The sequence below is a fragment of the Methanoculleus chikugoensis genome, from assembly GCF_019669965.1.
Lineage (GTDB): Archaea > Halobacteriota > Methanomicrobia > Methanomicrobiales > Methanoculleaceae > Methanoculleus > Methanoculleus chikugoensis.
The window spans coordinates 165063-220058 of record NZ_AP019781.1 but is presented as its reverse complement, the minus strand read 5'-3'; the positions used below and the strand labels follow the sequence as shown (position 1 = coordinate 220058).

General features: G+C 64.1%; 56 protein-coding genes (2 of these 56 running past the window's edge). 23 read left to right on the top strand and 33 right to left on the bottom strand.

Translation table 11 applies throughout. The features are described 5' to 3' along the window. The 3 genes from MchiMG62_RS01145 to MchiMG62_RS13145 all read left to right on the top strand — a co-directional run. Window positions 1–1662, top strand: the 3' portion of a protein-coding gene (locus MchiMG62_RS01145) for a heavy metal translocating P-type ATPase (RefSeq protein WP_221057527.1). It extends 1095 nt beyond the left edge of the window; only the last 1662 of its 2757 coding nucleotides appear in the window; its start codon lies beyond the left edge, outside the window; the stop codon is at window positions 1660–1662. Window positions 1663–1815: 153 nt separating this feature from the next. Continuing rightward, window positions 1816–2901 (top strand): ACR3 family arsenite efflux transporter, encoded by a 1086-nt coding sequence (gene arsB, locus MchiMG62_RS01140; RefSeq protein WP_280636165.1) that lies wholly within the window; start codon window positions 1816–1818, stop codon window positions 2899–2901. Window positions 2902–3050: 149 nt separating this feature from the next. After that, window positions 3051–3443 carry an ArsR/SmtB family transcription factor gene (locus tag MchiMG62_RS13145; RefSeq protein WP_244987749.1) on the top strand — a complete coding sequence of 131 codons (393 nt, stop codon included), beginning with the start codon at window positions 3051–3053 and terminating at the stop codon, window positions 3441–3443. 307 nt (window positions 3444–3750) lie between these two features. On the opposite strand, the gene pdxT is transcribed toward MchiMG62_RS13145, so the two are convergent. From pdxT to MchiMG62_RS01090, 9 genes are all read right to left on the bottom strand, one after another. Continuing rightward, the gene (pdxT, locus tag MchiMG62_RS01130) at window positions 3751–4329 is read right to left on the bottom strand and encodes a pyridoxal 5'-phosphate synthase glutaminase subunit PdxT (RefSeq protein ID WP_221057526.1); all 579 of its coding nucleotides are present in this window, start codon (window positions 4327–4329) and stop codon (window positions 3751–3753) included. Beyond that, window positions 4319–5215, bottom strand: coding sequence for a pyridoxal 5'-phosphate synthase lyase subunit PdxS (pdxS, locus tag MchiMG62_RS01125; protein ID WP_221057525.1), 897 nt, complete (start codon window positions 5213–5215; stop codon window positions 4319–4321). Before pdxS ends, pdxT begins: the two co-directional genes overlap by 11 nt. A gap of 5 nt (window positions 5216–5220) precedes the next feature. Next, entirely contained in the window at window positions 5221–6141 is a 921-nt protein-coding gene (gene cbiB, locus MchiMG62_RS01120) for an adenosylcobinamide-phosphate synthase CbiB (RefSeq protein WP_221057524.1), read from the bottom strand. Further along, on the bottom strand, window positions 6120–6644 hold the full coding sequence (locus tag MchiMG62_RS01115) for a DUF7524 family protein (RefSeq protein WP_221057523.1): 525 nt from the start codon (window positions 6642–6644) through the stop codon (window positions 6120–6122). Before MchiMG62_RS01115 ends, cbiB begins: the two co-directional genes overlap by 22 nt. 8 nt (window positions 6645–6652) lie before the next feature. Beyond that, window positions 6653–6838: a methytransferase partner Trm112 gene (locus tag MchiMG62_RS01110; RefSeq protein ID WP_221057522.1), complete on the bottom strand. Its 186-nt coding sequence runs from the start codon at window positions 6836–6838 to the stop codon at window positions 6653–6655. Next, entirely contained in the window at window positions 6835–7845 is a 1011-nt protein-coding gene (locus MchiMG62_RS01105) for an adenylosuccinate synthetase (protein ID WP_221057521.1), read from the bottom strand. The genes MchiMG62_RS01110 and MchiMG62_RS01105 overlap by 4 nt, the downstream gene beginning before the upstream one ends. 632 nt (window positions 7846–8477) lie before the next feature. Further along, the gene (locus MchiMG62_RS01100; RefSeq protein ID WP_221057520.1) at window positions 8478–9638 is read right to left on the bottom strand and encodes an aminotransferase class I/II-fold pyridoxal phosphate-dependent enzyme; all 1161 of its coding nucleotides are present in this window, start codon (window positions 9636–9638) and stop codon (window positions 8478–8480) included. A gap of 10 nt (window positions 9639–9648) precedes the next feature. After that, window positions 9649–10140 (bottom strand): Lrp/AsnC family transcriptional regulator, encoded by a 492-nt coding sequence (locus tag MchiMG62_RS01095; protein ID WP_221057519.1) that lies wholly within the window; start codon window positions 10138–10140, stop codon window positions 9649–9651. Between the two features lie 4 nt (window positions 10141–10144). Then, on the bottom strand, window positions 10145–11428 hold the full coding sequence (locus MchiMG62_RS01090; protein ID WP_221057518.1) for an ORC1-type DNA replication protein: 1284 nt from the start codon (window positions 11426–11428) through the stop codon (window positions 10145–10147). Window positions 11429–12473: 1045 nt separating this feature from the next. Here MchiMG62_RS01090 and MchiMG62_RS01085 point away from each other — a divergent pair. Then, entirely contained in the window at window positions 12474–12971 is a 498-nt protein-coding gene (locus MchiMG62_RS01085) for a MogA/MoaB family molybdenum cofactor biosynthesis protein (RefSeq protein WP_221057517.1), read from the top strand. Between the two features lie 70 nt (window positions 12972–13041). Here MchiMG62_RS01085 and cgi121 read toward each other — a convergent pair whose 3' ends face one another. The 6 genes from cgi121 to MchiMG62_RS01055 form a co-directional block, all read right to left on the bottom strand. Next, window positions 13042–13563, bottom strand: coding sequence for a KEOPS complex subunit Cgi121 (cgi121, locus tag MchiMG62_RS01080; protein ID WP_221057516.1), 522 nt, complete (start codon window positions 13561–13563; stop codon window positions 13042–13044). Window positions 13564–13569: 6 nt separating this feature from the next. Then, window positions 13570–15708, bottom strand: a complete 2139-nt coding sequence (locus MchiMG62_RS01075; protein WP_221057515.1) for an ATP-dependent DNA helicase — start codon at window positions 15706–15708, stop codon at window positions 13570–13572. Window positions 15709–15784: 76 nt separating this feature from the next. Continuing rightward, a complete protein-coding gene (locus MchiMG62_RS01070; protein ID WP_221057514.1) occupies window positions 15785–16327 on the bottom strand; it encodes a 16S rRNA 3'-interacting factor aDim2p in 543 nt (180 codons plus the stop codon). A 23-nt stretch (window positions 16328–16350) separates the two neighbouring features. After that, window positions 16351–17127, bottom strand: a complete 777-nt coding sequence (locus MchiMG62_RS01065) for a serine protein kinase RIO (protein ID WP_221057513.1) — start codon at window positions 17125–17127, stop codon at window positions 16351–16353. 7 nt (window positions 17128–17134) lie between these two features. Further along, window positions 17135–18082 (bottom strand): tyrosine--tRNA ligase, encoded by a 948-nt coding sequence (locus tag MchiMG62_RS01060; RefSeq protein ID WP_221057512.1) that lies wholly within the window; start codon window positions 18080–18082, stop codon window positions 17135–17137. 54 nt (window positions 18083–18136) lie between these two features. Then, on the bottom strand, window positions 18137–19162 hold the full coding sequence (locus MchiMG62_RS01055) for a type II glyceraldehyde-3-phosphate dehydrogenase (protein ID WP_221057511.1): 1026 nt from the start codon (window positions 19160–19162) through the stop codon (window positions 18137–18139). 282 nt (window positions 19163–19444) lie between these two features. Between MchiMG62_RS01055 and MchiMG62_RS01050 the strand changes: the two genes are divergently transcribed. Together MchiMG62_RS01050 and MchiMG62_RS01045 are read left to right on the top strand one after the other, a co-directional pair. Further along, window positions 19445–20029, top strand: coding sequence for a GNAT family N-acetyltransferase (locus MchiMG62_RS01050; RefSeq protein ID WP_221057510.1), 585 nt, complete (start codon window positions 19445–19447; stop codon window positions 20027–20029). Next, on the top strand, window positions 20026–20613 hold the full coding sequence (locus MchiMG62_RS01045) for a GNAT family N-acetyltransferase (protein WP_221057509.1): 588 nt from the start codon (window positions 20026–20028) through the stop codon (window positions 20611–20613). Before MchiMG62_RS01050 ends, MchiMG62_RS01045 begins: the two co-directional genes overlap by 4 nt. Before the next feature lie 49 nt (window positions 20614–20662). Here MchiMG62_RS01045 and MchiMG62_RS01040 read toward each other — a convergent pair whose 3' ends face one another. The 3 genes from MchiMG62_RS01040 to MchiMG62_RS01030 form a co-directional block, all read right to left on the bottom strand. Beyond that, window positions 20663–21850: an RNA-guided endonuclease InsQ/TnpB family protein gene (locus MchiMG62_RS01040; protein ID WP_221057508.1), complete on the bottom strand. Its 1188-nt coding sequence runs from the start codon at window positions 21848–21850 to the stop codon at window positions 20663–20665. A gap of 244 nt (window positions 21851–22094) precedes the next feature. Continuing rightward, complete coding sequence (locus tag MchiMG62_RS01035) at window positions 22095–22304, bottom strand: hypothetical protein (RefSeq protein ID WP_074369135.1); 210 nt, start codon at window positions 22302–22304, stop codon at window positions 22095–22097. 67 nt (window positions 22305–22371) lie between these two features. Beyond that, window positions 22372–22767, bottom strand: a complete 396-nt coding sequence (locus MchiMG62_RS01030; protein ID WP_244987748.1) for a DUF5661 family protein — start codon at window positions 22765–22767, stop codon at window positions 22372–22374. Between the two features lie 122 nt (window positions 22768–22889). Here MchiMG62_RS01030 and MchiMG62_RS01025 point away from each other — a divergent pair, with 122 nt between their 5' ends. Both MchiMG62_RS01025 and MchiMG62_RS01020 read left to right on the top strand, forming a co-directional pair. Then, on the top strand, window positions 22890–23102 hold the full coding sequence (locus MchiMG62_RS01025; protein ID WP_074369185.1) for a KTSC domain-containing protein: 213 nt from the start codon (window positions 22890–22892) through the stop codon (window positions 23100–23102). Between the two features lie 46 nt (window positions 23103–23148). Then, window positions 23149–23388, top strand: coding sequence for a KTSC domain-containing protein (locus MchiMG62_RS01020; protein WP_221057507.1), 240 nt, complete (start codon window positions 23149–23151; stop codon window positions 23386–23388). Between the two features lie 27 nt (window positions 23389–23415). Here the strand turns inward: MchiMG62_RS01020 and MchiMG62_RS01015 are convergent, their stop codons facing one another. Then, complete coding sequence (locus tag MchiMG62_RS01015; protein ID WP_221057506.1) at window positions 23416–23628, bottom strand: hypothetical protein; 213 nt, start codon at window positions 23626–23628, stop codon at window positions 23416–23418. Between the two features lie 24 nt (window positions 23629–23652). On the opposite strand from MchiMG62_RS01015, the gene MchiMG62_RS01010 reads away from it, so the two are divergent. The 3 genes from MchiMG62_RS01010 to MchiMG62_RS01000 are packed head-to-tail and all read left to right on the top strand — an operon-like array spanning window position 23653 to window position 25462. Then, a complete protein-coding gene (locus tag MchiMG62_RS01010; protein WP_221057505.1) occupies window positions 23653–24591 on the top strand; it encodes an ROK family protein in 939 nt (312 codons plus the stop codon). Further along, complete coding sequence (locus tag MchiMG62_RS01005) at window positions 24588–25097, top strand: dual specificity protein phosphatase family protein (protein WP_221057504.1); 510 nt, start codon at window positions 24588–24590, stop codon at window positions 25095–25097. Before MchiMG62_RS01010 ends, MchiMG62_RS01005 begins: the two co-directional genes overlap by 4 nt. After that, window positions 25094–25462, top strand: a complete 369-nt coding sequence (locus MchiMG62_RS01000) for a YigZ family protein (RefSeq protein ID WP_221057503.1) — start codon at window positions 25094–25096, stop codon at window positions 25460–25462. Before MchiMG62_RS01005 ends, MchiMG62_RS01000 begins: the two co-directional genes overlap by 4 nt. Here the strand turns inward: MchiMG62_RS01000 and MchiMG62_RS00995 are convergent. The 3 genes from MchiMG62_RS00995 to MchiMG62_RS00985 all read right to left on the bottom strand — a co-directional run bounded on the left by MchiMG62_RS00995 (window position 25452) and on the right by MchiMG62_RS00985 (window position 28022). Next, window positions 25452–25844 carry a hypothetical protein gene (locus MchiMG62_RS00995; RefSeq protein WP_221057502.1) on the bottom strand — a complete coding sequence of 131 codons (393 nt, stop codon included), beginning with the start codon at window positions 25842–25844 and terminating at the stop codon, window positions 25452–25454. The two genes, MchiMG62_RS01000 and MchiMG62_RS00995, sit on opposite strands and share 11 nt — an antisense overlap. A 62-nt stretch (window positions 25845–25906) precedes the next feature. Then, window positions 25907–27319, bottom strand: coding sequence for a hypothetical protein (locus tag MchiMG62_RS00990; protein ID WP_221057501.1), 1413 nt, complete (start codon window positions 27317–27319; stop codon window positions 25907–25909). After that, window positions 27306–28022, bottom strand: a complete 717-nt coding sequence (locus MchiMG62_RS00985; RefSeq protein ID WP_221058574.1) for an ABC transporter ATP-binding protein — start codon at window positions 28020–28022, stop codon at window positions 27306–27308. The genes MchiMG62_RS00990 and MchiMG62_RS00985 overlap by 14 nt, the downstream gene beginning before the upstream one ends. A gap of 404 nt (window positions 28023–28426) precedes the next feature. Between MchiMG62_RS00985 and glgP the strand changes: the two genes are divergently transcribed. From glgP to MchiMG62_RS00970, 3 genes are all read left to right on the top strand, one after another. After that, complete coding sequence (gene glgP, locus MchiMG62_RS00980) at window positions 28427–30640, top strand: alpha-glucan family phosphorylase (RefSeq protein WP_221057500.1); 2214 nt, start codon at window positions 28427–28429, stop codon at window positions 30638–30640. Window positions 30641–30828: 188 nt separating this feature from the next. Continuing rightward, window positions 30829–31788: a transglutaminase-like domain-containing protein gene (locus tag MchiMG62_RS00975; protein ID WP_221057499.1), complete on the top strand. Its 960-nt coding sequence runs from the start codon at window positions 30829–30831 to the stop codon at window positions 31786–31788. Between the two features lie 5 nt (window positions 31789–31793). Further along, a complete protein-coding gene (locus tag MchiMG62_RS00970) occupies window positions 31794–32414 on the top strand; it encodes a hypothetical protein (RefSeq protein ID WP_221057498.1) in 621 nt (206 codons plus the stop codon). Here the strand turns inward: MchiMG62_RS00970 and MchiMG62_RS00965 are convergent. The 3 genes from MchiMG62_RS00965 to MchiMG62_RS00955 all read right to left on the bottom strand — a co-directional run bounded on the left by MchiMG62_RS00965 (window position 32411) and on the right by MchiMG62_RS00955 (window position 35666). Next, complete coding sequence (locus MchiMG62_RS00965) at window positions 32411–33049, bottom strand: hypothetical protein (protein ID WP_221057497.1); 639 nt, start codon at window positions 33047–33049, stop codon at window positions 32411–32413. The two genes, MchiMG62_RS00970 and MchiMG62_RS00965, sit on opposite strands and share 4 nt — an antisense overlap. Before the next feature lie 86 nt (window positions 33050–33135). Next, window positions 33136–33636, bottom strand: coding sequence for a HEAT repeat domain-containing protein (locus MchiMG62_RS00960; RefSeq protein ID WP_221057496.1), 501 nt, complete (start codon window positions 33634–33636; stop codon window positions 33136–33138). 146 nt (window positions 33637–33782) lie between these two features. Further along, window positions 33783–35666, bottom strand: coding sequence for a PAS domain-containing protein (locus tag MchiMG62_RS00955; protein WP_221057495.1), 1884 nt, complete (start codon window positions 35664–35666; stop codon window positions 33783–33785). Between the two features lie 171 nt (window positions 35667–35837). Between MchiMG62_RS00955 and MchiMG62_RS00950 the strand changes: the two genes are divergently transcribed. Next, window positions 35838–36575, top strand: coding sequence for an SAM-dependent methyltransferase (locus MchiMG62_RS00950; RefSeq protein ID WP_221057494.1), 738 nt, complete (start codon window positions 35838–35840; stop codon window positions 36573–36575). 28 nt (window positions 36576–36603) lie between these two features. Here MchiMG62_RS00950 and MchiMG62_RS00945 read toward each other — a convergent pair whose 3' ends face one another. Further along, on the bottom strand, window positions 36604–38250 hold the full coding sequence (locus MchiMG62_RS00945) for a cache domain-containing protein (RefSeq protein WP_221057493.1): 1647 nt from the start codon (window positions 38248–38250) through the stop codon (window positions 36604–36606). Between the two features lie 150 nt (window positions 38251–38400). On the opposite strand from MchiMG62_RS00945, the gene MchiMG62_RS00940 reads away from it, so the two are divergent. Further along, a complete protein-coding gene (locus tag MchiMG62_RS00940; RefSeq protein WP_221057492.1) occupies window positions 38401–39093 on the top strand; it encodes a DUF72 domain-containing protein in 693 nt (230 codons plus the stop codon). Between the two features lie 268 nt (window positions 39094–39361). On the opposite strand, the gene larC2 is transcribed toward MchiMG62_RS00940, so the two are convergent. The 3 genes from larC2 to MchiMG62_RS00925 form a co-directional block, all read right to left on the bottom strand. Further along, window positions 39362–40654 (bottom strand): nickel pincer cofactor biosynthesis protein LarC2, encoded by a 1293-nt coding sequence (gene larC2 / locus MchiMG62_RS00935; RefSeq protein ID WP_221057491.1) that lies wholly within the window; start codon window positions 40652–40654, stop codon window positions 39362–39364. An 18-nt stretch (window positions 40655–40672) separates the two neighbouring features. Next, entirely contained in the window at window positions 40673–42517 is a 1845-nt protein-coding gene (locus MchiMG62_RS00930; RefSeq protein ID WP_244987747.1) for a hypothetical protein, read from the bottom strand. Between the two features lie 84 nt (window positions 42518–42601). After that, entirely contained in the window at window positions 42602–43093 is a 492-nt protein-coding gene (locus MchiMG62_RS00925) for a DUF367 family protein (protein ID WP_221057490.1), read from the bottom strand. Window positions 43094–43128: 35 nt separating this feature from the next. On the opposite strand from MchiMG62_RS00925, the gene MchiMG62_RS00920 reads away from it, so the two are divergent. Continuing rightward, entirely contained in the window at window positions 43129–43968 is an 840-nt protein-coding gene (locus tag MchiMG62_RS00920) for a nucleoside 2-deoxyribosyltransferase (RefSeq protein ID WP_221057489.1), read from the top strand. Here MchiMG62_RS00920 and MchiMG62_RS00915 read toward each other — a convergent pair. From MchiMG62_RS00915 to MchiMG62_RS00905, 3 genes are read right to left on the bottom strand one after another with little or no spacing between them, the layout of a single operon-like run. After that, complete coding sequence (locus tag MchiMG62_RS00915; RefSeq protein WP_221057488.1) at window positions 43960–44370, bottom strand: ATP-binding protein; 411 nt, start codon at window positions 44368–44370, stop codon at window positions 43960–43962. The genes MchiMG62_RS00920 and MchiMG62_RS00915 overlap by 9 nt on opposite strands. Then, on the bottom strand, window positions 44370–45737 hold the full coding sequence (locus MchiMG62_RS00910) for a PP2C family protein-serine/threonine phosphatase (RefSeq protein ID WP_221057487.1): 1368 nt from the start codon (window positions 45735–45737) through the stop codon (window positions 44370–44372). The genes MchiMG62_RS00915 and MchiMG62_RS00910 overlap by 1 nt, the downstream gene beginning before the upstream one ends. A 25-nt stretch (window positions 45738–45762) precedes the next feature. Then, window positions 45763–46119, bottom strand: coding sequence for an STAS domain-containing protein (locus MchiMG62_RS00905; protein ID WP_221057486.1), 357 nt, complete (start codon window positions 46117–46119; stop codon window positions 45763–45765). Between the two features lie 485 nt (window positions 46120–46604). On the opposite strand from MchiMG62_RS00905, the gene MchiMG62_RS00900 reads away from it, so the two are divergent. The 5 genes from MchiMG62_RS00900 to MchiMG62_RS00880 all read left to right on the top strand — a co-directional run bounded on the left by MchiMG62_RS00900 (window position 46605) and on the right by MchiMG62_RS00880 (window position 52502). Beyond that, window positions 46605–48281, top strand: coding sequence for a PAS domain S-box protein (locus tag MchiMG62_RS00900; RefSeq protein ID WP_221057485.1), 1677 nt, complete (start codon window positions 46605–46607; stop codon window positions 48279–48281). Between the two features lie 125 nt (window positions 48282–48406). After that, window positions 48407–48982 (top strand): LemA family protein, encoded by a 576-nt coding sequence (locus MchiMG62_RS00895; RefSeq protein WP_221058571.1) that lies wholly within the window; start codon window positions 48407–48409, stop codon window positions 48980–48982. A gap of 6 nt (window positions 48983–48988) precedes the next feature. Next, entirely contained in the window at window positions 48989–50815 is a 1827-nt protein-coding gene (locus MchiMG62_RS00890) for a DUF2207 domain-containing protein (protein ID WP_221057484.1), read from the top strand. A gap of 127 nt (window positions 50816–50942) precedes the next feature. Then, window positions 50943–52118 carry a putative hemolysin gene (locus tag MchiMG62_RS00885; protein WP_221057483.1) on the top strand — a complete coding sequence of 392 codons (1176 nt, stop codon included), beginning with the start codon at window positions 50943–50945 and terminating at the stop codon, window positions 52116–52118. 66 nt (window positions 52119–52184) lie between these two features. Beyond that, window positions 52185–52502 carry a HEAT repeat domain-containing protein gene (locus MchiMG62_RS00880; protein ID WP_244987746.1) on the top strand — a complete coding sequence of 106 codons (318 nt, stop codon included), beginning with the start codon at window positions 52185–52187 and terminating at the stop codon, window positions 52500–52502. 5 nt (window positions 52503–52507) lie between these two features. Here MchiMG62_RS00880 and MchiMG62_RS00875 read toward each other — a convergent pair whose 3' ends face one another. Continuing rightward, window positions 52508–53509, bottom strand: a complete 1002-nt coding sequence (locus MchiMG62_RS00875) for a DUF3821 domain-containing protein (RefSeq protein WP_221057482.1) — start codon at window positions 53507–53509, stop codon at window positions 52508–52510. A gap of 203 nt (window positions 53510–53712) precedes the next feature. Here MchiMG62_RS00875 and MchiMG62_RS00870 point away from each other — a divergent pair, with 203 nt between their 5' ends. Further along, on the top strand, window positions 53713–54996 hold the 5' portion of the coding sequence (locus MchiMG62_RS00870; protein ID WP_221057481.1) for an SLC13 family permease. It continues 225 nt past the right edge of the window; the window shows 1284 of its 1509 coding nt (coding positions 1–1284); the start codon lies at window positions 53713–53715; its stop codon lies beyond the right edge, outside the window.

The window sequence follows — 54996 nt, the reverse complement described above, 5'->3', positions numbered from 1 at the left end:
TCCGTGCCCGTCGCAGTGGTGGGCGCAATGGCGAACGCTGCGAAGCAGGGGACAGTCTTCAAGGGCGGCGCCTACCTCGAGACCATCGACACGGTGAAGGCGATCGCGTTCGACAAGACCGGGACCCTGACCATCGGACGGCCCGTGGTCACGGAGGTCGTGGCCTTCAACGATCTCACCGGGGATGAACTGCTCGACCTCGCCGGCTGCATCGAGTCGCGGTCGGGCCACCCCCTCGCGGCCGCGATCGTCCGGAAGGCTCGCGAGAGCGGGACCTTCTCGGGTCGGCCGGCCGTTCAGTTCGAGGAGACGGCCGGGCGCGGGGTCGCGGCGACGGTGGATGGCCAGGCATGCCGCATCGGCAGTTCCCGCGCCATGCTCGAACAGGGTATCGACATCGGTCACGCAGAGGAGACGATCGCCCGGATCGAGGGTGAAGGCCGGACCGTGGTCCTCGTGAGCCGCGACGGGACGCTCGCCGGCCTGATCGCGATCGCCGATGAGGTGCGGCCCGGCGCGGTCGAGGCCTTGCAGCGGTTAAGACGCGCCGGTGTCCGGACCGTGATGCTGACCGGTGACAACGAACGGAGTGCCCGGGCCATCGCACGGCGTGTCGGTGTGGATGAATACCGGGCGCAGCTCCTGCCGACGGATAAGGTCGACGCGGTGCGGCATTTAAAAGAGCAGTACGGTGCGGTGGCCATGGTCGGCGACGGCATCAACGACGCACCTGCCATGGCCGCCGCGGACGTCGGGATCGCGATGGGCGCGGCAGGCACGGACATCGCGATCGAGACCGGCGACGTGGTGCTGATGTCCGACGACCTCGGGAAACTCGCGTATGTGCGCGAACTCTCGCACCGGACGGTCACCGTGATCCGGCAGAACATCGCCGTCTCGTTGATCAACGTCGCGTTCATGGTCGTCGCGGCCCTGCTCGGCTACCTCGGGCTGGTCACGGGCCTGCTCCTGAACGAGGGGAGCGCGATCTTCGTGATCTTGAATGCCCTGCGTCTGCTGACGTGGCGGAGCGGCGCCGAACCTGAGATCTCCGCTGCTGCCCAGATAAGGGCTCCCGCCATTCCGACTGCAGCGCAGACGACGGCGGCTGTTGGCTGCTGCTCCTGTACCGCGCCTGCGGGCGGTGCGCTACCCGTTCCTTCAACGGCGGGAGCCGGTGGCTGCTCGTGCGGGGAACCGCAGATCTCCGTCGCCGCCGGGGCGACAGGTGCGTGCTGTTCCGGCGCGGAGGACGTCGGTGCGGCATCGACGGCGACAGTCCCCGCGGGGGCCGGATGTTCCTGCGGTGATACGTCGCTCGACCGGGATTTGCCGACCGCAATCCTCGTCGAGACAGAAGGTTGCTGTTGTTGCGGAGAGTCTGCCGACGAGGTGCTGCCTCCAGCCCCCATCCCCGGCAACGGATCCGGATCGTCCGGTCCTGCGACCGCGACGTTCCGGCTCGAAGGGCTCGGTTGCGCCTGTGAGGGGCAGATGGTCGAGAAACGGGTGAAGGCCCTGAAGGGGGTGACCGCTTTCACCCTGAATGCGATCACGAACCAGCTGAAGGTCACCTACGACCCGGCCGCTGTCTCGGTCGACGACATCGTGATGGCGGTAAAGAAGGCGGGCGTGACCGCGGTCCCTGTGGACCGGCGCTGATTGCAGTTACACAGACCGAGTTCGAGGTGACGTGATGCAACAAAAGACGATGATTGGTGGCTGCCTGATCCTGCTTGCGGCCATACCAACCGGTGGACTGACGCTCACCGGCACCGGGGACCGACACACCCCCGGACACCACGGAGAACGACCATGGCTGAAACTATGAAACGGCTCTCATTCCTCGATCGCTACCTGACTCTCTGGATCTTCCTCGCGATGGCGGTCGGGATCGGGATTGGGTACTTCTTCCCCTCGGTCCCACAGGCGATCACCGGCTTCGCGGTCGGCACGACCTCGATCCCAATCGCGATCGGCCTGATCGTGATGATGTACCCGCCGCTCGCGAAGGTCCGGTACGAGGAACTCGGCAACGTCTTCCGCGACCGGAAGGTGCTGGGCTTATCGCTCTTCCAGAACTGGCTTGTCGGGCCCGTGCTGATGTTTGCCCTCGCGGTCCTCTTCCTCGCCGACCGGCCGGAGTTGATGTACGGCCTGATTCTTGTGGGCCTCGCCCGGTGCATCGCGATGGTGATCGTCTGGAACGACCTCGCCGGCGGGAGCTGCGACTACTGTGCTGCGGTGGTGGGCTTAAACTCCGTCTTCCAGGTCTTCTTCTACTCGATCTACGCGTACATCTTCATCACGGTTCTGCCGCCGCTCCTCGGGATCGGGACCGGCACCGCGATCAGCATCACGATCGCCGAGATCGCGACCTCGGTCTTCATCTACCTCGGCATCCCGTTTATCGCCGGGTTTCTGACCCGCTTTATCCTGCTACGGGTACGATCGAAAGAGTGGTACGAGACCCGATTCATCCCGCGGATCTCGCCCCTGACCCTCGTCGCCCTGCTCTTCACGATCATTGTGATGTTCTCGACCCAGGGGGCGAACATCATCCAGGTCCCGTTCGACGTCGTCCGGGTCGCGATCCCGCTCCTGATCTACTTCCTCGTGATGTTCTTCGTCGCGTTCCGGATGAGCCACCGGCTCAACGTCGACTACCCGCGTTCGGCGACCCTGGCCTTCACAGCAGCGTCGAACAACTTCGAACTCGCCATCGCCGTCGCTGTTGCGGTCTTCGGCATCGGCTCGCAGGTCGCGTTCGCGACCGTGATCGGCCCCCTCGTCGAGGTGCCGGTCCTGATCGGGCTCGTCAACGTCGCGCTCTGGCTCAAGAAGCGGTGGTATGCAAATGAGCCGGCCGCTCAGTGCGCCGTCGATCAGGGGGTCGTATGAACTGCGGCCGCCCTGCCTGCACCTGCGTGGAATTGAGCGGGAGGTCTTGACAGCCAGCGAAGAGGTTCAAGAGAGGGTTCGGCGATCAACGTCCGCCTGCTACCAGGAGGCGCGCACGGGGTTCTGGGGACAGGTCCTCTGCGACCCCGATGCCTCTCCTGGTAACCGGGAGCCCTGATGGCAGCGAAGCAGGCCCCTGCGAGTCGGTTGCTCCGGGTCGCACAGGGGGAGTCCAACAGGGTGGTGGCGACAGCGAAAACCGCCGGAACGCCGGGGAGTCGCTCTGCCGGTGCGGCGGTATCGCAGGACTGGTAGAACGGTTGCCGGAAGATGAGATCCTGGCGATGCTCGCCGTCCAGCCGCTCTGCGTCTGCGTCGTCAAGGCAGCTCGGGATCGCGGACTCGAAACTCTCCTACACCTCGGCGTCCTGAAGAAGGCGGGCCTGATCACCGGCGAAGCACAGGGAAACAGGATCATCTACCGGCTGACCGCCGACGGTGAGGCGTGGGCGCGGCGGGTGGCAGGCGACGCCGAGGACTGAGTGTTTGCTTCACGCAAAGTGCGAGCGTAAGAAGCCGTCAGACTTCGAACCGCAATGGGCGCGATGCGTGGTGGGTGGAAATTTTAATCACGTTCGCGGCTTCGCGTCTTTTGCGTGAGGCCGTACTTATCCTGATCAATTAACTCACGAGAAGAACGACGCTCCCTAGGAGCGGAGTTGGAGCACCGGAGGTGCGAGGCGCGAAGAATACCAGGTGGGTTTTTAACTTCTTCACGGCCTCGCACGAGATCCGGAGGGACGACTCTCCGTGCCAGAAAACCCTCCCGAAAAAAAGGATCCCGGGGCCTTATACCCTGAGCCCCTCTAAAAACATCCGGTGCAGCCGGAGGTCCCCGCCGAGCTCCGGGTGGAAGGCGAACGCCATGTGCCGGCCGTGCCGGACGGCGACAATCCCTTCCGGGATCCGGGCGAGCACCTCGACGCCGGAGCCGACGTCCGTCGCCACCGGCGCCCGGATGAAGACCGCCCGGAAGGGTTCGGCGAGGCCGGCAACCTCGAGCATCGCCTCGCGGGAGTCGACCTGCCGCCCGAAGGCGTTGCGCGCGACGTGCATCGGGATGAGGGAGAGGGGCCGCACCCGCGGGTCGTCCACTTGGTCGGCAGAGAGGACCATTCCCGCACAGGTGGCGAAGATCCCGCCCTCGAACCCCACAAGCGGCTCATAAAGCCCGTTCTTCTCGATCAGCCGGGAGTTCGTCGTCGACTCGCCGCCCGGTATCGCGAGCGCGTCGAGATCCGCGAGGTCCTCCACGTGCCGGACCGTCACAACCGACGAGCCCGGCCTCTCCGTGAGGGCCTCCCGGAACGCCGCGATATGCTCGGCGACGTCGCCCTGGAGCGCGAGGACGCCGACCTTAACGCCCACGGGTCTGCAACACCTCGTCTTCGCGGAGGAGATGGACGTCGAGGCCCTTCATCGCCTCACCGAGACCCTTGCTCACCTCTGCGATGACCTTTGCGTCGTCGTAGTGGTTCACGGCCTCCACGATCGCCCGGGCTGTCGCCTCGGGGTTCGCGGACTTGAAGATGCCCGACCCGACAAAGACCCCGTCGGCGCCGAGCTGCATCATCAGGGCCGCGTCGGCGGGCGTCGCGATCCCGCCCGCGGAGAAGTTTACCACGGGGAGGCGGCCGCGCTTTGCGCACTCGATGACGAGCTCCACGGGCGCCTCGATATCGCGGGCGCAGTCGACGAGCTCCTGGCTGGAGAGGCCGGAGAGCGCCCGGATCCCGCCCATGATCGCCCGCATGTGGCGGACGGCCTCCACGACGTTGCCGGTCCCGGCCTCGCCCTTCGTCCGGATCATCGCCGCCCCCTCGTCGATACGGCGCAGCGCCTCCCCGAGATTCCGGGCGCCGCAGACGAACGGCACGGAAAACCGGGTCTTATCGATATGGAACTGCTCGTCGGCCGGGGTCAGCACCTCGCTCTCGTCGACCATATCCACGCCGAGGGCTTCCAGGATCTGCGCCTCGACGAAGTGGCCGATCCGGGCCTTCCCCATCACCGGGATGGAAACCGCATCGATGATCTCGACGATCTTCTGCGGGTCGGCCATACGGGCCACGCCACCGGCCGCTCTGATATCGGCGGGGACTCTCTCAAGCGCCATGACGGCGACGGCACCGGCCTCTTCGGCGAGCTGCGCCTGCTCTGCGTTGACGACATCCATGATGACGCCCCCCTTCTGCATCGACGCAAAGCCGCGCTTGATCAGCTCGGTGCCAAATCTCAGTTCCTCGAGTTTCATTATTCTTATGTATAGCTCATGGACACCAATAAAAATAGTGCGGCGATCTCCAGGATCACAAAGATGATCGTCGCCGCCCGGACCGCTGAGACGATCCCGGCGCCCCCTTCCGCGAGCGTCTGCTCCGCATCCCCGATCGTGTAGGCACCGGGCTTCTCGAGCCGGATCCCGACGCCGCCGGCGATGACGGCCATCGGGATCCCGCCGTTGAATCCCGGCCGCTTCTTCGCATCGCGCCGGAGCGCCGCATATGCCGGGGCGAACCGGCCCTTCGCCGCAAAGTAGGCGAGGAGGATGAGGCCGGTCACCCGCGCCGGGATGAAGTTTGCAACATCGTCGGCGCGGGCGGAGAACCACCCGATCCGGGCCCGCTCGTCGCGGTAGCCGAGCATCGCGTCCAGGGTGTTGACCGCCCGGAAGGCTGCGGCCCCGGCGAGCCCGAAGAGCCCGAAGTAGAAGAGCGGGGAGATGATGCTGTCGACCAGGTTCTCGGTCATCGACTCGTAGGCGGCCGAGAGGACGTGCTCGGCGTCAAGGCGCGCCGTATCCCGGCTCACCATCATCCCGACCGTCGAGCGGCCCGCATCGATGCTCTCGCTCTCGAGCGCCCGCACTACCGCGGCGGCATGCTCCTCGAGCGCCCGCCAGGCGAGACAGGCCTTGAGGAGGAAGGGCGCGAGGAGGAGGTAGAGGTACCAGGGGGCGGCGAGTTCTACGAGCGCGAAGGGTACGGCGAAGAGCGCGACGGTCGCGAGGGCCCCCGCGACCCCGGCAATCCGCTGGATGCGGGCCGGATACCGTGCCGGGACACCCCACCACCCGATGAACCGGCCGAGGAGCGCCACCGGATGGTAACGTGAGTGCGGGTCGCCGACCAGCCGGTCCACCAGCAGCGACGCGGCGACTACGACCGCTGCCGCAACCATGCGAGGATGACCCCGAGGAGGAGCGCCGCGAACGCAGCGGCGTTTAAGAGATCAACCCGGTAGACCAGCCACAGCCCGTAGAGCACCAGGGCGGCGGCGGTGAGGAGAAGGGCCGGGGCGGACGACCGCCACCGTAGCGATCTCGCGGGAACGGCGGGAGTTTCCAGAGTCTCGGCGGGTTCGGGCTCCGGTGCCGCCCGGTCCCTGACGACGACCCGGAACTCCGCCTTTTTAGCGCCGTATCCGGCGATGACCTCGATATTGAAGGTACCGGGGTAGACGTTCTCCCGGATGGGGATGGCGAACTCCTCGGGCCCGTTCACGTAGAGGTTCTCGTGGAAGAAGCCGGTGAAGGCCGAAGAGTTCGAGGAGGCGAGGGTGATGTGCAACGGCGATCCGTGGTTGACGATCCACAGAACGAGGTCGCTCCCCGGCGTTGCCTCGACCTCGTCCGGAACCTCGATGGAGTTAATCCCCCGGCGGTTGAGATGGATCTCCGTCATCGGCGCAATCAGTCCTCGCAGACAGTCTCCGGGAGGAGGTTCGGGATGCCCTCGCTGATGGGGTAGTCGACGCGGCACGCCGCGCACCGGAGCGTCCCCTCCAGCACCTCCTCGCCGCTCTCCTCGGTCACGGTCAGGTCGAGCTCGCCCTTGCAGACCGGACAGCAGAGTATCTCCATCAGGTTCTTCCTCATAGTTCGCTCCTGAGATCGATGATCTGGGACATCTCGGGACCCGTCGAGATCAGGGTGACGGGTTTGCCGATGTCCTTTTCGGCCTGCGCGATGAAGTCCCGTGCCGTCTTCGTCAGCTGGTCGTACTTCGTCGCGCCGAAACAGGCCGGGTCGACCCGGTCGATGCCGGTGATTGCCGCCTGGGTGCAGCCGTTGATCATCGCCGAGTACCGCGCCATCTTCCCGTCCCAGGTGCCGATGCGGCGCTGGCGATGGGTGACGGTGCCGAACTCCTCGATACCGAGCTCGTGCGACCGCTCCATCGTCATCTCGGTGGAGAAGGGGCCCTCCCCGACCCGGGTCGGATAGGCCTTGAAGACGACGATGACGTCGTCGATCCGGGTCGGGCCGACGCCGTTGTCCGCGGCGATCTGCGACGCGGAGGTGTCCTTGCTCGTCACGAACGGGTAGGTCCCGAAGTAGAGCGAGATCCCGAATCCCTGGGTCCCCTCGAGGAGAACCACCTCGTCGTCATCGATGGCCCGGTTGACGTCCTCGGCCACGTCGGTGATGAAACCCGCAAGCTCCGGGACGTCCTTCGCCTGCCGCGACGTCCGGAGAACGCGGTCCGCGTTCGCCGGGCCGCACCCGGTGCCGGTGCTCCCGATCTTCTTACTGAGGTGCTCGCTTCCCCTGTCCCGCGCGATGTGCTCCTCCTCGATGATACCGCACCGCCCATCGACAAAGATCCTGTCCCGGACGCCGACCAGGTCGACTTCCCGCAGAAAGACACGAGGATCGACGAGCACGCCGCTCCCGATCATGAGGCTCGCTTCCGGGTAGACGAACCCCGAGGGAACCATCCGAACTCCGTACTCCTTCTCTCCGATGCGGACGGTGTGCCCTGCGTTCGGGCCGACCCCGCCCCGGGAGATGATGGATGGTCTGTCCTGGTGAGCGATGTGGGCTACGATCTTTCCTTTTCCCTCGTCACCAAAGAACCCGCCGACGATAATAGTACAACTCATTGTTCTATCAAGTAGGATGGAGCGATACATGCTGATAAACGTTACAATGCAGTACCGGGAGAACGGTCGTCTCGTTTAAAGGCAACCGGATTTCAGCGACCCCTGCATCCACCGCACCATCGTTCCGCGCCCCGGAAAAGAGGCTCGGGACCGACCCGGGCCGGGCGGGGCGCCGGCGCCGCACCGCGATATTCGCGTATATCCCGGATCTCCCGCGGCAACAGTCATTGCATGGCAGCCCTGGCCTGTGCGGATCATCCCGGACACGATCACCGTCGGGATCATGACCCCTTCATTTCCAGTGGAATTTTCGCCCCGGGAGCATCACCGGCTGACGCATCGAGTTTTTCCTCCGGTGCGGGATGCCGACATGTACCCAGATCATTTCGCCGGAACGCGGCTGTGAGCCCTAAGATCTGCCCCGGGTTTCGAGGATAGAGCATGTATGACCGGTACAGGCGCACCGGGATCCCGACCGGCCAAAATCCCCGAATAAATCCACATCTCCAGTGGAAATAAAGGGGTTCTCCATCCGTCATTCCTCTGTCGGACATCAGGCTGTCGGTTGCCCGGGCAGCGATCTCGGATAAAAGGGTTTTGATTTTCGTTTGAAGATATTTATGGAGGTATTTTTATTTTAACGATTCCAAAAAGGTTCCCATCCGGGAGAGAGCCTCCTTGAGATCGTCCCGCGAGACGGCGTAGGCGCACCGCACGTGCCCGGCGCCGGAGGGGCCGAGGGCGCTCCCCGGGACGACCGCGACGTGCTGCTCGCGTAAAAGCCCCTCCGCAAACTCGACATCGGTCATGCCGGTGCTCTCCACCGATGGGAAAGCGTAGAACGCACCCTTCGGGACGTGGCAGGTAAGGCCGAGGTTGTTCAGCCCGTCGACGAAGAGATTGCGCCGGAGACGGTACTCCCGGACCATGGCGTCCTTCTCGGCCTCCCCGATCCGGAGCGCTTCGTACGCCGCGATCTGGCCCATGACGGGGGCGCAGAGCGCGACGTACTGGTGAATCTTCAACGCCGCCGCGGTGATCTCGGGCGGGGCGCAGAGGTAGCCGATCCGCCACCCGGTCATGGCGAAGGCCTTCGAGAACCCGTTCAGGGTGATCGTCCGGTCCCGGAGTTCCGGGAGCCGTGCCGGCGAGAAGTGGTCGCCGTCGTAGGTGAGCTCGGCGTAAACCTCGTCGCTGATGAGGAGGAGGTCGTGGTCGACGAGGAGATCGGCGATGCCGCGCCAGTCCCTCTCCTCCATCACCCCGCCGGTGGGGTTGTTCGGGAAGTTTGCAATCAGCGCCTTCGTCTTCGGGGTGATGCTCTCCGCGAGCGCGTCGGCCGTCAGCCGGAACTCGTCTTTCGCCCGGCAGAGGACGGGCACCGGGATTCCACCGGCAAGGGAGACGCAGGGGTTGTAGGAGACGTAACAGGGCTCGGCGACCAGGATCTCGTCACCGGGATCCGTGACGGCCCGGATGGAAATATCGGCCGCTTCCGAGACGCCGCAGGTGACGATCATCTCCGCTTCGGGATCGTAACGGGTGGAGAAGCGGGTATCGAGGTAGCGGCTGATAGCGTCCCGGAGCTGGGGCGTCCCCTTGTTCGAGGTGTACGCGGTCGATCCCTGCTCGATCGAGTAGATGGACGCCTCGCAGACGCACCAGGGGGTCACGAAGTCAGGTTCGCCGACGCCCAGGGATATGACGTCTTCCATCGTCTGGGCGATATCAAAGAACTTGCGGATACCCGATGGAGGTATGGCGCGGGCCCGTTTCGAGACGAAGTCCCTCATGCACCTCACCTCAGAACGAGTAGGGGAGACGCTCGACCTCTTCGCGCCCGGCGAAGGCGGTCCCGTTCTCCTTGTAGGTCTTCATGATGATGTGCGTCGCCGTCTCGCGGATCCGGTCCATCGGGGCGATCTGCTCGGAGACAAACCGCGCGATCTCGTGCATGCTCGGCCCGGTGACCAGGAGCTGGAGGTCGTACGCGCCGGTCATCAGGCGGAGCGACCGGACCTGCGGGAACCGGGCGATCCGCTCGGCAATCCGGTCGTAGCCGAAGTCCCGCTCGGGCGAGACTTTGAGCTCGATCACCGCAGCGACGTTTCCGTCGCCGGCCCGCTCCCAGTCGACGACCGCCCCGTAGCGGCGGACGACCCCGTCCGTTTCCAGCCGGCCGATCCGGTCTTTTACGTCCTCTTCGCTCATCTCGGCCAGCACCGCAAGTTCGCTTAGGGGGGTGCGGCAGTTCTCCTCCAGGAGGTGGAGGAGGATACGGTCCTTCTCGTCCATAGTTTCACCTGAACATTGCTCTCAGTCGGTTGATATCGAGTTTCTTGAGCCTTTCGTCATCGAGCCTCGGGTCGCGCGTGACGACCTCCTCGATCTTGCTCGTCGTTGCGTCGAACCACATCTCCTTCGTCCGGCCGTAGCGGCCCCGCGATATGACCCGGGTGTTGATGACGCCGAGCATGTTGAGTTCGGAGATGAGGTCGGTGATCCGGCGGTGCGTCAGAACGTCGAGATCGATGATCCGGGCGATCTCGCGGTAGACCACCGTGACCTCGCCGCTCGTGAAGATCCGTTTGCCCATCTGCTCCAGGATCAGCATCGCGTAGAGAACCGCCTTGCTCTGGGTCGGGAGGGTGGAGATGCACTCGACCATGCTGTCGGTCTCGATCTTCTCCTGGGCCATCCGGACGTGCTTCTCGGTCACGCCCGCGGCGTTCTCGCGGTCCGCGAGTTCGCCCGAGACCCGGAGGAGATCGAGCGCCCGCCGTGCGTCGCCGTGCTCCTGGGCCGCGAGCGCCGCACAGAGCGGGATGACCGTCTCGTCGAGCGCGCCGTCGACGAACGCCATATCCGCCCTCTGCTGGAGGATGTCGCAGAGCTGCGGGGCGTTGTAGGGGGGGAAGACGATCTCCTCTTCGGAGAGCGAAGAGAGGACACGGGGGTCCAGGAAATCGGTGAACCGGAGATCGTTCGAGATCCCGATGATGCTCACCTTCGCAAACTTGAGGTCGGAGTTGATCCGGGTGAGGTTGTAGAGGGTGTCGTCGCCGCTCTTCTTCACGAGTTTGTCGATCTCGTCGAGGATGATGACCATGACCCCGCCGATGCTCTCGAGCTGGTTTTTGAGCTCCATGTAGACCTGGTCGGTCGGCCACCCGGTCATCGGGATGACTGTCCGGGGGGTGTCGCTCGGGTGATCGTCGGCGTCGTCGAGACCGTTCGCGATCTGGGCGAGGACCCGGTATTGGGTGTCGATCACCTCGCAGTTGAGGTGGACGATCCTGCACTTCGTCCCGGCGAGGACGCTCGCGTTCTCAAGTTCCGTCCCGACGTACCGGGCTGATGCGGTCTTTCCGGTCCCGGTCTTGCCGTAGATGAGAATGTTTGAGGGAGTCTCATTCGTAAGGGCAGGTGCGAGAATGGAGGCGAGTTCGTCGATCTGGGGCTTCCGGTGAGGAAGGATCTGGGGACGATAGTTGTGACGGAGCACTTCCCTATTCTTGAATATACGTCTATTGGTCAGGTATTTTTTGAATAACCCCATTGGGCTCGTTTTATCGTCCGACATGGTGTCACCGGGGAGGTCAGCAGGACACGAAATTTTCGTGTCGAGGTCTCTTAATATGATCGCTTTAGGGACTGATAACCCCTTCGTTTCCAGTGGAACTCTAGACACCGGATCACCAGGAGATCCCGACAACCCGGTCAGGTTAAGAGGGAGGGGGAAGGGAACTGATGGGATCGCCCCGACCCCTTTGTTTCGAGTGGAAACCTGATGACGATACACGGGTGTATCGTTCGTTCAAAAACTGATGACAATAGTCATGTGTACCTCTGCAACTCAAGATATAAAGTTTTATCGTATAAGTACAGAGAAAAGAAAACGCAAAAATCAGGGATAAAACAGATTATAGGAGGGAAAGAAGAGATTAAAAGGATAATAAAGGGATAAAAGTGGCAGAAAAGCATAATGGAGAGATTAGAAAGTTTTATTTGTAAAAAAAACGGTAATAAGGAGTTTAATGGAAAATAGACAGTAGAGATGTAACGAGAACAGATAGCCCTGGAACAGTTCACCCAGCCAGAGATCCAATCACATCTCCTGCCTGATCACCGTTCCGATCCACTTCTTCTCAACTTCATTCCTTCTCTCCCGGCCTCATCTCATCCCATCTCCTTCCAACCCCGTCCTGTTACGTTCCATCCTGACCTGAATCCACTCATCTTCGCCTTGATCCGACCTATCCCGCTCTATTCTATCCGCTCATCTTCGCCTTGATCCGACCTATCCCGCTCTATTCTATCCACTCATCTTCGCCTTGATCCGACCTGTCCCGATCCATTCCATCCACTCATCTTCGCCTTGATCCGACCTATCCCGCTCCATTCCATCCACTCATCCTCATGAGAGCGATCTCGTCAATTCCCCCTGATCGACGAGTTTCTTCTCCGGAAACCCTGTATTCCGGCTCCTCTCCTCTCCACCCTCTCCGTCTCCCGGCCCGCAGCGCCCTCTCTTTCTCCACACGAAACAAAGGGGTCGGGGATTGAACTCCCTAAAACAGGGGATAGAATGAAGTAAAATACGTGATACAGGGGTACTGGAAGATCCTATGGACAGCAGCCATCATAAACAGCTCACCGTGACCGGTGCCGTCATCACCGTCTCCTCGACCCGGAAACCCGAGACCGACGCCAGCGGGAAGGCGCTCACCGACCTCCTAGCGGCCGCAGAGATCGAGGTGACTCACTACGCGATCGTTCCCGACGACCGGGAACGGATCCGCGCCGAGGTCCGCGCGGCGCTTTCGCGTGCAACCTGTGTCATCGTTACCGGGGGCACCGGGCTCACCGCCGACGACGTGACCATCGAAGCCGTCGCGCCGCTCCTTGAAAAGACGATCGATGGATTCGGGGAACTCTTCCGGCTGAAGAGTTACGAAGAGATCGGGACGGCCGCGATCCTCTCGCGGGCGATCGCCGGGGTCGTCGGCGGCCGTGCGATCTTCTGCATCCCGGGATCGACGAAGGCGGTCACCCTCGCCGCAAACGAGATCATCATCCCCGAGATCCGGCACATCCTGACCCACGCCGGGGCCGGTCAGCGGTAGTGCGCCGTTTTACCTGCGAAGGGTAGCGGCAAAGTCTCACGCGAAACCGCGAAAAAGAAATTTGTCTAAGTCAGCGGTAGACGTCGAGGAGCGCCACCCGTTCGAGAACGAGTTCGCGGAACCGCTCCTCGCCGACCACGGCAACCTCCTCGGGGGTGATCGCGAAGAGTTCCGCAAGAAGCGCCCGCTTCGCGGGATCGATCTCCTCCCAGTCATCGTCGACGAACCGGACAAGGCCGGCCAGCCGGTCCCGGACGCCGGGCGCCGGCGGGCAGACGGCGACGTATGAGCGGTTCTCGCCCGGGTGAATCCCGAACGACGAGGCCACCTGGCACTGCCGGGTTCCCGCGGCGTAGAGGAGCGCCTCCATCTCAAGCGAGTTCGCGATCGGCTCGCCGCCGGCCCAGGACCGCCGGGCGTGCCGGAGCGCCGCCTCGACATGATCCCGTCCGGCCAGACGGTCGGCGTCGAAGAGGATGATGTGGGTCTCAAACTCGTCGGCGATTGTTCGGATCTCCTGGAGAAAGGCGGCGTTGTCGTCGACCGTGAAGACCGCCCGGTAGATCTCGCATGGTAACTCTCTTTCTGTCATATTCATTCACCTGAACCGGGAGAGGGTCGACTGCTCCTCGCCGGACTCCGCGATCTCCTCCCGTCTTCCCTCGAGCTGATCGAATATCTGGGCGGCGATCCCCTGCCCGAGGATCTTTCCGACCTTTTCGGATCCCGCCTCCCGGAGCGCCTCGATCGAGCCGATACCGTTGTTGAAGAGCCGGCGGGCCCGGACGCGCCCGATCCCGCGGAGTTTGATGAGCGGCAGGAGTTCCTTCTTGATCCCGTGCTTGGTCCGGAGCTCCATCTCCTCGATGGGGCCCGCGAGGTGCGGGGAAAAGAGCCCGGCGAGGTGGCGGCTCGCGTGAACCAGCCAGGCCACGCTCTCTACCATCCCGTAGACGTCGCCCGGCCCGACACCGTAGCGCTCGCAGATCACGTCTTCCCCCACCTCGTCCGCCCAGTCGGCGAGGAGGAGCGCGGTCTTGAGGCTCCGGTCGAACTCCTCGCCCGCGTCCCAGGGGATCTCCATCCAGAGTTCGTCCCGGTGGTCGGCGAGGAACCGGTCGAGGGCGTACATGTCGTTTTTGCGGACAAAGAGCGTCGGCATATCCGGCGTCGTGCAGAGGAGGTGGAGGAAGCCGATATCGGTATACCCCTTCCGGTGCGTCATCGCGTTCACGATCACCTCGGCGCTCCGGGGATCGATGTAGAGCCGGGAGACGAGCGACCCGTACTCGGTCGTCTCGAGCCACTCCCCCACCTCGGTGATCATCTCCGCTTCCCGCAGGAACTCGAGGACCCGGTCGACCGCCCGTTTCAGCGCACGCGGGCTCTCGCCCTGGTAGGCGTAGAACGTCCCGTCCATGAACCCGAGCACCTCGCCTGTCTCGCGGGCGAACCCGGTCGCGATGAGCGAGAGGACGTGGGTGCAGAGGACCGCCTCTTCCGCGCACCGGCTCCGGACGTCCTCTGCCATCGCCTCGATGTAGTAGTCGAAGAGCTCGTCGACCATCTCCTCGGACTTCGCGATCAGGACGGCCTCCCCGTAGGGGTCGAGGCGCGGTCGCCCGGCCCGCCCGGCCATCTGCCGGTACTCCCGGACCGGGATCGGCATCATCCCCTCCCCGGCGTTGAACCGGAGGTAGTCGCGGACGATCACCCGCCGGGCGGGGAGGTTCAGGCCGGCCGCAAGCGTCGGGGTGGAGGAGATGACCTTGATCTGCCCCTCACGGAAACCTTGTTCGACGATCCGCCGCTCCTCCCGTGAGAGCCCTGCGTGGTGGAACGCCGCTCCCTGCGCGACGCAGGCGGCGAGGGTCTTTCCCATGTCGGTCGAGGCGCTCGACCGTATCTTATCGGCGTAGCCGGCGAGGACGGGGTTTGCCAGTTTCAGGCCGGATGCCGCGCGTTTCGCGAACGCTTCGGCGTTCTTCCTCGAGCTGACGAAGACCAGGCACTGGCCGCCCTCCGCGACCGTGTCGAGGACGAGGTCCAAATCCTCGTACTTGCTCTTGCGCTCGACCTCCCGGATGCTGTCGGCAAACCGGATGCCGTCCTCGAGGAAGACTCCTTCCCGGAGATCGACCGGCCGCCACTCGCTCTCGATGAGTTCGGCGTCCAGCCACCCGGCGAGATCGGCAGGGTTCCCGATGGTCGCCGAGAGGGCGATGATCTGCATCCCGGGGTTCTTGTGGCGGAGTTTTGCGATCACCATCTCAAGCGTCGCTCCTCGCGATGGGTCGTCGATGAGGTGGACCTCGTCGACGACGAGCAGGCTGATCTCCGCGAGCCACGGCGTCCGGTTCCGCAGGAGCGAGTCCACCTTCTCGCTCGTCGCGACGATGATGTCGTTCCTCCCGAGATACTCGTCCCTTCGATCGAAGTCGCCGGTGGCGATCCCGATGCGGAGACCCTTCCCCGAGAACTCCTCGAACTTCTCGCTCGCGAGCGCTCGCAGGGGAACGATGTAGAGGCACTTGCCGCCCCTCCCCACCTGGTGGTGCATCGCCATCTCGGCGACCAGGGTCTTGCCGCTCGCGGTGGGGATGGCGACGAGGAGGTTCTTTCCCGAAAAAAGGCCCGCTTCGACGCAGGCGGCCTGCGGCGGGTAGAGTTCCGTGATCCCGCGGCGAGCGTAGCCGGCCGCGAGATCCGGCGGGATGGGGAGTTCGGCTATCTCCATGTGTACCCCTTCATTTCCACTGCAAACCGCATATCTCCAGTATCGCCATGGGCAGGGTCGGTCCGGCCCTGCCGCATCACGAGTAGTACTCCAGCATCGCCTGCTTGGCTTCCTTCTTCTTCCGGTCGAGGAAGGCGTAGACGTTCTCGTGGGGCACGCCCTGGATCAGCATCTCGATCGCCTTCCTCGCGGTCTCGACCCGGTCAGGGAGACCGATGATGGCGACGGTCTTACCCTGGACCGAGATCTCCGTGGTGGTCATATCCTCGATCTGGGCGCGGGACGTCCCCGACTTCCCGATGATCCGGCCCCGGAGCCGTTCGAGCTGCCGGGTCGTCCCCGAGAGGTCGGCAAGGTCGAGGATATCGAGCATCATATCCTCGTCGTCGAGGAGCCGGAGCGCACGCTCCGGCGAGAACCCCCGGTTGATCGCGGAGACGACGTTCGTCGCCGTCATGACGCCGACGGGATCCTCCCCCTCGAGCGTCACAAGCCCCTCCTCGCTGTCGATCCGGAGGGTTATCCCGGTCTTCTCTTCAATCTCGCGTTTTGTGGACCCGCTCTTGCCGATGAGTACACCGATCCTCGCTGCTGAAACTTTCATCTCCTGTCTGGTCATGGTTGCATCCCTTCTTCCGGTGTTCAGGGCTCCCGGCGTCCGGTGCCGACGAGCGTTTTGATGATCTCCTCTTCGTCGGCTACGTCGCAGTAGCGGGAGAAGTATCGATTGAGGTTCTTGATATCCCGGACCAGAAACGCAGACGCCCGCGGGTGATCCAGGGTGACCGCCTGTCCCATATCGATAAGGTATGGTTTCTCGTGGTAGAGGATATTGTATTCGGAGAGGTCGGCGTGAACCAGGCGCGCCTCCCGGTAGAGCCGCTCCACGTAGCCGAGGATCTCGCGGTATACCGCCCCGTAATCCTCTACCTCGGCGTTCCGGAGCTGCGGATACGGCATCTCGTCCTCGCCCAGGAACTCCATCAAGAGGATGTTTCGATCGAACGCGAGCGGTTCGGGGGCCGGGATCCCCGCTTCGTGCGCCCGGGCGAGGTTGCTGAACTCTTTCTTCGTCCAGGCAAAGATGAGGCCCTTGCGCGTCCCCCGGACGCTCGAGAACCGGCGGTCTCCCGCCAGGTACTCGGTCATCGCCTTGAAGTTCGCGGTCTGGATGCGGTATATCTTGATGGCAAGCCCCCGCCCGTCGCGCTCCCCGTAGAAGACGTTCGCCTCTTTTCCGGTGCTGATCGGCCCGCCGATGGCCGAGATCAGTTTCTTGTGGACGAGCTTGTAGAGGGCGATGAGGGTGACCTCGTCGAAGACATCGTCCCGTACCTTCACGGTATCGGCGTCTTTTATCCTGACGCCCATCGTCTCGATCTCGCGGTCGAACCGCTCGTACTCTTCACCGCGGCCCACGGCCGGATCACCTGCTAAAGACGTAATCGTGTACGGGGGCGAGGATATCGATGAGGTGGGCGGCCGCCGCCGTCTTCAGGTCCAGCGGGTGGATCTCGCCCGCGGCGTAGGCACGCTCGAGGTCCTCGTAGGCGGCAAACTCCCGGTCGCCGCCGAACTTCGCGGGCCGGCGGATGGCGACCGCATCCGTCCGGGGGAATACGTGGTAGCGCAGGATCTCGAGCACCGGATTGTTCTCGACTTCCGGCGGGCAGAACGCCTTTTTCATCTTCTTCTTGATATCCTCCTCGGAGTCGGCGACCGATATGACGTTTCCGGCCGACGACGACATCTTCTTTCCGTCGAGGCCGTTGATGATCGGCGTATGAATGCAGACCGGCGCCGGATACCCGATCGACGGGAGGTGTTCCCGCGCAAGCATGTGAATCTTTCGCTGGTCGATCCCGCCGACGGCGGCGTCAACCTCAAGTGTCGCGATATCGACCATCTGCATGATGGGATAGACCATCTGCGAGACCGTCGGGTTGTCCATCTGCCGCCCGACCTCGTCCATGCTCCTCTTCGCCCGGTTGAGGGTGATCGCCTGGGAGAGTTTGAGGACGGCAAGCTCGTACTCCGGCGTGAGCTGCACGTCCGTGCCGAGGACGTATTTTGCGCCGCGGAGGCCGAGCCCCTCGAAACAGCGGCGGTTGTACTCGGCCGTCTCCCGGATCTCTTCCATGGTTCCCTTGCGGTTCAAGAACGCGTGGAGGTCGGCGATGAGCACGGTCACCTCGAACCCCGCCTGCTGCAGGTCCATCAGCTTGTTCACCGTCACCATGTGGCCGAGGTGGATCTCTCCGCTCGGCTCGTAGCCGGTGTAGACCCGCCTGACCGGACGGTCGATGAGCGCACGCAGTTCCTCGTCGGTGACGACCTCTACGGTATTCCGGGTCGCCAGTTCGTACGGATCCATTAAAAATAGTGGGTCTGCCGGGGAGTTAATCCTTCTTCCTCCCCCGTTCTCCGTTCACCCGATAGCGACGAGACCGAGTGCTTCGTTGGTCATCCGGATGGACTCTTGTGGATCTTTTACCGTTCCCATCAGGGCGCGGATGCAGTCGATGTTCTCGGGGACGACGTCGGCCTCCTGGTGGATCGCCTGGAAGCAGTAGAACTCCTTGCCATCGAGGATCGAGACCGACTCCTCGAAGACCCCGTTCTCCCAGAGATCCGTCCTCGGCCGGCCGAGATCCTGGGTGTACTCCCGGAGCTGGGCGTTGCTCTTGATCCCGGTGGCCTTGCGGACGAGCCCGATCCTGCTGTGGTTCTCAAAGACCTTCAGCACCTCTTCGCGGGTGGTCTCCTTCTTCAAGTCCATCTGGATGCTGTGCATGTGCATGAAGGTCGTCGGGACGATCATCGCGAGGGTGACGATGTTGATGTGCGGGAGGACGGTGTTGACGTCGGGACCGTGGTGGCTCGGGATGGTCGCCGGGTTGAGGACGATCGCGTCCACCGGGCCTCTCTTCACGTCGTCGGGGTCCGCCGCCCGCCGGACCATCACCGCCCGGACCCGCGCGACGCCGAAGGCCTGGTCCAGAGCGTGGATGATCCGGACGAGCCCGGTGGAGTTGCACGAGACGACCCGGGCGAACTGGTGCTTTTCGGCCTCTTTATAGTTCGCGTGGGCGTTGAACGAGAACCCGGCGACCTCGTGATCCTCTCCGCCCTGAAATATTGCCTTTTTGCCGAGGCGCTCGTAGATCGGTCGGTTCTTCTCGCCGACGCCGCCGGGAGTGGCGTCCACGACGATATCGGCGGCCTTGAGCATCGCCTCGACGTCGCCGGCGACCTCGATCCCGGCCTTCTCGAACGTCTCCCTCTTTGAAAGGTCCGCGATGTAGAGGGGGTACCCGCGCTCTTTTGCGATGTACGCCTCAGCAGAGACGCTCGTCTTAGAGACCCCGATAACTTCCATATCGGGCTGTGCGGCGACCGCATCGGCGACCCGTTTGCCGATGGTGCCGAACCCGTTGATTGCGACTTTGATCATGCAAGATGGAATACAGAACAAAAATTAATAAAGGTTGCTGGTTCGCAGATAGAAAGATCATTAGAAACTCTTATCGGAAACGGGCTCTTCCGGATACCGACAATACCCTGAACTCCCCGCAAAAGGAGCGAACGGAACCTCAAGATATAACCACGGCAGGGTTCGCGCGGGCCCGGGAACGGCAGGACGGTTCCTGCCGCCTCTCTTCTCCGCCCCCCTCCCCCGGGGCAGGGGCGCGGTGCGGCAGGACTTATATCCGATCGAGGCGATGGAGGTATGTTCATGGTTCAGCAGCCCGTCCTTGCAACCGACCGCCTGCTCCTGCGGCCGTATACCATGGCAGATGCCCGTGCGGTGCAGCGGCTTTGCGGAGACTACGCCGTCTCCGCGGCGACCCTTCTCCCCCACCCCTATCCGGACGGCCTCGCCGAGGTCTGGATCGCCTCGCTCAGTGAAGGCGCCGAACGCGGCGAGGCCGCGGCGTTCGCCGTCACCCTTGCCCGGGACGGGACACTCATCGGCGGTACCCGTCTCCGGATCGAGACCGATCACGCCCGCGGCGAGCTCGGGTTCTGGATTGCGAAATACTGCTGGGGCCGGGGCTACGCCACCGAGGCCGTCCGTGCGGTGATCGAGTACGGGTTCTCGGCCCTCGGGCTGCACCGGATCCATGCCATGCACTTCTCCCGCAACCCCGCATCGGGCCGGGTGATGGCGAAGTGCGGGATGGTGCACGAAGGCCGGTTCCGCGGGCACATACTAAAATGGGGCATATATGAGGACGTCGATGTCTGGGGGATTCTCAGCGCGCAGGTCGATCTTACCGGAACACATACTTCTCCGGTGCTGTCAGGGGTGCCCGTATGACCGGACAGCCCGCCCTCGCGACCGACCGCCTGCTCCTGCGGCCGTTCACCCTCGCGGATGCCCCGGAGGTGCAGCGGATTGCCGGCGACTACGATATCGCGTCCCGCACCCTCGATATACCCTACCCTTACCTCGACGGAGTGGCGGAGACCTGGATCGCCACCCTCGGGCCCGGGTTCGGGCAGGGGGTTCAGATCGTCTACGCCGTCACCCGCCGCGGCGATCCGGGTCTCGTGGGCGCGGTCGGGTTCGTAGGGATCGACCACAGTCACGGGCGGGCGGAGCTCGGGTTCTGGATTGCGAAATCCTGCTGGGGCAAAGGGTATGCCACCGAGGCAGCCCGTGCGGTGATCGAGTACGGGTTCTCGGTCCTCGGGCTGCACCGGGTCTACGCCACGCACTTCTCCCGCAACCCGGCCTCGGGCCGGGTGATGGCGAAGTGCGGGATGGCGCACGAGGCGCATCTCCGGGAGCACGCGAGGAAATGGGGGGTCTTTGAGGACGTCGAGGTCTGGGGAATTCTCAGCGGCGATTGGCGGGAGCGGTGCACGGCCCCGGCGATCCGGGAGTGCCGGGAGCATTGAACCCGCGGGTTCAACCTTCGAACTTCCGCCGTACGGGAAATATAGTGAACTACCCCGCCCTGAAGGGCGGGGCTTCCTGCTTCATGGACAACACTTGCATCACAGAGATGTGATGTAGCGGTATCGTCTCCACAGGCTCGAAGGGCTGTTCCATCCCCACGCGGTGAATATTCACCGCAGCATTGTGATCTCGATCAGCAACAAACCCACAGTATGGGCATTCATGAACTCTCTCAGAGAGCGTTTTTTTCACAATGCTTCCGCAGTTCGAGCATATCTGTGATGTATTCCGGGGATCGACTTTGACAAGGTTCGTACCAGCACTTTCAGCCTTGCACGCGAGGTAAGAATAGAATCGTCCCCATGAAGCATCATGGATACTCCTGTGTAGTCCCGGAGAGTTACCTTTCTCCTTCAGACCTTTGATATCCAGGTCTTCGACGCAGATCGTCGCATAAGTGTCAACGTACCGGCGGGAGAGTTTGTGCAGGAAATCTCCCTTCTGGTTCGTGATACGATCATAAACCTTCTCCAGTTTGCTTTTTGCCTTCGTCCAGTTCTTTGAGAACCGTTTTTTTCGAGCAATGCTCTGCTGGATCTTCTTGATTTTCTTCAGCGAGTACTCATAGAACCGGGGATTCTCGATCATTGCACCGTCACTATCGGCTGCAAACGAGGTCAGACCGAGATCGATCCCGACCGATCGTCCCTCTCTCTTCGGTTCGGAGACCTCTTGCTCTGCCTGAACGATCACATACCATCGATCCCCGCGACGGGTGATCAAGACGCCCTTCACCGTGCCAGCGTACGGGCGGTGCATTGTGAACGGAATCGCTCCGATCTTCGAGAACGTGATCGTGCCGTGTTCCCGGTCGATCTTGAACCCAGACTGGTTGTAGTTGAGCGTCCGATACCGGAATGCACTCTTGAACCGGAGTTTGCCAATCTTCCATCCTCTCTTCTTTGTCTGGGAGAGAGCAGCGATGTTACTCCAGAGGGTATAGTTCACCATCTGGAGCACTTTGGAGTACACGCCCTTCAGAAATGGATTCTCATCTTTCAGCGTGACGATCCGCGCCTGTGTTCCTCGCATCGTCGGAGTGATCCCGTGCTCCCGCGTGGTAGTACATTCTTCGAGAAGTGTGTTGTAGAGCCACCTACAGGTATCGAGCGCACTGTTCAGCCGTGTCTCGGTGGTTGCGCCGGGATACGCCCGGTACTTGTAGGAGAGGAGCATCGACGCTGTAAATACGTTGGAGGACGAGATAGACGTTATCCATGCGGGGTGAAAGTGAATTGGGAAGGGGGCCCCGCTTTCATCCCCGGCCTGAAGACCGGTGACTTCCCGCTCCGCCCCCTTCACCCCCGAAAGTTAAACCCCGGTGCGATGGTGTAATGGGGAATGTGGGCGGGGTTCGCCCCCCACTCTGTTGTCGCCCCCGCCGAAGGCTGCCCGCCTGTTTGAAGGATTTTCTGGACTCTTATCTCTCGAAAAAGACGGCGTAGCCCCGGCGCCCTCCTTCGGTGGCGGTTCTGAGGACGTGGACGTCCTTCTCCCGGCGCTCCAGTTGCTGGGCGTAGGTCTTTGCGGTCTGCTGGGTCTCGTAGAGCCGGTCGGCGTAGTACTCTCTTCCGTCGATGACCCGTCGCTGCCGTATCCCGATCCAATCGGCCCCTGACCTCCGATCCATAGTTTATCGTTGCAGCGGACGGGCGATAGTTGTTGTGCATCGCTCCGCCGGGAGCGATCGCCGGACTCTAAGGCGCCTGCGCCTTCTGTTCCGCCCAGTAAGCCTCCGCTTCCTCCTCCATCTCCTCGAGCCGGTCGTAGTAGTCCGGAAACTCGTTTAAGTGCGCAAGCGCTATCTTTGCCGTCAGGAAGAGGTCGTCGTCGGTGACGTTCGTCGCCGGGTCGCGGAGGCCGTGTTCGAGTTCCACGACCATGCCCCGCCGGAACTGTTCGACGTCGAACTCCTCCCAGGTGATGCCGAGGTGCGCGCCCATCGCCCTGGCTTCATCCGCGGTTACGTCTCTTCGTGCCATGTGGGTCACGGGGAGGTGGGTCTTCGAGGTTATGAGCCTGACGGTGGCGTGAGACGGACGGGTCGAAGCCTCCTTCTCGCCCCGGCGAGCACGATACCTGCGGAGAACCATGTTTCGCCCCGGTTGTTCTCTTCATGGTCGCCTGGACGGCCGGGGTGCTCGCGTTGCTCACCCCATCACCGCGCGGCGGATGCCCCGCAACTCTTATCCCCACACCACCCGTTACCTCCGCCATGCAGCGCCAGACCGTCGAGTCCACCAACATAAAATCGGTCGGCTACGACCCGGAAGACGAGGTTCTGGAGGTCGAGTTCCACAGCGGCGGGGTCTACCACTACGTCGGGGTGCCGCCCGACGTCTACGAAGGAATGCTCGCGGCGCGGTCGAAGGGCCGGTATTTCGGCGACTTCATCCGGCTGCGCTACCCCTATGAGAAGGTCCGGTGAGACCCGCCGCAACCGCTATCATCTTCGCCCGCCACAACCTGCCCGTATGTCCCGACAGTCAGCCGGACGTTCCGGCGCCGTACGGTCGGTCGGTTACGACCCGACGACGAAGGCGCTCCTCGTCATCTGCGAGAGCGCCGATGCCTATCGCTACGCCGGCGTTCCAAAAGAGGTCTACGACGCCCTCCTCGCGGCCCCGTCGAGGGAGCGGTTCGTTCGCGAGTCCATCGAGGGCAGGTACCCGCGGGAGAAGTTTCCCTGCATGATGGTGGGGGAGGAGATCTGACGCAAACCGCCCTCACCGTTTGTCTCTTCAGATCTCCTCGAACGCCGCGAGGCACCGCCGGTCGTCCGGGTCTTCCCGGTTCCGGATCAGGCCCGCGGCGATCTCCTCGGCCGGATTTATCGGGGTGAGAGAGCGGGTGCCGGGTGCGTCGTTCGTGGCCGTGGGCCTCCTCCCGGATCCGCCGTCCCGGAGAAAGCAAGGTTTATCCCGGTAGTTCGCGTAATCCGAGAAGGAGAGCATCTGCTGCCCTGAGGAGTGACCTCTATGACGACCGTGATTACCGTTGACCTCGGCGGGACCAACCTCCGCGCCGCCCTGGTCGGCTCCGACGCGACCATACTCGCCTACGGCGCCGTCCCGACGCCGACTACCGGGCCGTCAGGGGAGGTGATCACCGCCGCGATCGCCGCCCGGGTGGAGGCACTCCTCGCGTCGCCGGAGGGGAGTGGGGCCGCGGCCATCAGCGTCGCATCGGCCGGTCCGCTGGACCCCGGCCGCGGGTGGGTCCTCGACTCACCGAACATCGCGTTCCCGGTCGTGGAGATCGTCGAGCCGCTCCGGGAGCGGTTCGGGCTGCCGGTCACGCTCATCAACGACGCCCGGGCCGGCGTCCTCGGCGAACGGTGGGCAGGCACAGCCCGCGGCTCCGATAACGTCGTCTACATCACCCTCTCGACCGGCATCGGCGGCGGCGCGGTGGTGAACGGCCGCCTTCTCCTCGGTATGAACGGGAACGCGGGGGAGATCGGGCATATCCCCGTCGATACCTGCTACAATCTCGTCTGCGGGTGCGGGTTTGCCGGCCACTGGGAGGCCTACGCCTCAGCAAAGAACATCCCCGGGTTCTTTGCGGCGTGGCGGGAGGCGTCCGGCGTCCGGCAGGTAGCCTTCGACCACTCCTCCACCCGGGCGATCTTCGATGCGGCCCGGGCGGAGGACCCGGTCGCCCTCGCCTTCATGGAGGCGCTCGGGGAAGTGAACGCCCGCGGGGTCTCGGCGGCGATCGTCGCCTACAACCCCGAGGTGATCGTCTTCGACGGGCCGCTCGCCCGCTACTATGGAGATATCGTGATCCGGCATATGGAACCGTTCATCGACCGCTACCTCGCCCTTCCCCGGCTCGTCGTCTCCGAACTTGCAGGGCGGGCGCCGCTCCTCGGCGCGGCGGCGTACGCGCTGGAGGCGACGGGGGCGGGACGATGATCGAGATCTATCCGAACCTCTACGTCGGGACGCAGGAGGACTACGAGGTCGCGGTGGAGGCGCACGAGACCTGGTGCGTGGTGCACGCCTGCCGGAGCCCCTACCACTGCCTTGCGGTCACCTACTCGCCCCTTGAGACGGTGCCGCCGGATCACCCCGAGCACCTGGTCGCCCGGCGGGGGAACCGGCTGATGCTCAACCTGGTCGATACGCGGGACCCCGACGACATCCCGAAGGAGGCGATCGATGCGGCCCTCGCCTTCATCCACCGTTGCCTCGGGGCGGGCCGACCGGTGCTGGTCCACTGCGGGTTCGGCGTCTCCCGGTCGGCGGCGATCGGGCTCCTCTACCTCGCGGCCTACACCGACGTCCTGCCGACGGAGAGGTTTGCCGACGCCGAAGAGGCCTACCGCACGATATACCCGCCCTACAAACCCGGCCGGGGGATCCGGGGTTTTCTCATGGCGCACTGGGACGAGTACGCGCGGAGGCGGGTGGCGGCGTGACCGCGGAGCCCCTCGGCGCCGCCGCGACCGAGGTCCGGCGGTCGCGGTTCTACGCGCACCTCTACCGGATCGAGAGACCACAGGACGTCGCGGCGGTTCTCGCCGGCCACCGGGAGGCCTACCGGAAGGCCGCTCACCACTGCGCCGCCCTCCGGTGCGGTTCACTCGAGGAGTTCAAGAACGACGGCGAGGTCGGCCGGCCGGGGAGGATCCTCCTCGACCTGCTCCGCAGGCACAGCCTCGGGAGCCACGCGCTGGTGGTCTCGCGGATCTTCGGGGGCGTTCTCCTCGGCCCGGGCAACGTCGGGCGGGCGTTCCGCGATGCAGGGGAGGCGGCGCTCCGCGAGGCGGGGGTTACCCGGTGACGAGAACCTGCTGTCGGACGGCCGGGATGCCCGCGGGGAGGATTGCCGAGACGGGAGCAAAGGCGGCCTCCCGGGCAAGGACGGCCCGGAGCGCCGCGGCCGGCACCGTGTAGCGCTCGCCGGTGACGAGCTCGAAGACGACCGCCTTCCCCGTCCGCGACCGCTCCGCGCGGCCGACCGTATCCCCGAGAACCGGGCCCCAGTCGTCGTGAAGGAGCCTGACCCGGGCCGGGCGCCGGCCGCCGAGCGCCTGCTGGAGTTCGCCGACCCTGGCCCCGAACCGCCTGCCGTCGAGGGCGATCTCGACGATCCGGCAGGGTCTCCCCCACTCGTCGGCCGCGGCGCACCTGCTGTTCTGGAGGTAGCCTGCTCTCTCTAGCATACTCCCGGGGTCGCCTGCCGGGGGTTAAAAACCGCGCCGCGCGGGGGGTGAAAGTGAGAGGTTCAGTACGTCGGCATCTCCCACGCCTGCCACCTCGTCCGGGCGCGGGCGAGGAGGAACGCCGCGGGCGCGAGGAGGAGGAGGCTCAGGGCCGCGTACGCGGGGTCGACGATCGAGGCGAAGATGAGGAGCAGGAGCGCCGGGCTTATCGCGAGGAGGTAGCGCAGAAAGACCCAGGCGTGATAGAGCATCACGTTCGGGTGGAGCCCGGTCAGGTAGACCGTCACCGCGAGGGTGTAGGCCGAGACCGAGGCGAACGCGGCAAGGGCCGGGAGGAACGTCCCCGCCCCGCCGGAGGTCGCCGCCGCGAGCACGAGCACTGTCGCCGGGAGGAGGTTTGCAAGCGCGTAGCTCTTCAGTTTCGCGTCGATCACCTCCGAGACCTCCACCGGCAGGAAGGCGTAGGAGGTGAAGGAGTCGAACTCGGTCAGCCAGTTGTAGATCGTGGCCGATATCACCCCGAGCAGAACCGCAAAGACCACGAGGGGATCGATCCCCGGGATGAACCGGATCAGGACCTGAAGGCAGACCCAGACGAGCCCGAGGGGGAGGAGGAACGAGAAGATCACCTTCCCGGCACCGCCTTCGCTCCGGAGGAGGTCGAGGGCGTCCTTCGCGATGAAGTGCGCGCTCCCGAGACCGCCGAGTCTCCCCGCGAGAGGATCGAGGCGGTTGGTAAACCGCTTCGTCCGGTCCGGGTAATCGACGGTGACGAAGATAACGGATGCGGCCGCCGGCACCAGGATGAGGAGGAGCGAGAGCGCGAGCGGTTCCAGGGCGGGGTCGAGGAAGAAGGCATAGGGGGGAAGGACGGTGGAGATGGTCATCGCCCCGAGGCGGAACGCCGCAAGCGCCGCAACCGCAAGCACCGCCGCCGTTCCGGCGAGGAGCGCGACGGAGCGTGCGTAGAGGGTCGAGAGGAAGCAGACGGCGGAGAGCCCGAGGAGAAAGGCGAGCGCGAGGGAGACGAACGCGAGGAGCCCCAGAGCCGGGTCGAGGCCGGTGAACGGCGTCGCCGCGGTGAACCCGGCGGCAAAGGGAAGGACGTAGAGCAGGATGTAGTAGACGGTATCCTTTATGAGGAACGCGGCGAAGATCCGCCGTTCCGAGACCGGGAGGCTCCGGGAAGCGTAGGCGATGAGGCTTGCCTGCCCGAACCGCCGGTTCATGAACTCCCGGCCCATGAGGCCGAACGATCCCACCATCACGCCCATGAGCAGAAAGAGCGCGTGTATGAGGAGCGCGACCACGTCGTACGGGAAGACGTCTGCAAAGATCGGGAGGGTGAGCGACCCGAGAAAGGCGAAGACCGCGATGACCGCCGGGAAGAGCGCGAACCCGAGGCTCCCGAAGATCGTCGAGTGCATCCGCCACTCTTCCTTCATCATCGCGTAAAAGAGGTCAGGCACCGGCATCGCCCCGCACCAGGTCGAGGAAGAAGGACTCGAGGTGCCTGCCCGTCGCGACGAGGTCTTCGACCGGGCCGGAGTGGAGGAGCCTGCCGTTGTGGATGATCCCGATACGGTCGCAGATCTCCTCGGCGATCTCGAGGATGTGGGTGGAGATGAAGACGGTCCCGCCGCCCTGGACGTAACTGGTGAGGAAGTCTTTGACCGTCCGCTGCATGATGGGGTCCAGGTTGATCAGCGGCTCGTCGATGAGGGCGAGACGGGGTTCGTGGAGGAACGCCTGCGCAAACATCAGTTTCTGCCGGGTGCCCCGCGAGAGATCCTTGCAGAGGACATCCCGCTTGTCCTGGAACTCCAGCAGGTCGAACCAGCGGTCGCACCGTTCGTCGACGGAGTCGAGGTTGCGGATGCCGGCCACGAAGCGGAGGTACTCCTCCGCGGTGAGGAAACTCGGCGGCGTCTCCTGCTCGGGAATGATCCCGACGAGCCCCCGGACCCCGATGGGGTCGTTCGCCGGATCGAGCCCCATCACCCGGGCCGATCCTGCCGTCGGCGGAATCTGCCCGGTCAGCATCCGGATCATCGTCGTCTTCCCCGAACCGTTCGGCCCGAGCAGGCCGAAGAGCTCCCCCTCCGCGACAGAGAACGATACCCTGTTCACGGCGGTGACGTTGCCGTAGTTCTTCGTGAGTTCGGTTGCCTCGATCATCTGCCGCACGCGAGTCCCCCTCCTTCGGGTCTTCTTGAAGGAAGATCGGTAAACGGCGCATATAATACCTTTCAATGTCCGTTTTCCATCGTGAGACCGTATCCGCAAAAACTGGTATCCCATCCGCGCCGTCCTTCTGCTATCGCCCCCAAAGACCGCAAGAGGCGGCCTGCCTCCCGCCGGACACCTCCCGCTCCCTGCCGCGGTGGTGTAAGGATAGGTATACGTATCCCGATCCGTTACCGGAATCCCATGGACGAGCAGGAACGGTATGCACGTGCGAGGAGGCGAATCGAGGAGATCCGGGAGTTCATGGAGCGCGAAGAGCGGCGGTGAGCCGGTTCCTGCCCGCCCGTCACTCGTGACAGAAGCACTTATCAGGTGCTACAGGTAATGCGGGTCGGATGAAGACGGAGATACCTTATGACCGGTTTGCCCACGTTCCGGAACGGATCTTCGGGCTGGTCGACCTCGCGTACAACCTCTGGTGGAGCTGGCACTCCTCGGCGAGCGTGCTCTTCAAGATGCTGAACCGGGCGGAATGGAAGATGAGCCGCCACAACCCGGTCAGGATGCTTCTCGACACCCCGCCGCGATTCTTCGAGCGGGCGGCGGCGAACCCGGAGTACCTCCGCCGCTACGACATCATCATGCACCGGTTTCACGAGTACATGACGCCGGGGACGAGCTGGTTTGCACAACACTACCCCGGGCGGACCCCGCTGACGATCGCCTACCTCTCGAGCGAGTTCGGGCTGCACCACTCGCTCCCGTTCTACGCGGGAGGGCTCGGGATCCTCGCGGGCGACCACGTCAAGGCGTCGAGCGATCTCGGCGTGCCGACGGTCGCCGTCGGGTTCATGTACGCCGAAGGCTATCTCCACCAGCACATCGAGGCGGACGGGTGGCAGAAGAACGTCGCGGAGATCCTGGATCGTGACGCCGCCCCGGTTCTCCGGGTGCTCGGCGACGACGGAAAGCAGCTCGTGGTGCAGGTGCCCCTGATCGACCCGCCGATCTACGTCGCGGTCTGGAAGGTCCAGGTGGGACGGGTCCCCCTCTATCTCCTTGACACCCATATCGATGAGAACCATCCCGAGAACCGGAACATCTCTCATCGCCTTTACTTAAAAGAGCTCGAGTGCCGGCTCCGGCAGGAGCTGGTGCTCGGCATCGGCGGGAGGAAGGTTCTCCATACCCTCGGCGTGGAGTACTCGGCGATGCACCTGAACGAAGGGCATTCGGCGTTTGCCCTCCTCGAGCGGCTCCGCGAGCGGCTCGTTGCCGGGATGTCCCCCGATGAGGCGCGCGAACAGGTCAGGGGCACCTCGGTCTTCACCACCCACACCCCTGTGGCGGCCGCCCACGACGTCTTCCCCGAGGACCTGATGGCGAAGTACTTCCGGAGTTACTCCTCGTCGCTGGATCTCTCCTGGGACGGGTTCATGGCGCTCGGCGACGACCCGCATAACCCGGGCGCCGGGTTCAACATGACCGCTTTTGCGCTCCGGATGACCCGGTTCCACAACGGTGTCTCCAAAAAGCACGGCGAGGTCGCCCGGGAGATGTGGCAGCCCCTCTGGCCCGACCTCCCTCCTGAGAAGGTGCCGATCGACGCCATCACGAACGGCGTTCACGTGCCGACGTGGCTGAACCATCGGATCGAGGCGCTCATCGACCGGTACATGGATCCGATCTACCCGAACTGGCGGGAGGATTACGACAACCCGATCATCTGGGAGGTTGTCGATGAGATCCCGGACGAAGAACTCTGGCGCGAGCACCAGTGGCTGAAGATGAAACTCTTTGCCCGGATCCGGGATCGGAAACGCCGCAAATGGGCGAGGCACCGGAATGAGCCTGCAAACCTCGCAGCCGAGGGGCTCATGCTCGACACCCCGGCGCTGACGATCGGGTTCGCCCGCCGATTTGCCGAGTATAAGCGAGCGGATCTCATCTTCGAGGACCTGGATCGGCTCGATCGAATCGTGAACAACCGCTGGAGGCCGGTGCAGTTCGTCTTCGCCGGGAAGGCCCACCCGGCCGACGAGCAGGGCAAACGGATCCTGCAAACGATCTATCAGTACTCGCAGGACCCACGGTTCGGCGGCCGGATAGCGTTTGTCGAAGACTACAACGAGCAGCTTGCGCGCTACATGGTTCACGGCGTCGATGTCTGGATGAACACCCCGGTCCCGCTGATGGAGGCGAGCGGCACGAGCGGGATGAAGGCGGGGATGAACGGGGTGCTGAACCTCTCGGTTCTGGACGGCTGGTGGGTCGAGGGCTACAACGGCAGGAACGGATGGGGTTTCGAGGGCCACGCGACCGCCCCGGGGGATAACCGGGCCGATGCGGAGACGATCTACGATCTCATCGAGAACGAGGTTGCGCCGCTCTACTATTCGCGGACGATGAACGACGTCCCGCACAAGTGGGTCCGGATGATGAAAGAGTCGATAAAGAGCGTCGCCCCGCAGTACTGCTCTCTCCGGATGCTCAAGGAGTACGTCACCCGGTACTATCCTTCGGTCTGCGGGTATGCGGCCGAACCGGGGGAGCAGCTGGCCGGACTCGAGGGGATCTGCCCTCCGGAGCCCGCGCCTAGGATGAGATGATCCGGAACTGGCGCCTCTTCCGCCGGCCGGTTCCGGCAGGATGGCGCCCGGAGGCCGTTCGCCCTCGCATCTCTTGTATCCTCTATTAACTCATTTCGGAACAAACCTCACCCTGAGCAGAACAGTTAACGTTTTTAAACGGTAGATAGCAAACATCTCTACCGGAGGCCGTTGTTCGGGATTCTGCTATGGAGTGGAAGGACGTCATCCCGGTCATCGCGGGTGCGGTCGTGATCCTGGTCGTCGCCCTCGTAGTGAAACCCGCTCTCCTCGGGGAGCCGATCGGCTTTGGCTCTCGCGGTACTGTGCCGGTCGGCGACCCGCCCGTATACATCCCGCCCGCGCCGGTACCGGCGCCGACGCCGTTCCCGGAGGACGGTGAGGTCTCCGCCCGGAATTTCCGGTGGACGGCTATCGACGGCGGCGTCCAGACGACACAGGTCACGGTTCCGGAGGCGCTCTTCCGTGAGCACCGGGAGACGCCGCGGTTCAGCAAGTCTGCCTCCTGGGGGAGGTATGCGCTCGCGGATGTCGACCGGCCGGCCCTTGAGGATCTCGCCCGCCGGATCGCGCCCCCGGCAGCCAATCCGGACGAGGATTACTTCCGGTTGATGAACCTCGTCTTCTTCGTCCAGCAGATCCCCTACGATAGGGACGACAACACGACCTCCTATACCGAGGGCGTCCTCCCCCGCCATGCCATGTACTGGGAGGACGGCGTCGAATATCCGAAATACCCCGTCGAGATGCTCGTCGACGGAAGGGGGGACTGCGAGGACGCGGCCATCCTGATGGCGGGGCTCCTCGACGCCCTCGGCTACGACACGGTGCTGCTCCGATACTCGGATCATATGGCCCTCGGCATCCGGATGAACGAGTTCAACCCATATTATGCGAAATACACGCCGAGGTACTTCACGTATGGGGGGCAGCATTACTACTACGTCGAGGGGACGGATTTTGAGTGGTGGAACGTCTCGGCCGGTTCCACGGCGATCTGGGGAACCCCGCGGGCCATCGGGGACGCCATCGGGACGGGTCTCCCGAGCGTGCAGTCCGAGACCCCAGAGATCGTCCCGCTCCGCTACATCCCCGCGCCGGGAGAATACCGCATCTTCCCGGCCCGTCTGCCCGCGGGGGGAGCGTGACGGGCATGGATCCCGATAGCCCCGAACCATCCGGCGGCCTGAAGATCCCCAAGCTCCCGGACCTGAAAATCCCGAAACTGGCCGTCGACCGGAGGAAGGCTCTTACCGCCGCCGGGGTGGCGGTTGCCGCGATAGCGGTTCTTCTGATCGGGGGGGTGCTCGCTATGAGTTACACCGAAGGCCAGCAGGTTTCGGCATTCGAAAGCCACGTCGCGGCGTCGGAGGCTGATCTCTTCCTGGTTTACGATAAGATCTCCGCGCATATGCGCACCCCCACAAACGACCTCTCGGTTGCCGAATGCGACGCCCATGCCCGGGAACTTGCGGCAATCGCGAGGTACGGCAGAGATGTTACGGCCTACCACCGCCAGATCGTCGCGGCCGACGCCGTCCCGGAAGCCTACGCCGGAGCGCAGTCGGCATACGTCCGGGCGCTCGACAACCTGAACCGTGCGTTCACGCTCTGGTCGTCGGCCGCGGGTGCCTATGAGGTGCGGGATTACAACGCGGCAGACCGCAACATCGCCGAGGCAGATAGTGCGTGGCGGGAGTACGCTGCCGCGATCGCCGATTACGGCCGCGAACTCCGTGCTGCAGAAGAGGGGGCGGAAGTTCCTCCCGCCTAGACGAGGTACTTCTCCGGAACCCTGATGGTGATGGTGAGCGACTTCAACGACTCCGAGCGGATCGAGAAGTAGTAGTCGTCGTACCCCTCCTGGATGATAAATTGCTCTTCTTTTCCGTCCGAATCCTTTCCAGGAACAAGGATATCGTTCCGGGAGTACCTGATTTCCTCGACGATCCGGTTCGGGTCGTCGGGATCGCGGATCTCCACCGCGAGCCACGGGTATTCGTTCATCGGCGTTGCGCTCACGTTGACGGCCCAGTAGGGGAAGGGGATGTGGTAGACCTCGGTGGCGAGAACGCGGGGAGGGTACTCGCAGGTCACCTCTGCGTAGTCTACCAGCTTCCCGGAGATCCGAACATCTTGTGGCGGTTTCATCATCGTCGTCGTGGGCGTCGGGGTCGGGATGTGGTAGGTCGCGGGGTCGACGAACCCCACGCTCTGCGGCTGATCCTTCCCGCGGGGCGGCACGTGCGGCGTTGGGGCCGGCTGGCTCGCTCCCACCGCCTGCACCTCCGTCGGCGCGGGTGTCCGGGAGACCGGTTGCGCATCTGCGGTATCCTCTTCGGCCGTGCAGCCCCCGGCTATGACGGCTGCTGCAAGGAGGATCAGGACGAGGATTTGGCGCCCCTGCATACTGATCTCTTGTTTGCGGGCTCTATTAGAAGTTACCCATCAATGCCGCTCCGAAAGACGGCAAAAAAAATACCCCGAGGTGAGCCTCACGTCCCCTCGAAGGCCTCCATGGCAAGGCCCCGGAACCCCGCGCCCGACCGCTCGAACTCCTTCTCCACCTCGGCGATCCCCGCGGGGTCGCCGAGTTTCAGCAGGGCCGCGGCGGTCAGGGCGCGGCAGCACTCGGACCGGCTGGTCCGGAGGGCGCCGACCAGTGGGTCGACCGCTCTCTGGTCGCCGATCTCGGCAAGCGCCCAGATCGCCGGGTTCTTGATCCCGTCGTCCGCGACGAGCACAACCCCGATGAGCGGTTCCACGGCTTCTGTTCCGGCACGGGCGAGCGCCATCGCCACGACCCAGCGTGCATCGCTGTCGACGGCAAGCAGCGCCCGCACCAGCGGCCCGACCGCCGGAGCCCCCATGGCCCCGAGGGCACCGATGGCCTGCAAGCTGGTGTAGGTATCGCCGTTGAGCATGGCGTACATCAGCTCCCGGGTCTCCGCGTTGCCCTCCTCCTGTGCCTCTCTCCTCTCGATAGTCTTCTGCATCTCTTCACCCCCTTGGGTAGATGCGGGGTGTCTCCGGGGAACAATAAGCCTTTACGAACCGGAATTGCCGGGCGGTACTGCAGATCGGTACTGCCGGGCATAGGATTTTATATCCTTTGGGGTTGGCGGGGGTCACCCTGTGGCGCTCAAGTTACTGCCTTTCGGCCGATAACTGCCGCCATCATCCCGATCACCCTGCCGCCTTCGGCCACGATCGGCGTCCCGAGGAGATCCGCCTGGAACTTCTCGCCGCCGTTCAGGAGGCCGGTCTGTTCGCCGTGCCAGGATCCGCCGTCGAGGACCGTCCGGACGATCTCCCCGATCTCGTCGGGGCGTTCCCAGAACCGGGAGAAATCCGACCCCTGCACATCTTCTGGGGCCGGGTAGCCCCAGAGGGCGAGATACGCGGCGTTCGCGTAGTTCACCACCCCGTCCGGGCCGAGGAGGGCGACCGCCTGCCGCGTGGAGGCTATCGCCCGGTCCTTGATAAGGAGTTCCTGCTCACGCTGCCGTAGGTCGGCGATGTCCGCGACGAGGAGGCGGTAAGCCCGCGCCTCCTCGGTGATATCCTCACAGGTGACATACTGTGTCCCGTCGCAGAGGGTGACGGCGCGGGAGAGGATCGTCTTCTTCGCCCCGTCCCGGTCCCGGATGGTGAACGTCCGGGGCCGGATCTGGCCCGGGACCGACCGCTCGAGATCCGCATGCCAGGCGTCGATGGCTTCCTGCCGGTAACCATCGTCGGGAAAGATCTGCAGGACCCATTCGGGGGATGTGGTCGCCTTGTCCGGTTCGTAGCCGAAGATCTCGACGAACCGACGGTTGACGTAGGCGAACCGTCTCTCATCGTCGATGAGCGCGACACCGAAGGGGGACGAATCGAGCATGCCCCGGAACCGGGCCTCGCTCAGCCGGAGTTGCTCGGCGGTCTCGCGCCGGGCAAGCGCGATGGATGCCTGCCGGACGAACGACTCCACGGTCTCCCGGCTCTCAACCTCTCTTCCCGGAGGAAGGAAGATGCCTGTCGTGCCGAAGAGGTGATCCCGCCAGACCAGTCCCATGAAGCAGAACTTCACGATATCGAACCGTTCCAGGATCGCCTCGCAGACCTCCTCCGGGATCGCCCGAAAACAGATGTCGTAGAGCGACCATGAGGATGGTTCGGGACGGAGGACGAACTCCTCCAGGCCGCGCAGCGAGAGGGGAGTCTGGTGATAGGGGGCGTCGAAGGCGCGGGTGGCCGGGAAGGCCAGGTTGACGGGGTCCCTTCCCAGGAGTTCCGTGAGCCCCTCCCGGAATCCCTCATCCGCGACCGCCCGGATGGCGAACTGGTGGTCGGCCTCGCTGTAGGAGAGGATATAGCCGTATCCACCCGGCACGAGTTCCCGCAGCCGGTCGAGGATGTAGCCGTAGATATCCTCCACCGGCTGGAGATCGACAAGGTCGATCGCGGTCCGGGCGAGGAACGCCGTGTTCCGGGTGTACTGTTTCCTCTCGGTGATATCCTCCAGGACGAGCGTGCACCCTTTCTCCCCGCCCTCGAACGTCGTCGGGATCGCCTGCATATGATAGAAGGACTCTCTGCCGCCGTCATGCCGGTGGCAGATGTCGGTGATCACCTGCTCCCGCTCGAGTCCTTCGATGACGGTGAGCGCTTCCGGCGAGGAGACAACCGGAAGGGCCGCTTCCCGGAGGTTCTGGCCCACGAATTCCTCTTTTGCACGCCCAAACCGTCTGAGGCACTGGTCGTTTGCCTGGACGATCGTGAGGTCGGCGTCGAGGACCAGGATCAGGTTTTTCGTGAAACAGAGGAACGCCGAGAGGGGTATGCGTTGTGCGACGGAATAGACCTTGGCGTTGCCGACGAGCCGTGCCTCGACCTGGCCCGCCGCCTGCATCACCTCGAGGTGCTTTGAGACTGAGTTCCGGTTTGCCCTGAGGGCCTTCGCGATCTCGGTGATCGTCATGCCCTTCGGCCGGAACTTGAGGGTCCTGAGGACCCTTCCGGGGATATCCCGTTCCGGCTGCATGCCGTATCCTCGGTGCTTTACCTCCCGGCATGCTATATATGTTTTTCCTTGTGATGGACCTGAACACGGACGGTCGTCGGTGGGCGTGCAGACCGCGAGAGGGCCGGTTATGTGCAGGGATTTATCCGGGGAGGGCGTAATCTGTATGACAGGCCCGGAGGACCGCCGATCATGGAGCAGAACGAACTCGTCAGCATAACCCAGGGAACGCTCGCGATCATGAACCCCACGACGCCCGAGAAGGTGCTCGCCGCCGGGCGGGCGGCGGGGCTCAGGGAAGGCTCCCGCGTCGTGGAGGTCGGGTGCGGGAACGGCACGATCCTCGCCCTCTGGGGGCGCGAATACGGGATATCCGGCCTCGGCATCGAGGCCCGGGAGGATGCCTGCCGGCGGGCGGAGGAGACGCTCCGGATGGCGGGGCTCGGCGACCGTATCGCCGTCCGGTGCATGGATGCCCGGGAGTACGTCCCCGACGGTCCGTTCGACTGCGCCGCCTCGATCGGGGCGTCCCACATCCGGGGCGGCTTTTCGGCGACGCTCGACGCGCTTCTCGACCTCGTCCGCGACGAGGGGACCATCGTCGTCGGCGACCGTTACTGGCGATCCGATCGTGTCCCGCCGGAGTTCGCCCGGGAATGGCCCGATATCCCGACCGAGTACGAGATCCTCGGCACCGTGCGGGATGCCGGGCTCGACGTCGCCGCCGTCGTCCGGTCGGGCGCAGACGACTGGGACCGCTACGAGTCGGGGATCTGGCAGTCGATCCTCTCCTGGCTCGGCGGGCACCCCGATCACCCCGACCGCGACTTCATGATCGATTATCTCCACCGCATCCAGGACGAGTACTTCGGCTACGGCCGCGAACACATGGGCTGGGCGCTCTACGTTCTGGTGCCCGGTTTTTATTGAGCGGTTTGAAAAAAAAGGAAGCCCCCGGTTACGCATCGGCGTATACGCCGGAGCCGACGAACCACTCCTCATCCACCGGGGCCACGTAGCAGAGTTTCAGCCCGTCAAGCCCGGTGTCGGGGTTGTAATAGGTGATGTAGACGAACCCGCCCCCGTTCTCTGCGGCGGCGATCTCGAGCAGGATCACCCTGACACCGTACCGGTCTTCGAGGTCGAAGCGGTTTTCACCGATGTATTCCGGCTGGTAAGGGAGGGCGAGTGTCGTTCCGTTCGTTGCGTAGGCGAAGATATACGCTCCGCCGTCGGCGAAGTCACCGGCGAGATCGTTGAACGCGGCGCACGCCGTCTCTTTTCCGTGCTCCTGCGCGTAGTCCCGTGCAGCCTTCACCCGCTTCATGAGCGCATCCCTGACCTCTGCGTCGAATTCGGTCCCGACCTCCGGGATGTAGATCCCCGAGCCGACGAACCAGGTTCCGTCCACGGGGAGGACGTAGCCGAGTTTGAGCTCTTCGGCATACTCCCGCGCAGGGTTCGGGTAGACGTAGTAGATGCTGCCGCCGCCTTCCGCTGCAAGCCTGGTCATGCCGGCGATGTAGGCAACGCCGCTCGAGTCGTGCACCTCGCTGCGGTTGGTGCCGATGAACTGCTGCTGGAAGGGAAGGGCGAGGACGGTGCCGTTCATATCGTAGGCGAAGATGTAGAGCTCGCTCCTGACGAACTCGCCGTCCGGGTCGTTGAACGCGGCAAGTGCTTCGGTGCGTCCGTGCTCACGTGCATAGAGGGCCGCCTCGGCGACAAAGCCCTTCATATCGTCGTCGGCATCCGCCACAGGCGGCCTTTCGCCGGTTGCGGCAGGCGCCTCTTCCGCGTCCGTGTTTTGCGTGACGACGACGCGCCATTCGGTTCCGTCGATGCCGGCGGTCCCCCATACTGCCTCTTTCGTCACGTTCCGCGCCCAGTTCCGGTCCCAGAACGAGTACACGAGCGACCCGGAAGGCTCGGCGGCGATACGGGAGAACGCGTCCTGGAGTGCCGGGGACTGGTATGCGGGGTCCGAGAAGAGGTTCTTCCCGATCTCTTCGGGCGTCGTGTCGTAGATCACGTCTCCGTCGGTCTGTGTCACCCAGATATCATAGGGGGAGCCGTTCGTCAGGGGCGCGACCGCCCGGCCGATGAGGGCGTCGGGACGGTAGGCGATGCTCACGAACCCGAGGTATTCCCCGTCCTTTCCGAAGACCGGATAACTCTGCGCAACCCCGGCGAATCCCTCTGCAAGAGGGAAGACCTCGCTTACGAGCGGCACCCGCTCCCGAACCGCCCGCCCGGTCTCCGGGTGGGACGAGATGTCGCTCCCCACCGTGCCGGCGTAGCTGTCGGGCACGGCCATGGCCACGATGCCGTCTTTCGTCACCACCAGGGTCGACTCCGTATAGGGGTGGTTCAGCATCGCCTGTCGCACCGCCTCCTTCCCTGCGGCGCTCGTGAGCCCGGCCTCGCCGAGCACCCGGGCGCTCTCGCCTGCCGAGGCTCTTACCGACGCGAGTTCGCCGTTTATCCCGGCGACGGCCTCCTGGAGAACCGCCTCCCCCGGAGGCGGCCGGCTCTCTTCCGTGCAGCCTGCCCCGAGCACCGCGACGGCGATGAGAAGGGCGGCAATGCATGCAGTTATGCGCATAATCGAAGATATGCTGGAATATTATTAAATATGTTGAGTTTTCGTGGGACTGTTTGTGAAAGGGGATTCAACGGCGCCCCTGTCGATCTCCAGAGCGTCTTCGGCTGCGGCCGGAAAGATTGTAATGTCCGGCCGCCGAAGTCCCCCGGCATGGAGGTTCATGTCGGGACAAGCGGATGGGCGTATGCGTGGAACCAGGGGAGGAGCCTTGCGTGGTTCTCGGAGCACTCGGGTCTCGATGCCGTCGAGCTGAACGCGAGTTTTTATGGGTTCCCGTCGGAGAAGTCTGTCCGCTCGTGGGCCGCTGCAGGGTCGATGCTACGGTGGAGCGTCAAGGTGAACCGGTCGATCACCCACCGGCACCGGTTCAACGAGAAGGCCGTCCCTGTCTGGGAACGGTTTTACGAGAGGTTCCTTGCGCTCGACGATCTCGTCGACTTCTACCTCTTCCAGGCTCCGCCGGCGTTCGCGGACGTCGATCGCCTCGTTGCGTTTGTTGAGGCGATCGATCTCGGGGCGCGGTGTGCCGTGGAGGTCAGGAATCCTGTGGTGCTCGGCGACGACGAGGCGTGCCGGAGGCTGCAGGAATCGGCCGTCCTGGTCTCGGTCGACTCTCCCGATTTCTTGGAGCGGGTATTTCCCGGCGATGTCGTCTACCTCCGGATGCACGGCCGGGATGGCTGGTACCGGCACGACTACACGGAGGACGAACTCGCTGCTATCCGGGCTCGGATTGTCGCCGCCGGTCCTGGGCGAGCGTACGTCTTCTTCAACAACGATCATGCGATGCTCGAGGATGCGAGAGTAATGGTGCGCCTCTTCGACCGGCTGCCTTCCGGTTGACGACAGAAAATGCCTCTCTTCCTCGAATAATGTCAGTATTTCACCTTTTTCATCATCCCGGGCCCCGATGCGGAGACTTTTTCCGGAATGTCGGACGGTTCAAAAGGTTTTCGGCGAAATGGGGTGGAAACAGGGGTCAATTGACGATACGAAATAGAATTGTATAAATATCGCATGCATCATCTAATATCTTGGGGAACTATTACCCCGGTGACATGAGAGAACTGTAGACGCGAGCGGGGCACGTCCCGGTGGGAAGTGCTCGCACTCACTCGTCGCGTGCGGCGTTTGCTGCGTTTGGGCGGTCGGGTGGGCATCCACCCCCTGCACCCCCTCTAACGGTGGCGCGTTCTCTTTTCCATTCCGATATGCGTAGCCTGACCTCCTCGTCCACGAACCTGAGGGGAATGCCCTCTTCCCGCGCTATCGCGGAGAGGTCGTCGTATTCGGGTTTTTCTGCGATAAGGCGGCCGTTCACGGTCGAGGTCTTCACCCGGACGGGGTACACCCTGCCACCGAGACTGACCGGCACCGTCTCCTTCTCCCGGACGGCCACCACTTTCCGAAACGCGTGCACCCGCACCCCGAGCGTCCCGGTCTCTTCCATGAGAACCCGGATCAGGCGATCTTCCTCTCCTGCCGCGGCCATCACCGATACGACGTTGACCGGCCGGTTCTTCTTCCCGAGCGCCGGGGTGACGAAGACGTCCACCGCTCCCTCGGCAAAGAGGCGCTCGACCGCGTAGCCGATCACCTCGCCGGGGATGTCGTCGAGATTCGTCTCGAGGATGACGAAACGGTTCTCTCCAGGGGAGAGGCGTTCCCCCTCCACCACCCGGAGCAGGTCGGGCCGTCCCGGAACCTCCCGGGTGCCGGTACCGTAGCCGACCCGGACGGGAACCATGGCCGGGTAGGGGGTTACCGCACGTTCCGCAAGGTTGGCGAGCAGGGCTGCCCCCGTCGGCGTGGTCAGCTCGACGTCGACGGGCGCGGAGAAGAACGGGAACCGGTGCCTGGCGAGAATCTCGAGCGTTGCGGGCGCGGGTCCCGGGATCTCGCCGTACTCTGTTGGAATGGTTCCGCTGCCGAGCACCGGGGGTGTCGCGACGATCGTCCCCTCGAAGAACCCCGCCCGGTCGAGGAGCAGCATCGTCCCGACGACGTCGAAGATCGTCTTCACCGAGGCGATCGCATGTCGCGAAAACCCCGACCGGTGGAGATGCGCCTCGGCGGCGGTGAGGTCGCCGATCGTCGAAAGTGCCCGGGAGCGTGCGGCTAAAGAGAGCCCGGCCGCGTCCGCGGCTGCCCCGGCCGCTTGAAGGAGGCCGTTCACGTCCGTCGCGCCTCGCTCCTCGATCTCGATCGCGAGGCGGGTCGCCGTGATCCCGCCCGCATCCACGGTCTTTGCCTCGTAACTGAACTCCCGACAGAGATCGAGGGCCAGGATCGCGTCAGCAAGCGGATCGAGTGCGCGGGGCTCATCGATGAGATCGATGAGGGACGCCGGGAGCATATCCCCCGCTATCCCCGCGCATGCCGGGTCGATGACGAGGACCCTCATACTCTCCCGCCGGTCCCCTCACTCCACTCCTTCGAGTGGTTTGCCGAGACTTGCGTATACCGTCTGCGCAAGTTCCGCGACCTTCTCCGCCGCCTCCCGGCCGCCGGCTATGGCGTTCGTCAGGTGTGCGCCCTTTGCGGCCTTCTTCGCCGCTTCCGCAGGCTCGGTCCCGAGGGCGGCCGCGACCGCGGCCGGCACGACCATGTTGATGATGGTCTGGCCGATGTACTGCATCTCCTGGGTCAGGATGGCCCCGACGAAGATGGCGGTGCCCATGTCGGGGTCGTCCCGCCCCTTGCCTTCGAGTGCGTACTCCGGGATCACCCGGGCGGTGAGGTTCTCGATATGGTACTCCTTCCCGTCGATGGCGACGTCATACGAGACCTTCGGGTCGAACCCCCAGAACTTCGCAGTGAACCCGTCCGTCCTCCGTGCGTGAGGGCCGATCTCCGTAAAGCGGAACCTGATCTCTTTCCCCGTGAACCCCGAGAGGGCCGCGGAGCCGCGGCGCTCGACGAGGGCTCTCCGCTCGTCGTCGAGGGCCCCGGCCGCCTCCTCAAGCGGCTTCCCTGCCTTGAGCATCTCGTAGACCTTCGCCGCACGTCGGTAGATCGCCCGGTCCCGCACCGGCTCGCTCGCCCGGATGCAGGCTTCCGTCACCGAACCCCGGTTCACGACCTCCGCCTTCCGGACGATGGTGTTCAGGCCGCAGAGGGCGAGTTCGGGGTCGATGAAGGACTGCATCTTGTAGTCACGGATCGTCTCGGCGGTCGCCTCAACGTCGCCGCTGTTTGCAAGCAGCAGCCGGAGCGCCGGCAGGATGTCGCCGGCGAGGTGGCCGAGCGGGACGTTCACCGGCCCGCCGGAGAACCCGGCCCCGATGATGGCGGACTCCTGGAACCCGGCAAAGAGTTCGTTCGTCACCATCGACCCGATCACCGACGGCCCGCCGACATCCTTCAAGATCAGCCCGAAGTCGCCGACAAGCCGGGCGGTGTCGTACTCCTCTCCGGTCCCCCGCATGTGGAGCTTCTCGGGGAGTTTCGCCGCCTCGACGGCCCCTTTCCCGGCGAGGTAGGCGGAGTCGACCTCCCCGAACTTCCCGAACTCCTCCCCGAGGAGGGCGTCCGGGTGAACGAGTTCCATCGTCACCGCCGCAGCAATCAGGGCCGGCCAGAGGGGGTAGGGGGTCGTCCCGGCACCCTCCATGCTCCGCATCATCGCCTCGGTTCCGACTTTCGCGGCGTTTCTCGCGAGTTCTGGGATGTTGTAGTCCTCGCCGAGCGCGGCGTGGCCCATGACGCCCCCGCCGGCGATGAACGGCGGCAGGACCGCGCCGTCGAGCCGGGTCAGTTTCTTCTCCATCAGGGCCTCGTAGATCGCGAGATAGGCGGGGAACGCCGGGACGCGGTGGGTGAACTTGTTGGTCGTCAGGGCGATGGCGCTCGTCCGGTCGCCGCCGGCGTGCATCCGGGCGATGGCGCCGAGTTTCCGGTTCCCGAGCGGGACCCCGGCACGGGCGCAGCTCCCGGAGAAGTAGGCGAGCGTCGCGACGATCAGGGCCGCGTTCGCCGGTTCCGCCCCGCCGCGCTTCGCTTCATCCACCGCTCTCCCGATGACCGAGTCAAGCGGCAGCCGGGGGGCCGAGGCGTCGACCACTGTCATGTTCATGAGTTGCATCTCGGGTGCGCCGATGTTGCAGAAGATGTCTTCCGAGAGCGAGTTCGCCGCGGCAAACGCGGGGATGACGAGCGCCCCGTGTCCTCGGGTCGCCGCCTCCAGTTTGTCGACGGTCATGTAGTCGGGCTTGAACGTCACGGCATGGGCCGCCGCAAGGAGCACCCTCTCTCGTTCGGTATCCATGATCCGGTAACCTCCTGTTCCTGAACGTCAACAGAAGACTCCAGGCATAAAAACGTGCCGCCCGGGGAGGGGCCGGGGTTCCGGCTACATGTACAGCGCCTGGAGAGCAACGACCTCGGCGCTGTCCTTTGCCTGCGCGTAGTCATCGAGGGGGTCGGCGTTGACCTCGAGGAACCGGAGTCCCCACCCGAACGGGGCGAGAACGTCGTGCGCCTGTTCCTTCTCACCGAGGATGTAGAGGGTTGCGGCCATCGCCTCCACGGAGGTGAGCCGGAACGGGCGGCCGAAGTTCACCGGGTTTGCGGCGACAAGGAAAGGAAGGGCCCGGCGGTTGCGCCAGGAGGCGACGGTGCCGGTATCGAGCACCTCCCAGGAGCAGTCGAGCGCCGTTATCGAGGGGAGGTTCCGGTCGGCGGGGGAGACCGCTTGCTCCGCCGTCGGGTCGAGGAGAAGGGTCGAGCGGGGGATCTTTGCGATGCTCGTGACGATCCGGACAAGCCCGCGCCGGGCGAGTTTCTTCACCGTGCATTTCCGGGGGTCGCAGGTGTCGTCCCGGTAGGCGTAGAGCGGTATCATCTGTCTTGTTATGGTACGCCATCGAGATACTATCAATGTACGTGCTCATCGCTCCCTGCATACAGAATCCCGCGTACCGCGCCCGTGGAATAACGACCGATGAGGACATCCGTTCTTTTAGCCGGGCTGCCAGGCGGTGCCGGCGCTTCTCGGTCGAGATGGTTCCGCTCCCCTGCCCGGAGACGATCTACCTCGGCGCAGGCCGTTCGCCGGGCTCGTTCCTCGATAACCTCGCAACCGATGAGTTTGCAGCCCTCCTCGATCAACTTGAGGCGGAGGTCCGTGCCGCGATACGGGAGCGCGGAGAGCCGCCGCTCGCGATTGTCGGGGTGGACTCCTCCCCGACCTGCGGGGTGAACGCCACCTACTACTCGTCGGAGAAACAGCCCGGGCGCGGGGCGTTTCTCGCCCGGTTCCCGGATATCCCGGCGATCGACGTGAAGGAGTTCGCCCGCTACCGTATCTACCTCGCGGCCCCGCTCTTCTCGGAGGCTGAGAGGACCTACAACCTCGCGCTCCGTGACCTCCTCGAAGCGCATCTCTTCGACGTCTACCTCCCCCAGGAGGTGGGGGACACGAGCCACACCCGGGGCCGGGAGGAGCACCGGGCCATCTTTTCGCAGCACACCGCGGCGCTCCGCGACGTCGATACCGTCGTCGCCGTCATCGACGGCGCGGACGCCGATTCCGGAACCTCGTGGGAGATGGGGTATGCGTATGCCCTCAAAAAGAAGGTCGTCGCGCTCCGCACCGACTTCCGGATCGCCGGGCATCACGAGCGGGTCAACCTGATGCTCGAAGAGTCCGCCGGGGTGGTCACGAGAAAAGAGGATCTCCCCCGGGCGCTCGGGTCGCCGCTTCCGGCCTCAGGGTGACGCCGGCCGCTTCTTCTCCATCGAGAGGACGTTCTTTCCGTCCTTGCGGGCGTAGGTCACGCTGTCCGTCACCGTCCGGATGAAGTGGATACCGAGCCCCCCGATCGGCCGCTCTTCCACGGGAACGTCGAGAGGAGGAGGCGGGGCGGTGAGCGGATCGAAGGGAACGCCGTCGTCGGTGATCGTCACGCGGACGGTTTCGTCGTCCGCGGTGCAGGCGATCGAGATCGATCCCGGCTCCCCGCCGGGATACCCATAGAGGACGATGTTGCTGCAGGCTTCGTCGACGGCGAGCTGGATTGCAAAGACGAGTTCGCCGCCGCACCCGGCGAGGGTCTCCGCGAGGAATTCGGCGATCGCCGGAAGCGCGCCGAGATTCGCCCGCACGGTGAGTTCCGCCATCAGACCACCCGGAGAACCATGAGGGTCAGGTCGTCGAACTGCGGCTCGTCGCCCGAGAACGCCACGACCGCGTCCCGGATTCTCTCGACGATCTCGGCCGCCGGCCGGTCAAGGCAGCCGGTGACGGTCTCGATCAGCCGCGTCTCCCCGAACTGCTCCTCGCCGGGGTTGATCGCCTCGGTGACGCCGTCGGTGTAGAAGAGGACGAGGTCTCCGCTCTCGAGGTGGAGCGTCTCCTCGCCGTAATCCGCCTCCGGCATGACCCCGAGGATGATCCCGGTTCCTTTCAGCCCCGTGGGCCGGCCGCCGCCCGCCCGGAAGAGGAGCGGAGGGTTGTGCCCCGCGTTGACGTAGGTGAGCGTCTTTTTGCCCGGGTCGGCGACCGCGTAGAAGAGGGTGACGAACATCCCGGACTTTGCGTCCTCGGCGATCAGGATGTTGGCCTCGCTGACGGCCTCGCGGGCGCTCCGGGGGACCAGCGAGTTCGCCCGCAGCACTGTTCGGGAGAGCGCCATAAAAAGCGCCGCCGGGACGCCTTTTCCCGAGACGTCGGCTATGACGAGGGCCGTCCGGCCGCCGGGAAGGGGGATGGCGTCGTAGAAGTCCCCGCCGACCTCCTTTGCCGGAAGCGAGAGGGCGGCGAGCTCGAAGCCCGGAACTTCCGGCAGCCGTTCGGGGAGGAAACTCATCTGGATGTCGTGTGCGATCTTCAGTTCGGCCTTCTTGCGTTCGAGTTCCGAGAGGAAGGTATCCCGCTCCTCCTTCGTCTGCCGCTCGGCGATCAGGTTCCCGATGATGAACGCGAAGATAAAGACCCCGGTGGCGTTGGCGACGATCATCGGAACGGCCACCCCCTCGACGACCCCGAGCGCCTGGTCGAACGGCCGGCAGAGGAGGAGGGTGATCCCCATGTGGAACGCCTCCATACCGACGGCGAAGAGGACTGCGCCGTGCATTCCGATGAATTTGCGCCCGGCAAGGAGGAAGATCAGCCCTCCGAAGAGCCCCGCGAGGATGGTCGCGGTCGCACACGGGACGGCGGTGAACCCCCCGATGGAGAAGCGGTACGCCGCGCCGATCAGCCCGGCGCCGAGCCCCACCACCGGGCCGCAGGCGAGCCCGCCGACCATGGGGCCGAGGTCGCGGACGTTTGCCGTGGCGCCGAGGATGGTGAGGCCGCTTTCGGTGCCGTAGATTGAGAGCGCTCCAAAGAGGAGGATGAGGGTCGCCTGGCCCTTCCAGGTGAAGATCCCGTCGAGCACCTGCGTAAACGACTTCGTCCGCGTGATCAGGTAGGCGACCACGACGATGACGCAGATCATCTGCAGGAGCACGAAGAACATATCGCCGAAGACGAAGGACGCCATACCGGTCTACCGCCCGTGGTGCCGCTCAGGGCCCCGCTGGAAATCCGGCAAGCGCGGTTGCCTCGTCGGGAGAGAGCAAGAAGATCCGGTGGAACCCCGCCATGGTGAAGACCTCGAGAATCTGCGGCTGTGCGCAGGCGATCCGGAGCGCCCCGCCGTCGGCCTTCAGCCGCTTCAGCGTGGCAAGCAGCACCCGGAGCCCGGAACTGCTGATGTAGTCAAGTTCGCAGAGGTTGACGAGGAGGTTTCTCCCTCCGGCGTCGAGCACCCCGTTGATCCGCTCCTGTGCCGTCTCCGAAGAGCCTGCATCCAGCCGCCCTTTCACCGTGACGATATCGATGTTACCGTTTCTCTTCTCGGTGATCTCAACGTGCCCGCTCATTTAATGAGTTTTTTGTTCTGATGGAAGATAGACATTGCTCTCCGGTTTCGGGCGTCCTGGAGGGAGAGCGCAAAAAGAGGTATTTTATGGTGTGTGATAACCATGCGGTGCCTGCGGGGAGTCCCGGGGCGGTTGTGCCACCCGCCCCGGTGCCGCATGCCACCGTGCCGGTATGAGTGTTTAGAGAGGTGTGCCTGTCTGCACCGGGTCTCTTCCGGTGCATCGTGACGTTGATGCAGTCAGCGTGGTGAATGTTCCGTTCACCGATCCCAGCCGTTCTTGTGCCGGCCCGGGTCCGCCGTGCCTGTGCGGTCCGGGTTGTCGGAGAGATTCCCCGTCTCTCGACTCTGGGGATCATATGTTGACCATCCGATTATTTATGGTTTTCTGTTATTGCCTTGCATTGAGGTGTGGCGTTGTGTGTAGCGACATAGCATGCAGCACTGCAAAACCCTATATCTCCCGGCGCGAAACACTATTTGCACATGGATCCCACTACCGACGCACTCTCTCTCCTGCTCCGAGCCCTGAAAGAGCATCCGCGTGGCATGTCGGTCTCCGATCTTGCCGCTGCCGTCGGGATCAACCGGAACACCGTCTCCCGGTACCTCGATGTCCTCCTGGTATCGGGCCAGGCGGAGATGGAGACCTACGGGAAGGCCAAGGTCTTCTACCTCTCGCAGAGGGTTCCCATTGCCGCCATGCTCAACTTCTCGTCGGATCTCGTGCTGGTACTCGACCGGGACCGCCGGATCGTCCAGGCAAACGACGCCGTCTGTTCGTTTGCAGGGAGGGAGCGGGACGCTATCATCGGGAACTCCATCGAGACTTCGCCGCTCGCCGCGTTCGACCACCCGCTGATACGGAGCCGGATCACCGACGCCCTGGGCGGCCGCGAGGTCACCGAGGAACTCCGGTTCCTGCGGCACGACCAGGAACTCTTCTTCCGGATCAAGTTCCTCCCCACCGTCTTCAATGACGGAGCGCCGGGCGTCACCATCATCCTCGAGGACATCACCGAGGGGCGCCGGGCCGAAGAGGCCCTGCGCGAGAGCGAGCTCCTTTTCAGAAGCCTCGTCGAGAACATCAGCGACCTGATCCTGAACGTCGACGAAGCCTGCACGTTCACCTACGTCAGCCCGAAAAGCCGGGAGTTCCTCGGCTACGCACCCGAAGAGATGCTCCGAAAAACCCCGTGCGACTTCATGCCCCCGGAGAAGGCGGAGCCGGTCAGGGAGCAGTTTGCCGCGCTCCTCGACGATCCGAGACCGCGAGTCCTCTTTGAATGGACGATGCTCCACCGGGACGGGAGCCCCGTCGTCCTCGAGGTGAGCGCAACACCGGTCTACGACGTTATCGGCGACTTCACCGGCTACCGGATGGTCTGCCGCGACGTCACCGAACGGGCGCGTGCCGCAAAACGGGTGGCCCAGTGGAAGTCGTTCCTCTACTCGGTGGTCAACAACATCCCGAGCATGGTCTTTGTCCGGGAAGTGGAGGGGAACACGTTCGTCTTCTCGAACAAGGCCGCCGAGACGTTCCTCGGGATGACGCAGGAGGAGATGGTGGGAAAACGGGCCGCGGAGATCTTCCCGCCGGAGATGGCGGCCTTCTTCGCCGACGGCGACCGGGAGCTCGTGGAACGGGCGGCCGCCCTGGAGAAGGAGATCCGGATCCCGGGCGGCCGGATGCTCTCCGCGAAGAAGATCCCGATCTTCAGTTCAAAGGGCATGCTGAAGTACATGCTCGGGATCGCCGAGGACGTCACCGATCGCGCCGCCGCGGAGATTCACCTGATCGCCGAGCGCGACCGTGCGCAGGGATACCTGGAGGCGGCGGGCGTGGTGATCGCGGTGATCCGGGCCGACGGCACCATCGATCTCGTCAACCGGAAGGCGAGCGAGGTCCTGGGATACTCCGAGGGAGATCTCGCAGGAAAGAACTGGTTTGCAACGGTCGTCCCCGAACGGCTGCGGAAGCGGCTCGCGCAGAACTTCAGCCGTCTCGTGGCCGGCGGTGCCGAGCCTCCGCCGTTCGAGGAGAGTCCGGTCGTCACGCGGGACGGGCGGGAGCGGCCGATCCTCTGGCACAACGCCCTTCTGCGGGACGCAGACGGCAACGTCGTGGCGATGGTGAGCTCCGGCGAGGAGATCGCGGAGTAGCCGGTTTTCCCGTGAAAACACGGTCAAAGCGCGGGACCACCAATCTCTTCCGTACCGGTGTTTTTCCCGCTCCCCCGCGCGGATTAAGAGTCATCTCTTAAATATGCCGCGGAGCACATAGAGTACTGGTGACAACGTTGGACATAATCTCCATTGTCCTTATCGTCGTCGTGGTGCTGGTCGTCATCGGCGTCGCGGCGGCAGCAATCGGTATCTACAACCGGTTCTTCTCCCTCAAAAACTCCGCCGAAGCGACGGTCGGGCAGGTGAAGGTCGCGATGAAGAAGCGGCTGGACATGATCGAGCAGCTCCTCGGCGCGGTGAAGAGTTACGCGACCTTCGAGAAGGAGACCCTGACCGGGGTGACCGAGATGCGGGCGCGCATCGGTAGCGCCGGCCCGGGCGACCTGAACGACCTCGAGCGCGAGTCCCGGTCGGTTCTCGGGCGGCTGCTCGCGGTCGCGGAGAACTACCCCGATCTCAAGACCTCCCAGACGGTGCAGAACCTGATGGGCGCGATCCAGGGTGTCGAGGACGAGATCGCCCGGCACCGCTACACCTACAACAACATCGCCCAGCAGTACAATACCATGACCGACACGATCCCCTCGAACCTGATCGCCGGCGTCATGGGTTTTAAGAAGCTCGAGTACCTGGAGTTCGGCGAGGAGATCGAGCGGGTCCCGACGATAGCGTTCTGATGAACCATGCGGATAACTGAGCGGCAGCAGATACTCACCCTTCTCGCCGTCACCCTGGTCATCGGGGTGCTGGCGGCCGTCGGAGCGAACGCGCTCCCCGCCCTCTTCCGGGGAGACCTGGAGGTTGGGCACTACGACGCGGTCTTTTACGAGAACGGAACCCTGGTCGAACGCTACACCTACGACGTCCGCGCCGCAGGCGAGTACCGGATGCTCTTCCGCTACTGGGACGCGCCGCTCGTCTTCTCCGCAATCGACCGGCCGCATATCGAGTTCGTCGGGATGATTGCCCCGCCCGGAACCATCGGCTACGTGAAAGATGACCGGGGCGAGGTGCGGATTGCCGCCGGAATCTCGACCTCCTCGGACATCTCGACGATCCGGGGTCTTGCATTCGATAATGAGGTTGGCCTCTACAACCCCGGCTACTTCGCCCCGGGCACCTATACGGTGGAGTACCGCTACCAGGTCCGGCCGCCGATCGAGTACGACGAGGAATGGGCGCACCTGAACCTGAAACTCGTGGACGAGCACGTCCCCTACCGCAGCCTCCGGGTCACGCTGCCGTTCGCCGGGCAGATCGAGGAGGTCTACACGCATCCTCCGACCCTTGAGGTCGAGCGGACGGCGGAGTCCGTCATCATCACGGGGGCCGCCCCGCAGGACGACGCGCTGAACATCGAGATGATCCTCGACCCCGCGTTCATGGAAGAGATCGACGGATTCCCCGAGTACGTCCCGGACGTGCGGCAGCAGACGGCCGACGCCCACCGCTGGCCCTCGTTCCTCTATGCGGCGGCGAACGTCCTCTACACCCTTGCGACCGTCCTCGTCCTCGCGATGCCGTTCATTCTTCTTGGCGTCTACCTCCGCTACGGCAGGGAGAAGCAGTTTACCGTGCCGGAGTACCTGAGTTTCACGCCGAACACCGCGCTCAAGCCCTGGCAGGTGAACCTCCTCTTCAAGGGCGACGCACTTGAGTTCGACGAGAACGGGTTCTACGCGACGATCCTCGACCTCCACCGGCAGAAGAAGATCGTGGTGACCGAGAAACCGGACGGCAAAGGCGTCACGGTCCGGATCGTCTCGGGGGAGTCGACCGATCCTTACGAGCAGCGGGTGCTCAACTTCCTCGGCAACATCGCCGACGATCACGTTGTGGACACCGCCGATCTCGAGGAGTTTGCCCGGACCGCCCGGCGGAGCCCCGGCTACCAGCACCGGATCGAGCAGTACCAGCAGTCGCTTGCCGGCCTGACCCGGGATGTGGACACCTCGCTCGCCCACCGGTATATCAAGGACGGCCGGACGATGATCCTCCCGCTCGTCTTCCTCGGCGCCATCCCGTGCGGGCTATCCATCCTCGCGTTCATCCTCGCGCCGGGAGCGGCCTATCTCCTGATTCCGGCAAGCGTCCTCTCCTTCATCGCCGCGGTCCAGGTCGGGATCGCAGCTCTCTTCCCCTCGACGCTGTTTGGGTTCTGGAAGGGCGACCACTACAAGGAGAAACTCGAGTGGGACGCGTTCTCCTACTTCCTCTCGGATCTCGCGCTGATCCGGCAATATTCTCCCGCCGACCTCTCGATGTGGGGAGAGTGGCTGGTCTACGGGACGGCGCTCGGCCTCGGCGATAAGGTGGAGCAGGCGATGAAGAACCTGCATATCGACCTCCCGGACGTCGGGGTGCCGCTCTACTCGAACATGCCGGTGATATTTGCCCCGATCGTCCTCTACTCCCCGCCGTCGAGCGGCGGCGGCAGCGGCGGGTTCGGTGGCGGCGGGTCGTTCGGCGGTGGCGGCGGCTTTGGGGGCGGCGGCGTCGGGGGACGCTGACTGCTCCTTTCGATAACTTTTTTCCCGGCTGGTGCCCGAAGTCTCTTCGGGCGGATAACTCCGAATCCCTTCGTAGTTAAGGCAATTTACTTACCCCGGACGGCGCAATGTATCGGTGTTGATGCTTATGACGGGATCCAATCCGAACTATATGGTCATCGTCCTCGTTCTCTTCGGGGCCATCGTCGCCTGCGGCTGCATCGCCGCCGGGGGAGATGAGACGGCGACCGACCGCGTCTCCGGGAACGGAACGGTCACCTACATCGATCTTGAAGGCGGTTTCTACGGTATCGTCGCCGATGACGGCGAGCACTACCTCCCCACCGACCTCCCGGCGGAGTACCGGCAGGACGGTCTTCGCGTCGTGTTCGTCGTTGATATCATGAACGAGACGGCAACCATCCAGCAGTGGGGGACGCCGGTCGAGGTTGTCGAGATCGCGGCGGGCGACACCCGGCGGACGGTCCTAGCGAACGCCACGGTCACCTACATCGATCTCGAAGGCGGGTTCTACGGCCTCGTCACCGATGACGGCAGGAACTACCTGCCCGGAAACCTCCCGGCGGAGTACCGGCAGGACGGTCTTTCGGTGCAGTTCAGCGCCGACGTGCAGGACGATGCAGCGGGAATCCAGATGTGGGGAACCCCTGTGGAGATCCGGTCGATCGAGGTGATTGAAGGCGTCCTGCTCGTTTCGGGGAACGCCACGGTCACTTACATCGATCTTGAAGGCGGGTTTTACGGCCTCGTCGCCGACGACGGCAACTACCTCCCGCTCAACCTGAACGAGTCCTGGCAGGTCGACGGCACGAACGTGACGTTCGTTGCCCGGGTGCTGGAGAACACCATGACCGTCCAGCAGTGGGGAACCCCCGTCGAGATCATCGCCATCGATACGGCAGGGAACGCGACCTACGTCGCAACGACCGGGACGGTCACTTACATCGATCTCGAGGGCGGGTTCTACGGGATCGTCGCCGACGACGGGGAGCGCTACCTCCCGCTCGACCTCGACGAGCGCTACCGGGTCGACGGTATGCGGCTCACCTTTGCCGGTGAAGTCTCCCGCGACGCCATGACCATCCAGCAGTGGGGCACCCCGGTCGAGATCCTCGCCGTCCCCTGGGCCTGCTCTGCATGCGGCGAAACTGCCGGGATCGCGAACCCGGCCGCGGTCTGGTGCATCGAGCAGGGCCACGCCTACGAGATCCGGAAGAATCCCGACGGCAGCGAGTATGGCGTCTGCATCTTTGCAAACGGGACCGTAGTCGATGAGTGGGACTACTACCGACAGACCCACTGACCCTTTTTTTTGGCAGAGCGCAAGCGTCGCGTGTACCTTTTTCCCCTTCCGCATCGAAGAACAACCATGGACGTGATGGACAGAACGACTGCGCTGATCGGTATCCTCCGCGCCGGCAGCAGTGCCGACCGGATGACGGCTGCGGCGGAGCTCGCCGCACTCGGCCCGGCTGCCCTTCCGCCGCTTCTTTCTGCGCTCGACGATCCCGATCCCCGCCTCCGGATGTGGGCGGCCTACACCCTCGGGATGATCGGGGATACCGGAGCGGTTCCGGCGTTGATGGAGGCGCTCGAGGACGCCGATCCCGCCGTCGCAAAATGGGCGGCAGCCGCCCTCCGCCGGATCCGGGACGCGGCCGGCGGTTGCGGCTGCCGGTTCTGCTGAATTTTTTACCGCCGCCTGCCGGCGAGCGCCAGGGCGAATCCGACCGCTGCTACGGCCAGGGCGGCCGGGAGCGGCGCTGCGGTCGGTGTCGGGGTTGCCGGTTCCGTCGTCGCGGTGGGTGTTGGGGCCTCTGTCGGTGCGGTCGTGGGAACCGTCGTCGGGGGTGCGGTCGTCGGAGTTGCCGTCGGCGTGGCCGTCACGGTCGCGGTGGGTATCGGCGTTGCGGTCGTATCCACTCCGACACGGTTTGCTACCGTGAACGTCACCGGCTTGGAGTCGGGAGCGTAGGCGTCGAACCCCGAAGGCGTCCTCCATACGGCCCGGACGGAGTAGGTTCCCGGCCTACCGATGTCGCCGAGCCGGACTGCGCCCGGTCTCGCGGGGTCGTCGGTGTAGAACCGGGTCGAACTGACGTTCAGCCCGGCCAGGTTGACCCCCCCGATCCTCGTCGTCTCCGCACCGCCCGGTGTGGTGAGCACGATATCGATCGTCGCCGGGTAGACGCCGCCCGCCTCGTAGAACGCCCCGACGTCGGGGGCGGATACCCTGAAGGCTATCCGGGTGTTCGGGGAGACGGTCAGCCCTTCCAGGGGCTCGTTGTGGTAGGGGTTCGCGAGCACCACATCGAGGAAGAGCCTCGGTTCGCGGATCATGACCTGCGCCGTCGCCCCGTCCGTGGGGTTGAAGGCGTAGTATGTCCCGTAGTCCTCATCCAGGTAGATGTCCTGCACGTCGAAGTTCGTGTCGTCAGTGACCGGGATGCTTCTTTCGGCCCCCCGGTTGGGGTCGTCGTTCTGGTACTTCCGCAGTTCCGTGACGCTGTTGTTCGTGGCCGGGTCGCGGAGCTGGGAGAGGTCGAGCCCCTCTTCGTAGACGAAGATGGTGTCGTAGGGCTGGATATCGTTGATCGCCGGGCCGCGGGCTCCGGCCTGCCCTGCAGAGAGGGCAAGGAGACAGACGGCGAGGAGGATGACGGGGCCTCGCCTGCGGATCCACTCTGGTCCCATGAGATTCCCTGTGCTGATTTTACTGATATAGGTTGGTGTGACGGCGCGGCGATCCCCCTGCATCCGGCCCCGTTCAGGCCGCAGTGCGTTCTCCCGATCGTAGGCGTGAAGCCGACAGGGGGGTCGGAGTTGGCCGTAAACCGCCAGAATCGCGCGCAATCAGATTCCTTACCCTTAAATATTCTCTTCACCAATTTCTGACGATGAGTAAGGTCGCCGTAATCGTTGCATCGTTACTTGTTTTCTTTGCGATCCTGGCGATCCCTATCGATCCCACCGTCCTTGCGCCCGAGGCCAGGTCCGTTGCGGCAGTCACCGTCCTTATGATCCTCTTCTGGGTCACGGGCGTCATCCCCCTCGAAGCGACCGCCCTGCTTCCGCTGGTTCTCTTCCCTGCGCTCGGGGTTCTCTCGCCGGTGAAGGTGGCGGAATCGTACGGCAACGAGGTGATCTTTCTCTTCCTCGGGGGGTTCATCATCGCGATGTCGATGCAGCGATGGGGCCTGCACCGGCGTATCGCCCTGCATATCATCCGGTTCGTCGGTACGAGCCCGAGACGCCTGGTGCTCGGGTTCATGGTCGCCACCGCGTTTCTCTCGATGTGGATCTCAAACACCGCCACGGCGATGATGATGATCCCGATCGCGGTCGCGATCATCCTGACGATCCTTCCGGGGACCGACCGGACGCTTCAGGGCCTCGATGAAGAACAGCGGGCACTTGCCGGATGCCTGATCATCTCCATCCCCTATGCCGCGAGCATCGGGGGAATCGCCACGATCATCGGTACGCCCCCGAACGGGATCTTCATCTCCCAGCTCGCAACGATCTTTCCTGACGCACCCACCATCGACTTCTTCACCTGGATGAAGTTCGGTGTTCCGTTCGCCGCTGTATTCCTCCTCATTGCCTGGATATGGCTCACACAGGTCCCCTACCGCCGGATGGTGACGACCCTCCCGAGCGCGAAGGGGATCATCCGGGAAGAACTTGCGAAACTCGGTTCGATCTCGATCGGGGAGCGGTGGACGCTCATCGTCTTCACCCTGACTGCTCTTGCCTGGATATTTGCTCAGACAAAAGAGATCGGCGGGTTCATCGTCCCGGGTCTCGATATGCTCGTTCCCGGGATCAAAGACTCGACCATCGCGATCTTCGGGGCGCTTCTCCTCTTCGTCCTCCCGGTCGACATGAAGAAGGGTATCTTCACGATGGACTGGGAGTGGGCGGTGAAGATCCCCTGGGGCATCCTGCTCCTCTTCGGCGGCGGCATCGCCCTCTCGAACGGGTTCATTCAGAGCGGGCTTGCCGCGGCGATCGTCAACGGCCTCACCCTCATCCACGGGCTCCCGATCGTTCTCCTGGTCTTTGTGGTGGCTCTGGGTGTCTCGCTTGCGACGGAAGTCTCCTCGAACACCGCCATTGCCGCCGTCATGATGCCGATCATGGCGGTTACGGCCGTCAGCGTGGGGATCAGCCCGATCATC

Coding starts and splice junctions, on each gene's coding strand:
- arsB (WP_280636165.1), top strand. CDS start 1,816: ATGGCTGAAACTATGAAACGGCTCTCATTCCTCGATCGCTACCTGACT.
- MchiMG62_RS13145 (WP_244987749.1), top strand. CDS start 3,051: ATGCCTCTCCTGGTAACCGGGAGCCCTGATGGCAGCGAAGCAGGCCCC.
- pdxS (WP_221057525.1), bottom strand. CDS start 5,215: ATGAAACTCGAGGAACTGAGATTTGGCACCGAGCTGATCAAGCGCGGC.
- cbiB (WP_221057524.1), bottom strand. CDS start 6,141: ATGGTTGCGGCAGCGGTCGTAGTCGCCGCGTCGCTGCTGGTGGACCGG.
- MchiMG62_RS01115 (WP_221057523.1), bottom strand. CDS start 6,644: ATGACGGAGATCCATCTCAACCGCCGGGGGATTAACTCCATCGAGGTT.
- MchiMG62_RS01110 (WP_221057522.1), bottom strand. CDS start 6,838: ATGAGGAAGAACCTGATGGAGATACTCTGCTGTCCGGTCTGCAAGGGC.
- MchiMG62_RS01105 (WP_221057521.1), bottom strand. CDS start 7,845: ATGAGTTGTACTATTATCGTCGGCGGGTTCTTTGGTGACGAGGGAAAA.
- MchiMG62_RS01100 (WP_221057520.1), bottom strand. CDS start 9,638: ATGAGGGACTTCGTCTCGAAACGGGCCCGCGCCATACCTCCATCGGGT.
- MchiMG62_RS01095 (WP_221057519.1), bottom strand. CDS start 10,140: ATGGACGAGAAGGACCGTATCCTCCTCCACCTCCTGGAGGAGAACTGC.
- MchiMG62_RS01090 (WP_221057518.1), bottom strand. CDS start 11,428: ATGTCGGACGATAAAACGAGCCCAATGGGGTTATTCAAAAAATACCTG.
- MchiMG62_RS01085 (WP_221057517.1), top strand. CDS start 12,474: ATGGACAGCAGCCATCATAAACAGCTCACCGTGACCGGTGCCGTCATC.
- cgi121 (WP_221057516.1), bottom strand. CDS start 13,563: ATGACAGAAAGAGAGTTACCATGCGAGATCTACCGGGCGGTCTTCACG.
- MchiMG62_RS01075 (WP_221057515.1), bottom strand. CDS start 15,708: ATGGAGATAGCCGAACTCCCCATCCCGCCGGATCTCGCGGCCGGCTAC.
- MchiMG62_RS01070 (WP_221057514.1), bottom strand. CDS start 16,327: ATGACCAGACAGGAGATGAAAGTTTCAGCAGCGAGGATCGGTGTACTC.
- MchiMG62_RS01060 (WP_221057512.1), bottom strand. CDS start 18,082: ATGGATCCGTACGAACTGGCGACCCGGAATACCGTAGAGGTCGTCACC.
- MchiMG62_RS01055 (WP_221057511.1), bottom strand. CDS start 19,162: ATGATCAAAGTCGCAATCAACGGGTTCGGCACCATCGGCAAACGGGTC.
- MchiMG62_RS01050 (WP_221057510.1), top strand. CDS start 19,445: ATGGTTCAGCAGCCCGTCCTTGCAACCGACCGCCTGCTCCTGCGGCCG.
- MchiMG62_RS01045 (WP_221057509.1), top strand. CDS start 20,026: ATGACCGGACAGCCCGCCCTCGCGACCGACCGCCTGCTCCTGCGGCCG.
- MchiMG62_RS01040 (WP_221057508.1), bottom strand. CDS start 21,850: ATGCTCCTCTCCTACAAGTACCGGGCGTATCCCGGCGCAACCACCGAG.
- MchiMG62_RS01035 (WP_074369135.1), bottom strand. CDS start 22,304: ATGGATCGGAGGTCAGGGGCCGATTGGATCGGGATACGGCAGCGACGG.
- MchiMG62_RS01030 (WP_244987748.1), bottom strand. CDS start 22,767: ATGGTTCTCCGCAGGTATCGTGCTCGCCGGGGCGAGAAGGAGGCTTCG.
- MchiMG62_RS01025 (WP_074369185.1), top strand. CDS start 22,890: ATGCAGCGCCAGACCGTCGAGTCCACCAACATAAAATCGGTCGGCTAC.
- MchiMG62_RS01020 (WP_221057507.1), top strand. CDS start 23,149: ATGTCCCGACAGTCAGCCGGACGTTCCGGCGCCGTACGGTCGGTCGGT.
- MchiMG62_RS01015 (WP_221057506.1), bottom strand. CDS start 23,628: ATGCTCTCCTTCTCGGATTACGCGAACTACCGGGATAAACCTTGCTTT.
- MchiMG62_RS01010 (WP_221057505.1), top strand. CDS start 23,653: ATGACGACCGTGATTACCGTTGACCTCGGCGGGACCAACCTCCGCGCC.
- MchiMG62_RS01005 (WP_221057504.1), top strand. CDS start 24,588: ATGATCGAGATCTATCCGAACCTCTACGTCGGGACGCAGGAGGACTAC.
- MchiMG62_RS00995 (WP_221057502.1), bottom strand. CDS start 25,844: ATGCTAGAGAGAGCAGGCTACCTCCAGAACAGCAGGTGCGCCGCGGCC.
- MchiMG62_RS00990 (WP_221057501.1), bottom strand. CDS start 27,319: ATGCCGGTGCCTGACCTCTTTTACGCGATGATGAAGGAAGAGTGGCGG.
- MchiMG62_RS00985 (WP_221058574.1), bottom strand. CDS start 28,022: ATGATCGAGGCAACCGAACTCACGAAGAACTACGGCAACGTCACCGCC.
- glgP (WP_221057500.1), top strand. CDS start 28,427: ATGAAGACGGAGATACCTTATGACCGGTTTGCCCACGTTCCGGAACGG.
- MchiMG62_RS00975 (WP_221057499.1), top strand. CDS start 30,829: ATGGAGTGGAAGGACGTCATCCCGGTCATCGCGGGTGCGGTCGTGATC.
- MchiMG62_RS00970 (WP_221057498.1), top strand. CDS start 31,794: ATGGATCCCGATAGCCCCGAACCATCCGGCGGCCTGAAGATCCCCAAG.
- MchiMG62_RS00965 (WP_221057497.1), bottom strand. CDS start 33,049: ATGCAGGGGCGCCAAATCCTCGTCCTGATCCTCCTTGCAGCAGCCGTC.
- MchiMG62_RS00960 (WP_221057496.1), bottom strand. CDS start 33,636: ATGCAGAAGACTATCGAGAGGAGAGAGGCACAGGAGGAGGGCAACGCG.
- MchiMG62_RS00955 (WP_221057495.1), bottom strand. CDS start 35,666: ATGCAGCCGGAACGGGATATCCCCGGAAGGGTCCTCAGGACCCTCAAG.
- MchiMG62_RS00950 (WP_221057494.1), top strand. CDS start 35,838: ATGGAGCAGAACGAACTCGTCAGCATAACCCAGGGAACGCTCGCGATC.
- MchiMG62_RS00945 (WP_221057493.1), bottom strand. CDS start 38,250: ATGCGCATAACTGCATGCATTGCCGCCCTTCTCATCGCCGTCGCGGTG.
- MchiMG62_RS00940 (WP_221057492.1), top strand. CDS start 38,401: ATGGAGGTTCATGTCGGGACAAGCGGATGGGCGTATGCGTGGAACCAG.
- larC2 (WP_221057491.1), bottom strand. CDS start 40,654: ATGAGGGTCCTCGTCATCGACCCGGCATGCGCGGGGATAGCGGGGGAT.
- MchiMG62_RS00930 (WP_244987747.1), bottom strand. CDS start 42,517: ATGGATACCGAACGAGAGAGGGTGCTCCTTGCGGCGGCCCATGCCGTG.
- MchiMG62_RS00925 (WP_221057490.1), bottom strand. CDS start 43,093: ATGATACCGCTCTACGCCTACCGGGACGACACCTGCGACCCCCGGAAA.
- MchiMG62_RS00920 (WP_221057489.1), top strand. CDS start 43,129: ATGTACGTGCTCATCGCTCCCTGCATACAGAATCCCGCGTACCGCGCC.
- MchiMG62_RS00915 (WP_221057488.1), bottom strand. CDS start 44,370: ATGGCGGAACTCACCGTGCGGGCGAATCTCGGCGCGCTTCCGGCGATC.
- MchiMG62_RS00910 (WP_221057487.1), bottom strand. CDS start 45,737: ATGGCGTCCTTCGTCTTCGGCGATATGTTCTTCGTGCTCCTGCAGATG.
- MchiMG62_RS00905 (WP_221057486.1), bottom strand. CDS start 46,119: ATGAGCGGGCACGTTGAGATCACCGAGAAGAGAAACGGTAACATCGAT.
- MchiMG62_RS00900 (WP_221057485.1), top strand. CDS start 46,605: ATGGATCCCACTACCGACGCACTCTCTCTCCTGCTCCGAGCCCTGAAA.
- MchiMG62_RS00890 (WP_221057484.1), top strand. CDS start 48,989: ATGCGGATAACTGAGCGGCAGCAGATACTCACCCTTCTCGCCGTCACC.
- MchiMG62_RS00885 (WP_221057483.1), top strand. CDS start 50,943: ATGACGGGATCCAATCCGAACTATATGGTCATCGTCCTCGTTCTCTTC.
- MchiMG62_RS00880 (WP_244987746.1), top strand. CDS start 52,185: ATGGACGTGATGGACAGAACGACTGCGCTGATCGGTATCCTCCGCGCC.
- MchiMG62_RS00875 (WP_221057482.1), bottom strand. CDS start 53,509: ATGGGACCAGAGTGGATCCGCAGGCGAGGCCCCGTCATCCTCCTCGCC.